This window comes from Longimicrobium sp., from assembly GCF_036388275.1.
Lineage (GTDB): Bacteria > Gemmatimonadota > Gemmatimonadetes > Longimicrobiales > Longimicrobiaceae > Longimicrobium.
In genome coordinates, this window is sequence record NZ_DASVSF010000086.1 from 56,872 (window position 1) to 113,679 (window position 56,808).

The window sequence follows — 56,808 nt, forward strand, 5'->3', positions numbered from 1 at the left end:
AACCGCGGCAACACCTTTCTCAGCTACTACACTTGGGGATCAGGGATCGCGCTGGGGCTGGACCTGTCGCTGCGCAGCCGCTTCCGGAACGTCACCCTGGACGACTACATGCGGGCGGTGTGGCGCGAGTTCGGCCGGCCGCAGACGGAGGCGCTGGCCCCCGCGCGGCCGTACACGATGGCCGATCTGCGCCGCGTGCTGGGCGAGGTGACGGGCGACCGGGCGTTCGCGGACGACTTCTTCGCGCGCTACGTCGAGGGGCGCGAGGCGGTGGACTACGCCGCGCTCCTGGGCCGGGCCGGGTTCCTGCTGCGCAAGACGCAGCCGGGCCGCCCCTGGCTGGGCGCGCAGCTCGAGGACGTGCAGGGCGGAGGCGTGCGCATCGCCGGCTACCCGGCGGCCAACGGATCGCTCTACGCCGCGGGCTTCACCGCCGGCGACGTGATCCGCACGGTGGACGGGCAGGCGGTCGCCGACGCCGCGGCGCTTCGGTCCGTGCTGGAGCGCAAGCGGGCGGGAGACGTGATCCAGGCAGGGTACGAAACGCGCGGCGGAACGCGCCAGGCGACCATCACCCTGACCGAGAACCCCGCGCTGGAAGCGGTTCCGTACGAAGTCGCGGGGATGCGGGTGACGCCGGAGATGCGTGCCTTCCGCCAGTCGTGGCTGGGCTCGGGAGCCAGGCAGTGAACCAGAAGAATTCGATGAGGACCACCTTTTTTGCGCTGGCGCTGCTGATGATGAACGCGGCATCCTGCGGCAACGACGCCACCGACGACGGTGCCGAGCAGCCGCCGCCGGCGCCCGCTGCCGTGCTGGCGGTGGAGCAGGTGCGCAGCTATCCGCACGACTCCACGGCGTTCACGCAGGGGCTGGTGTGGCGCGACGGCACGCTCTACGAGAGCACCGGGCGCTACGGCCAGTCGTCGCTTCGCGAAGTGGCGCTGGAAACCGGCGCGGTGGTGAAGAAGACGCCGCTCGCGCCGCAGTACTTCGCCGAGGGGATCGCGGCGGTCGGCGACAGCATCTACCAGCTCACCTGGCGCGAGGGGGTGATGTTCATCTACGACCGCCGCACCCTTCAGCCGGCGGGGCAGGTGCAGTACAGCGGCGAGGGATGGGGGCTGACGACCGACGGAACGTCGCTGGTGATCAGCGACGGGTCCAGCTACCTGACGTTCCTGGACGCGAAGACGCTCAACCCCCAGCGCACGGTGGCGGTAACGGACGGCGGTACGCCCGTGCACGACCTGAACGAGCTGGAATGGGTGAAGGGCGAGGTGTGGGCCAACGTGTGGCACACCACGCGGATCGCGCGCATCGATCCGCAGACGGGGCGCGTGAAGGGATGGCTGGAGCTCGGGCCCATCGTTCCCGCGCGCACGGACCCGGAAGCCGTGCTCAACGGCATCGCCTACGATCCGCAGTCCAACCGGCTGCTGGTGACGGGAAAGCTGTGGCCCGCGCTCTTCGAGATCCGCATCCCGTCCCTGGGCGTCGGCGGGGCCTGAAACAACGGTGGGCGGGCGCGCGTACGGTGACACGCCGGATGCCGGCTGCTTTCACCCGAATCACCGACCCTCATGCTGGTCCTTCGCATTCTCCTGACGCGCGTGCTCCTGGGGCCGGTGATCCGGCTCCTGGGCCGTGGCTTCCCCCTTCTGCTTCGCGCACTTCGCCTTCTTCGGCGCTGACGGGCGGACGGCCGGGCCGCTGTCCCCGAAACGGGCGCTCCGCCATGCGGCGGAGCGCCCGCCGTCCGTGGGGCTTGCCCTAACCCCCTGCAAGGCGGCATGATGGCGGGCGCTGCCAACGCCTCCGCGGCTCTCCGTTCCTGCGCGGCTCCGCGTGAGATCGACTCACCCGGGGCGACACGGAAACTCACATCCTGAGATGAATCAAGGCACCACCGCCGACGAGGACCCGTCCCCGCTGCTACCCCTTCCCTCGCTCGCGATCGCGCCGCTGTATCCCGGCAGCTTCTTTCCGCCACCGGATGACGCCGGGCGCGCCCTGCTGGCCGGGAACGTGGACGGCGGCGCGTCCCTCGCCCGAGCCGTGCTGGAGGGCTCGCCTTCCACTCCCGAGCGATTCGGCGCGCTGCTGGCGCTGGCGATCGCGGACGGGCTGCGCGGCCGGTACCAGGAGGCGCTGAACGGGATCGGCGCGGCGGAAGCCGCCCTCGGCGAGCCGGACGATGCGCAGCGGGTGCTGGTCCTGGCCAACCGGTCCGCCGCGCTGGTCGCCCTCTGGCGGCTGACGGAGGGCGAGCGGGCGGCGGCGGAGGCACTCAAGGCGGGGCGGAGGATGAAGGACGACCACCAGGCGGCGGTGGGCGGCTTCGCGCGGGCCGTGGCGCACCTGGCCCGCGGCCGCCGCGCCGACGCGCGCACGCGGCTGGCGGAGGCCGTCCGCGGCTTCGCCAGGGCGGGCGACGTGCTGCGCCAGGTGCAGTGCCACCACCTGCTGGGCGAGATCGCGTACGACGGCGAAGACCCCATCCGCGCCGGCAGCCACTACCGCGACGGGCTGGCGCTCGCCCGCCCGGCCGGCGTGGTGGACGTGGTGGAGCTGCTGACGCTTCGCTTCGAGCATCGCTGATGCCGGGGCAGCCGATGGAGCCGGACCCCGAGGGGCGCGAAGACGTCGCCCTGCAGGAGCGCACCACGACGCAGCCGCCGCGAATGTACCGCGTGCTGGTTCACAACGACGACTACACCACGATGGAGTTCGTCATCGAGGTGCTGGTGCGCTGGTTCGACAAGGCCGAGCCCGAGGCCATGCGCGTGATGCTGCAGGTGCACCACCTGGGCGCGGGGGCGGCGGGCACCTACACGCGCGACGAAGCCGAGACGCGCATCGCCGAAGTCACGGCCGAGGCCCGCGGGCGCGGCTTTCCGCTGCTGCTTACGATGGAACCGGAGTAGGATGTCACAGCCGGCGCTGCGCCCCGAACTGGAGATGAGCCTGCACCTGGCCGTGATGGACGCGGCCCGGCGCGGACATGCGTACGCGGGGCTGGAGCACCTGCTGATGGCGCTGCTTCACGACGACGACACCGCCGAAGCCGTCCGCCGCGCCGGCGCCGACGTCGAGCGGCTGCGCGCGCGGCTGGAACGCTTCCTGTCCGAGCAGATCCAGACCGGCGCCGAGCCGCGTGACACCAGCTCACCCACGCTGGCGTTCCGGCGCGTCGTCCAGGAAGCCGTGCTGCAGGTGTACCGCTCCGGACGCGACGAGGTGGCCGGGGCGCACGTCCTGGTGGCCATGTTCGACGAGGACGACAGCTTCGCCGTGCATTTCCTGGCGGAGCAGGGCGTCGACAAGCTGTCGCTGATGCGCACCGCGTCGGCCGGCACGGCGCCGGATGGAAACCACACCGTCCCCGCCGGAGTAGACGGTGACGAGGCGGAACCGGCGCGCGAGGCGCTGGCGAGATTCGCCACCTCGCTGAACCGCCAGGCTGCGGACGGGCGGCTGGACCCCGTCATCGGGCGCGACAAGGAGATCACCCGCGCCATCCACGTCCTGGCCCGCCGCCGCAAGAACAACCCGCTCTTCGTCGGCGACCCCGGGGTGGGGAAGACCGCGCTGGCCGAGGGGCTGGCGCTGCGCATCCACCGGGGCGAGGTGCCCGCGCCCCTGCGCGACGCCGAGATCTTTGCGCTGGACGTGGGCGCCCTGCTGGCCGGCACCCGCTACCGGGGCGACTTCGAGGAGCGGCTGAAGGCCGTGCTGCGCGAGCTGGAATCCCGCCCGGGCGCGGTGCTGTTCATCGACGAGATCCACACGCTCGTCGGCGCAGGCAGCACCAGCGGGGGCGCCATGGACGCCTCCAACCTGCTGAAGCCCGCGCTGGCCGCCGGGCTGCGCTGCATGGGCTCCACCACCTGGGACGAGCTGCGCTCGCACTTCGAAAAGGACCGCGCACTCGCCCGCCGCTTCCAGAAGGTGGAAGTCGCGGAGCCGTCGGTGGACGACACCGTTCTCATCCTCGAGGGGCTGCGGCCGCGCTACGAGGAGTTCCACGGCGTGCGCTACACCCCCGAGGCCGTCCGCGCCGCCGCGGAGCTCTCCGCCCGCCACCTTCACGACCGCCGGCTTCCCGACAAGGCCATCGACCTGATGGACGAGGCCGGGGCCGACGTGCGCCTGGCCGGCCTGGAGCCCGGTCCGTCCCCGGACCAGGAGGGTGATGCGCGGCCGGAAGTGGGCGTCGAGGTGGTGGAGCGCATCCTGTCGGCGATGGCCAACGTGCCGCCGCGCACCGTCGCCGGGAACGACCGGGAGCGTCTGCGCACGCTGCAGGCGGAGCTCCAGGCGCGCGTCTTCGGCCAGGACGAGGCGATCGGGCAGCTGGCCTCGGCCATCAAGCTGGCCCGCGCGGGCTTGCGGGACCCGCGCAAGCCGGTGGGCTCGTTCCTGTTCACCGGGCCCACCGGCGTGGGCAAGACCGAGGTGGCGCGCTCCCTGGCCGAGGTGATGGGGGTGGAGCTCATCCGCTTCGACATGAGCGAGTACATGGAGCGCCACACCGTGTCGCGGCTGATCGGGGCGCCGCCCGGGTACGTGGGCTTCGACCAGGCCGGGCTGCTGACCGAGGCCGTCACGCGCGCGCCGCACTCGGTGGTGCTGCTGGACGAGATCGAAAAGGCGCACCCCGACGTCTTCAACCTTCTGCTGCAGGTGATGGACTACGGCAAGCTGACCGACAACAACGGGCGGCAGGCAGACTTCCGCAACGTGGTGCTGATCATGACCAGCAACGTGGGCGCGGAGGAAATCTCCCGCCGCCGGCCGGGGTTCGGCGCCGGCCCCGCCGGCCCGGGCGACGACGACCGCGCCTTCGAGCGCACGTTCCCGCCGGAGTTCCGCAACCGCCTGGATGCGCGGATCGCGTTCGCGCCGCTCTCGCCGGTGGTGATGGAGCGGATCGTCGACCGCCTCGTGCGGGAGCTGGCGGAGCGCCTGACGGATCGGCGCGTTACGCTGCAGGTGTCACCCGCGGCGAGGGCCTGGCTGGCGGAGCACGGACACGATCCGCTCAACGGAGCCCGCCCGCTGGGCCGGCTGCTGCAGGACCGCGTAGCCAGCCCGCTTTCCGAGGAACTCCTGTTTGGCGCCCTGGAAAACGGCGGCGTCGCGAAGGTGGACGCAGCCGGGGGAGAGCTGTCCATCCAGTATTCCTGATCCCACTTGGCGCAGTGTCTCAGCCCTGAGTGAGTGCGGACCCCATCTTGCGACAAGGTGTACATGGTTTGTGCAACGCTGGCCGACACGGAAGCGGACACGACCTCCGCGGGAGTTGAAACGGTAGCAGTTTGGAAGAACCGCTGTTTTCTGCGCAGGCCTAAATGCGTGTGGAGAAAGAAAATAGTGGCGTTTCGGCACCCGGTTGCATATAGTATACAGTATTGTCACTGTGCTAAGAGAAATTTTCAGGGTACACCTGCAAGGAGAATGTCTGGATGAAGACTTCCAGAAATAAGGCGGCCGCACTTCGCGTCCCCCGCCGGTGGCGCACGCCGCCGCCGCTGACCCGCGGCGCGGAGTCGCTGGAGGGGATGGAAATCCTCCGCGAAGTCGGTGGCGAGGTGGGCGTGCTGCTGTGGCAGGCGTACCGCAACGTGATGTTCTGGTCCACCACCGACGAGGGCGAGCGCGGGCACCTGTTCTCGCCGCGCGCCGGCGAGCGGCGGCGGGAGGAGTTGGACGAGGCGCGGGTTCCGGCGGAGCTCACGGGCGCGCTCGACGCCGTCGCGGCCATGCTGGCGTCGCCCGACGGTACCGGCGGCAGCGAAGTCGCCGACGCGTGCACCGCCATCGCGCGCTGGGCCGAGGAAGAGGGCCACATGAACACGGCCCTGGCGTACACGCAGGCGGCCTCGGTGGCGGCGCCGCGCAACGCGCGCCTGGCCCTGGCGGTGGGGCAGCTCGCCCGCCGCCGCGCCGAGCTGGCGCGCGCCGAGACCTGGTTCCGCCACACCATCATGGTGGCGCGCCAGATCGGCGACTGGGAAGCGTACTCGCGCGCGTACATCGCGTTGGGCAACATGTTCGTCGCGCGCGGCAACTTCCCGGGCGCGCACCGCATGCACATCAAAGCGCTGCGGGCGGCGCGCCGCAAGGGCATGCCCCAGATCCAGGGCATGGCGCTTCACGACCTGTTCGTCATCGCGGACGAGACGGGGCGCGACGAACAGGCGGAGGAGTACGCTCGCCAGGCGTTTCGGGCGTACGGGCCGACACACCCGTCCCTTCCTTCTCTCGCCCACGACGTCGCGTACTTCTGGATGCAGCGGGGGCACTTCCAGCGGGCGATGGAGGTCTTCCACGCCTTGGAAGCGCACCTGAGCACGCCCCGTGAGCGCTTGGTGCTCATCTCCAACCTCGCACGGGCGGCCGCTGGGGTCGCCAATCGAGACCTGTTCCGAAGGGCCTGGACGCAGGTGTATCGCCTCTCGAAAGAGTCGGAACTGCAGACGGTGGTTCCCAACGCCCTTCTGGAACTCGCTTTTGGCGCGGCGAGCCTCAGCGAGTGGGACCGTGCCGAACAGGCTGGCCAGGAGTCGTTCGAGATGGCGCAAAAATTTGGGCAGGGCAAGACCCGCTTCCGCGCAGAAGCGTTACTCGATTCGATTCGGACGGGCCGGGCCGCCCAGGAGCGTGTCACGGTCGGGCGAGCTTCGCCGAAGGGGGATGCGCTCGCGACGGACTTCGTACGCAGCTTGGGCGGGACGCCGGCGGGCGCGGGCGTCTGACGGGGGACAAACGGGAACTCCCCGCAGGCGTTTGCCTGCGGGGAGTTCCTTCTGTTGCTGCACAGGTGCTCAGCCGCCCGAACCCAGGTGCCCGTTGCAGCGGGTGATGCCCGTAACCGGATCGGTCTCCCACTTGCCCTCGCACGTGAGCTCGTCGCGGGAGGCGCCGGTGGGCTTGGCTTCGGAAGCGGTCGGGGTGTTGCCGCAGGCAGCCAGGGCGCCGATCGCGAGGACTGCCAGGAAGAGCCGGGCGAGTTTCATCTGTGCTCCGTTTTCGTGCTGGGAGGTTTTGTTCGAAATGGGCTGACGGGAGGTTGTGCCCGAGGTATGCGCTTAAATTGCACTCGCGGGACCTCTTGTGCCCATTCTCCTGCGCCACCTCACCGAGTATTAACAGACAAGTCATGGTCCCGCCGGGGCGTTCGCTGCTGGTATTGCACTCAAACGGTGCATTTCGGGAGCACCTGCGGCGATTGAGCGTGCGCGGGTACCCGTGCGCGTTCGTGGCCACGTGGGACCGGCTGCGCGAAGCGGTGGTCGAGTCTCCCCCCACGGCCATCCTGGTCGTCGACCCGTATTCCCCCTCCACGCCCGGCTCGTGCCGGCTCTCCAGCGACCTTCGCTCGCTCCTGCTGGAGTTTCCCTCGGCCACCGTGCTGGCGGCCATGGAAGTGCCCCCGGGCCGGTCGGGCGACCTGCGCACGCTGGGCGAGTGGGGCGTCACCGACGTCATCTGCCTGGACGAGGACGACACGCCCGAGGCGGTGTACCGCCGGCTCCGTTCGGTGGAGGGGCGCACCTTGCAGGCGCTCCTGCAGCGCACGCTTCCGCCGATGATGTCGGGGCGCGCGCGGATGCTGATGATGACGGCGGCGGAGGTGGTGTCGGTGGGGGGAAAGGGGCGCGACCTGGCCCGACGGCTTCACCTGTCGGAGCGCACGGTGCTGCGCTGGGCGGAGCGGGCGGGGCTTCCGGCGCCCCGGCGGATGCTGGCGTGGATGCGAATCCTGCTGGCGGCGGTGCTGCTGGACGATCCCGGCCGCACGGTGCTCAGCGTGGCGCACGCCTGCGGCTACGCGTCGGACAGCAGCTTGCGCCGCGCCATGCAGGATTTCCTGGGCACCGGGCCCTCGGCGCTGCGGAGGGAGGGGGCGTTCGGGCGTGCGTCGCGGGTGTTCCTGGGCGAGCTGTCCATCACCCGGGCGGCGCGGCGCGACCGCTACTCGCTCCGGTTCTGATCAGGGGCAGAGAGGTCGAAGTCCAGGAGCAGCGGGCGCCATCCGGCTCCCTGCACCACCAGCGCGCCCACGTAGCCGGGGCCCGGGTGAAGCTCCCGCATCGTCCAGCGGCCCGCCTCGCCGGGATCGCCGCGGGTGGCCAGCAGCCGGGCCGGATGCCCGGGAAGGAACGAGACGTCGAAGCGGTCCAGCGGCATTGAAAGCCCCTCGCCGACGGCCTTGATGTACGCCTCCTTGCGCGTCCAGCACTGGAAGAACGCAAGGTCGCGCTCCCCCTCGGGCACCGTGGCGAACGACTCGTTCTCGGGCGTGGAAAAGAAGCGCCGGGCGATGTCGATGCCGTCGGGCATCGGCTTCAGCCGCTCCAGGTCTACCCCGATCTCCCGCCGCAGCGTCAGCGCGTACAGCGCAAGGTCTCCCGCGTTCGACACGTTGAACGACACCCCGGACGCGGCAGCCGGCCCGTCCAGCGCGGGTTTCTGGTACGGGCTGAGGCGGTAGGCGAGCCCGGCCGGCGGCACGCCGGTGTATCGCGACAGGATCTCCCGCTGGATCCCTCGGCCGGCCACGAACGCCTGGCGCAGCTCGGGAAAGCGAAAGCGGTCCGCCCGGGTCCGCTCCTCGGCCGAAAGGTGCGCCTCCAGCCTGCGCAGCACCGCGTCGGGCGGTCGCAGCGAGGCGCGCCACACGTGCACCTCGTCGGCCGCGAGCGCCGGGCCCGTGGGGGGCGCCGGCGCCCAGGCATGCTCAACCAAGGCGAGCCACGACGGGCCGCAGTTCGCGCGAAAGGGCCGCGAGCACCTGGTCGCGATCGCTGTTCAGGAAGAAGTGGTCGCCGGGGAACATCTGCACGTGGAACGCCCCCGTCGTCTGCTCCCGCCAGGCTTCTACATGGTCACGCGGCACCTCGTCGTCCCGCTCGCCGCCGAACGCCGTGATCGGCACGTCCAGGGGCGGCTCGGGATCGTACCGGTAGGTTTCGCCCAGGGAAAAGTCGGCGCGGAGCACCGGCTCCAGCAGCTCCATGATCTCGGCGTTCGCCAGGATCTCCTCGGGGGTGCCGTTGTAGCGGCGCAGGGCGGCGATGAACTCGTCGTACGGCAGCGCGTGGATGGGCGGCTCGTCGTCCGTCACCTGCGGTGCGGGACGCCCGGACGCCACCAGCAGCTCGGGCATGGGCCCGCCCGCGCGGCGAAGCCGCCGCGCCACCTCGAACGCCATCAGCCCGCCGTTGCTGTGGCCGAACAGGACGAAGGGCCGGTCCAGCAGCGGCGTGAGCTCGCGGTGAATCGCATCCGCCAACTCGTGAAGGTTGCCGATCGGCGTTTCCCCGATGCGCGCCTCGCGGCCCGGCGGCTGTACCCCCACGACCTCCACCTCCGCGGGGAGGCCACGCGGCCAGGTGTTGAAGATGCTCGCGCCGCCGCCCGCGTAGGGGAAGCAGAACAGCCGCACGCGGGCGGCCGGGTTGGGACTGGGGACGAGGGTCCATCGCTTCATCGATCCGGCTCTGCTCATGGCGTCGTTCCGTGCCGCCCGGACCGGGGCTCCGCGCGGCGGGTGGTTGTGTGAAGAAAGGGTCAGGCGGGGGGAGCCGCCCGCTCCATCTCCCAGCGGCCCAGCGTGACCTGCTGGATCTGGGTGCTCCCCTCGATGATTTCCATCACGCGCGAGTCGCGAAGGTAGCGTTCCACGGGGTATTCCCCGGTGCAGCCGTTGGCGCCGTGCACCTGCACCGCGTTCAGCGCCGCCCGGGTGGCGGCCCGCGAGGCGAAGTACTTGGCGTGGAACGCCTCGCGCCCGGCGTCGGGGTCGCCCTGGTCGCGCAGCCAGCCGGCGCGCAGGCAGAGCAGGCGCGCGGCCCGGTACTCGGTCGCCATGTCGGCGAGCATGGCCTGCACCAGCTGGTGCTCGCCGATGGGCACCCCGAACTGCACGCGCCGCGCTGCGTAGCTGGCCGCCGCCTCCAGGCACGCCCGGACGATGCCCACGCATCCGCAGGCCACGCTGTAGCGCCCCAGCTCCAGCGCCGAGATCGCCACGCCCAGTCCGAACCCGGGCCCGGCGACGCGGTCTTCGCGGGGCACGCGGACGCCGTCGAGGACGATCTCGGCCACCATCGAGGCCCGCGTGCCGGTGACGGCCAGCGGCTGCACGGAAACGCCGGGTGAGCGGAGGTCCAGCAGCAAGGCGACCGGCTTTCCGTCCGCCTGGGCGAAGGTCAGCAGCACGTCGGCGAGCTGGCCGTACGTGGTCCACTTCTTCCGCCCCCGCAGCACGTACCCGTCGCCGTCCACCTCGGCCGTCGTCTGGACGGCGGAGGCGTCGCTGCCCACCCCTGGCTCGCTCAGTCCGAAGGCGCCGATCACCTCGCCGCGCGCCATCCGCGGGAGCCAGCGCTCCTTCTGGGCGCGGCTTCCCCAGCGGCCCAGGGCGTGGCACGCCATCGAGTGCACGGTCACCAGCGAGCGGACCGACGAGCAGCCGCGCCCCAGCTCCTCGTTCAGCAGGCCGAAGGTGACGGCGTCCATCCCCGTGCCGCCGAACTCCGGCGGCACGGCGGCGGCCAGGAACCCGGCCTGCGCCATGCGCTCCACCACCGACGCAGGGGTGCGCGCCTCGCGGTCCCACGCGCCGGCGAACGGGGCCACCTCGCGGCTCACCCACTCGGCGAAGGCCGTGCGGTCCGCCTCCTGGGCCGCGCCCAGGCCCATCCGCAGCCCGTCCCCGGCCGTGGGGCCGTCCGGCACCTGCGCCTCGTGCGTCAGGCGGCCCCGGCCGTCCGCTTGCGCTGGACGAAGCCGGCCAGGGCGTCGATGGAGCGGAAGTTGTCGATCTCCATGTCCTCCCCCTCCACCGTCACCCCGAAGGCCTGCTCCACGAACTGCACCAGCTGCATCGCGAACATCGAGTTCACGTACCCGGTGGCGAAGATGTCCTCGTCGTCGCGCAGCTCCCGCCCGCGCATGAAGCGCCCGACGAAATCGCGAAGGGCCTGCTTGTCGTCTGTCATGTGTCCGGTCGTGTGTGTCCGTGAGTCAGGCGACGGCGGCGCCGGGCGCGGAAGCCGAGTAGTCGAAGAAGCCGCGGCCGCTCTTTCGGCCGTGCAGCCCCGCATCCACCATTTTCACCAGCAGCGGGCAGGGCCGGAACTTGGGGTCGCCGTAGCTGTCCTGCAGCACCTGCAGCGAGTACAGGATGGTGTCGAGGCCGATCAGGTCGCCCGTGGCCAGCGGGCCCATCTTGTGGCCGAAGCAGGTGACGAAGATGCGGTCGATGTCTTCGGCGCTGGCCACTCCGTCCATCACCTCCCAGATCGCCTCGTTGATGGTGATCATCAGCACGCGGTTGCTCACGAACCCGGGAAGGTCGTTCACCACGATGCCTTCCTTGCCCATCTGCCCCAGGAAGCGCAGCGCGGTGTCGATCGTTTCCTGGCTGGTGTGGAAGCCACGGATGGTTTCGACCACGGGCTTCAGCGGCACCGGGTTCATGAAGTGCATGCCCAGCACGCGGTCCGGCCGGCCAGTCCATCCCCCGATGCGGGTGATGGAGATGCACGAGGTATTGGCGGCGAAGCAGGCGTGCGGCGGGCACACGCGGTCCAGCACGGGATAGATCCCCTGCTTGACGTCCACCTTTTCCGTCGCGTTCTCGACGACGAAGTCGGCCTCGGCGAACGGGGCGTAGTCGGTGGTGAAGGTGATGCGCGACAGGACCTCGGAGGCCGGCGGGCCGCCCTTCTGCCCGGTGAAGAAGCCGTGGAAGCGCACGTTGCGGCCGATCTCGGCGCGCGCCCTGTCCAGCACCTCGGCCGACAGGTCCAGCAGCAGCACGCGGTGGCCGGTCTGGGCCAGGTTCTGGGCCACGCCGGTGCCCATCACCCCCGCGCCTACGACGCCGATGGTGCTCAACTGGGGCGAGGCGCCGGCCCGGGCGTCGTAGGTGGTTCCCGTCACGGTTGATCTCCCGGATCGATGGATGCTCCCGGTGCCCCCCGCCGCGGGTCCGTCCGCGGGCGGGGGGGCGTGGTGGTGGCGGGCCTCAGCCCAGGCCCTGCTGCTGCATCTTTTCGCGGAGGCTCTTGGGCCGCATGTCGGTCCACACCTCCTCGATCCAGGCCAGGCAGTCGGCCTTCAGCCCCTGCTTCCCCGCCTTGTGCCAGCCCAGGGGCAGCTCGCGGTCCGCCGGCCAGATGGAGTACTGCTCCTCGTCGTTCATCACGACCTCGTAGGTCGTGGTATCCTCGCGCTCGTCGCTCATGGTGTGGCCTGTGGAATAGGTACGTGGCGGGCCGGCGTCCCGCTCCGGCGGCGCGGAATGTAACACGCTTGCCGCTGGTTTTGAAACACCCCGGTCGTGCCGCGGCGCAATGGATCCATGCGTTGACACCATCCACCGCGTGTCTCGGCGCGAAGCGGCTTCCCCCCGGCCACTACGCGGGGGACGATCGAGACGCCATCGCGCGTACATCATCCCTGTATCTGCGTCCGGCCGCCGGCAGCGCTCGCGCGTCCCTCCGAGGCCAACGCGTCGGAGCGTGGCGCTGGCGTCGGTGGAGGAGGTCGTGGATGCACGTGGGCGCGGGGCGGCCAGGACGGGACGGGAATGTGGAGGGGCACGGAATGGTGGCGCCCGCGGGACACGTCCGCGCGGCCGGGGGCGGACGGCGCAGGATCAGGCGTGGCTGCGAAGCACCTCTCCCAGGCGGGCGATGCCCTCGCGGATGCGGTCCGGGGCGGAGAACGTGTAGTTCAGCCGGAGCCCGCTGCGCCCCGCGGTGCTTCCTGGCAGTGCGAACGCCGAGCCGGGCACGTAGGCCACGCCCTGTTCGAGGGCCGGCCGCAACAGCGCGCCGGCATCCATCTCCCCCGGCAGCTGCACCCAGATGAGCCCCCCGTGGCGGGGAGCGCTCCACCGGGTGCCCGCGGGAAAATGGCGCGCGACTTCGGCGATCATCAGGTCGCGGCGGGCACGGTACTCCGCTCGCACCCGTTCCAGGTGATGCGGAAAGTGCCCGGAGTCCAGGTACGCCGACACCACCCGCTGGCTGAAGGTGCTGGTGTCGAGGTCGCACCCGTCCTTGGCGCAACCCAGCACGGGCACCAGCGGCTCGGGCGCTACGATCCACCCCACCCGAAACCCCGGCGCCAGCACCTTGCTGAACGAGCCGACGTACAGCACCCACTCGTCGTCCAGTGCGCGCAGTGGCGGCTCGGGGCTGCCGTAGTGAAGAAGGCCGTACGCGTCGTCCTCCACCAGCGGAACGCGGTGCAGCCGCGCCATCTGCACCAGGCGCCGGCGCTTGTCGGGGCTTAGGCTGCATCCCAGGGGGTTGTGGCCGTCGGTGACGCAGTAGATGAAGGCCGGCCGCTCTCCCTCGTCCAGGAAGGCTTCGACGGCGTCCACGTCCATCCCGGTCTCCAGGTCGGTGCCGACGGAAAGGATGCGGGGGGCGTACGGCTCGATCACCTGCTGGAAGCCCATGTACACCAGCTCTTCGCAGATCACGGTGCCGCCCGGCTCCAGGAGCACCCGCGCGAGCAGGCTGAGCGCCTGCTGGGCCGCGGTGGTGATGAACACCTGTTCCGCGCCAACGCGCACGCCGCGGCTCGCCATCACCCGAACCACGTGCTCCTTCAGCTCGGGGTGCACGGACCGGTACTGCAGCGCGCTGGGGTCGGTGCCAAGCACGTGCTCCGCCGCGCGGGTGTATTCGGGGATGGGAAACAGCTCCGGAGCGGGAAGGCCCAGCGCGAACGAGATCACGCCCGGCCGCGCCATCAGCCCCATCATCGCCTGGATGGTCGACGGGCGAACGGCCCCGGTCCATGCAGCCAGCGGCAGCCCCGCGATTTCGTGCGGCGCGGCCGGGCGGGGGACTGCCAGAGTATGCATGTCGGGTGCGACGGGGGAGTGGCGGCGAGGGCGTACCCGAAAGGCTAAACCGATCCGCCGGTATTTGCAACAGTGTGTCGGACAATGTGTGGAGTGGTGCCGGAGCCGTCCCCGGAGGAGCGCCGGATCGCTGGCAGCCACCCGGCTCTATCTAATACATACATGAGCCGCCACCGCCCGGACCGTGGCCGGTGTGAGCGGCTGCGGAGAGAAGTCAAGCGCCCAAGCGGAAAGTCGTGCGAAAGAGCTGGACGTGGCGGCGGAAATTGATTACGTTGATTGCTGTTGGCGTCATACGCCAGACGGCCAGTCTGGTGATGAACCCGGAACGACAGGCACAAGCATGCAACCGATCGCCCGTCCGCTGATCGTCCTGCACTCCGACGCGGTGTTCAAGGAGCGCGTGCGGAAGGTGGGAACCCACCGCTTCAAGACCCAGTTCGTGGAGGACTGGGACGAGCTGCGCACGGCGCTCAACGAGTCGCCGCCCGCGGCGCTGGTGGTGGTGGACCCCTACACCCGCACCTACGGCACCGAGACCGAGCTGGCGCCCGAGCTGCGCTCCATCCTGTGGGAGTTTCCCACAGCCACGGTCATCGCCGGGCTCGAGGTGCGCCGCGGCCGCGTTCGCGACTTGCGCACGCTGGGCGAGTGGGGGGTCAAGGAGGTGATCGCGCTCGACGAGGAAGACACGGTCGAGGCCATCTCGCGCCGCCTGCGCAGCGCGCAGGGGCGCCCGCTGCAGAGCCTGCTGGAGCGCTCGCTGCCCAGCAACCTTTCCGGCCGCGCCCGCGCCCTGCTGATGGCGGCCGCCGAGGTGGTGGCCGAGGGCGGCCACGGCCGCGACCTGGCCCTGCAGCTCAAGCTTTCCGAGCGCACGCTTCTGCGCTGGGCCGAGCAGGCCGACCTTCCGCCGCCACGCCGCGTGCTGGCGTGGATGCGGGTGCTGCTCGCCTGCGAGCTGCTGGACGATCCCGGGCAGACGGTACTGAGCGTGGCCTACACCTGCGGCTACGCCTCCGACAGCTCGCTGCGCCGCGCGGTGCAGGAGTTCACGGGCGTCATGCTCACCCAGCTGCGCAAGCAGGGCGCGTTCGCCACGGCGTCGGAAAAGTTCCTGGCCGAACTGGAGGCCGCCCGCGAGGAGGGCCGCATCCGCCGCAAGGAAACCAAGTCGGCGGACGACGGCGACTTCCCGATGTCGCGCATCCATCCTCCGCACGAGGAAATGACGCTGGCCGCCACGCTGGCGCCCAGCCCCGAGCGCCCGCGCCGCCGCGGCCGCCGCAAGTCGACCGCGCAGTAGAGCCGGCGCTCTTTCGATTCAGCCACGCAGGCCCGCACCCAACGGTGCGGGCCTGCTTGCGTATGTACGGGGAAGTTCTGACTGGGTGCGCGGCAACCTGTCATCCTGAGGCCCAGGCGCACCCAGTTGACCCGCAGCACAGGCGTCGCGGGCCGAAGGATCTAACCGCGGCTACCTCTCAGCCAAGGCGCGGCAGCGGTTACTGTAACCGAGGCCTCGGCTGCCGTGGGCACTCACCCGGCCGCGCTGACACGCGTGCCACCCTCTCCCACAAACAGCGTGGGTGAGGGGGTACACTTCTGGGTCGAGGCATAGGTGGGCAGGTCCGGTGCTCGGGCCGGCGCCCCCCATCCCCAACCCTTCCCCCGCAAACTGCCGCGGGGGAAGGGAGCAGTCGAGCGCGCGGGGCCAGCCGGAGCGCTATCGAATTCTCCTCTCCCCCATGGGGTTTATGGGGGAGAGGCCGGGAGAGGGGGGCGGCCGCGGCATGCGCCCGTGTCAGCCGAAGCGCAGTTCAGGTCTCCCCCTCCCCTGCGAAGCGGGGGACGGGGGCCGGGGGGAGGGGGCTCCCAGAGGCCTCACCGGCACCCTGTCGAACCCCGATCGAAGTTCTCCCCTCTCCCCTCACCGCCTGCGCCGGGGCGGCGGCCGGCGGGGGCGCTGGGGTTTGGGCTTCGGCTTGGGACGGGCCTGCTCGATGGCCGTCGCGGTGCCCGCCCGCGGGCGGATGGTGGCGTCCGTGATGGACAGCGCGGCCACGTCGGCCACGCGCGCGCGGACCCGCAGGATCTCGCCCTGGCCGCCGCTGCGGTAGGTGCGGTTGGTCAGCAGGATCACGAACAGCTCCCGCTCGGGATCGATCCACATGGACGTGCCCGTGAACCCCGTGTGCCCCAACGACCGCGCGGACAGGTAGTCTCCCGCCGAACTGCGCGCGGCCGGCGTGTCCCACCCCAGCGCGCGCGTCTCCGCCCCGGGCTGCCGCGCCGTCCACCGCCCGACCGTCCCCGCGCCGAACACCCGCCGCGTGCCGTACGCGCCCCCGTTCAGCAGCGTCTGCGAGTACACCGACAGGTCCCACGCGGTGGAAAACAGTCCCGCGTGCCCCGTCACCCCGCCCAGCCGGTACGCGTTGCCGTCGTGCACCACCCCGTCCACCACGAACGGATGCTCCGACTTCGGAGAAGTCGGCACGGTGCGCGGCTGCAGGTGCGTGGGCGGCAGGTACATGGTGGACTGCATCCCCAGCGGCCCGAAGACGCGGCGCGCCACGAAGCGGTCCAGCGGCTCCTCGGCCCGGCGCTGGATGGCCTCGGCCAGCAGGATCATCCCGAAGTCGCTGTAGCGCACCGTCTGCCCCGGGTCGCTGACCAGCCTGGCCCGGATCACCTGCCGCACCGCCTGCTCCGGCGACGAGGCGCTGCCGTACAGCCAGGAGCCCGCCGGCAGCCCGGCCGTGTGCGTCAGCAGGTGGCGCACGGTGACGTCGCCCTTGCCGCCACCCCGGTAGCCGGACACGTACCGCCGCAGGGGCGCACCCAGCTCCATCCGCCCCTCGTCCACCATCACCATCGCCGCCGCCGTGGTGCCCACCACCTTGGAGAGCGAGGCAATGTCGAACATCGTGGAGCGCGGGTCCACCGCCGCGCCGCCCGTCTGCCCGTATCCCTCCATCTTCACGATCACCCCGCGCCGCCCGATGGCCACCGCCGCGGCGCTGAACACGCTGTCGCGGATGGCGTTGCGCAGGATGGAATCGATGGAGGCCAGCCGCGCCGCATTCATCCCCGCCGAGTCTGCCTGGAGCACGCGCAGGGTGCGCGCGGCCGGCCACGCCGCCCCAGCCGGGATCGCGGGCTTAGCCCCCCTATCCAGCACCAGTGCCGCCACCGCCCGCTGCGCCGCCGACCCCGTGCCGCGCGCCAGGACGACGGACGCCACCCCGGGCGGGGCCGCGTCTGCGGAGGGGAAGAAGTCGATCCAGACGATCCGCCGCGGAAGGGTGTCGCGGGCCAGCGGCGCCAGCACCGCCGCGGGAAGCGTGTCGCGCGCGGCGGAATCGGGCCAGGCCAGGGGCGGAACCACCCGTTCCGTCACCTCGGGCCGCCCTCCTGGGAATGCGGCGGCCACTACGCAGTCCGCGTCGCGCCCGGCGAACTCCACGGACGGCGCCACCAGCGGGCCCCGGCGCGGCAGCCGGCGCACCTGCAGGTGGGTCAGCCCGGGGGTGCCGGCGAGAAGTCCGGCGGAAAGGGGCCGCGCGTCCACCCCGGGCAGCGTCAGCAGCACCGTCGCCCGGCAGCCCCGCAGCAGCTCGGCCGGCGCGCGGCCCAGCACCGTGGCCGCGGCGCGGTGCGCGGCCACGGCGCGGGCGTCCGCCTCCGCCGCGCGCTCCCGTTCCGCCTTCGCCCGCTCCGCTGTCGTCTCGGGCTTCGCGCCCTCCGCGGGACGGCCGGGCGCCAGCCCCAGCTTCTCCTTGGCGGCGAACACCCGCTGGACGGCCTCGTCCACGCGGGCCAGCGGAATGCGGCCGGACTCCACCGCGCGCACCAGCGCGTCCACCGTGCCCGGCAGGTCGTCGACGCCCACCAGCAGGTCTGCCCCGGCGGCCACCGCCCGCACCGCCGCCTCGTGCGGCCCGTAGCGGCGTACCAGCGGCGTCACCGGCGCGAGGTCCTCGATCACCAGCCCGCCGAATCCCATGTCGCGCCGCAGGATGCCCTGCACGAACACCGGGTTCTCGGGGAGCGGCACCGTGTCGCGGGTCAGCGAGGGGAGCACGATGGAGGCGGGCTTCACCGCCGTCACGCCGCGCGACAGCAGGTCGCGCAACGGCCCCAGCTGCATTCCATCTACTGCCGCCCTGTCCCACCCCAGGATGGGCACGCCCGTCTCCGCCGGGCCCCGCGACAGCGCGCGGACACCCACCATCATCCCCGCCCCGGCGAGCGCCTCGGCGTAGCCGGCGAACGCCTGCTCGGCGGCGGCACCGGAAGGGGCGGGGATGGCGGTGGGATACGGAAAGCCCGGCGCCGTCAGCAGTGCGAAGTTGATCCCCAGCGCCCTGGCCTCCGCCGCGGCGGAGGTGGCGACGGCCTGGACGGAGTCCGCGCCCGCGGGGCTGAGCGCCAGCGGGGGAGGAAACTCGGTGGCGCCGGCCAGCGCCCCGCCCGTCCCGCGATCCAGGTCGCCGATCACCAGCAGGGGGAGGCGCGAGGCACGCTGCACCGCCGCGATGCGCCGGGCGGCCACCGGCGCGCTCCCCGGCAGCAGGCGCACGCCCCCCACGTGCGCGGCCGCGAAGCGCCGCGCCAGCGCCGTGTCGGCGGCGACCCGGGCGTCGGGACCCACGTACAGCGCGGGCGCCACCATCTGCCCCACCTTCTGGCGCAGGGGCATGCGCGCCGCCTGCTCGGGCGACCAGGGCGACGGGGCCTCGCGGCAGCCGGCGGACAGCGCGACCAGGGCCGCCGCGCCCAGCCGGGCGACCCAGGCCCGGAAACGCGGGTGATCGATGGACGATTGCGGCAGGGGACTCGCCGGGTTAAATCAAATGTTTGCGTGAACCGCGGCACGGCGCGGGCGCGTGGGTACGCGCAGGAGCAAGGCACGATCCGGACCGGGCGACCGGCCTGGGGCACGCCTGGTGCGGTGTGCGGCGTCTTTGCCTCAGTTGCGCCTGGGCGAGGCGCGAGATCCCTCGTGGTGCGTCGGAAATTCGGCGTTGACGCATGGTCCGGTCCTTGCCCGCTGGCGTAGGGCGGCGTGCATCGCCGCTCCCCGGGCCGTCCACCCGAGTCCTTCCGGCGCAGCCCGATCCCGAACGAACGACAAAAGTCCGGCGCGGCCCCCTTCTGGCCGGCGCCCGCTTCTATTCATGCGCGCCAGGCCTGTCGAGCCCGCGCCCGTACGGCAGTAGCACGCACATGAACACCAGTGCCACCGTCTTCGTCGCCGACGACAACCCGTCCATCCTGCAGGGCCTCGACCGCGCGCTGCGCGTAACGGGGTACACGGTCCGCACCGCCACCAGCGGCCGCGGCGTCCTGGACCTGCTGGAGCAGGCGACGGAAGCGCCCGACCTGCTGCTGCTGGACGTGATGATGCCCGAGATGACCGGGCTGGAGGTGCTTCGGGCCCTGCGCCTGGACCCCCGCTGGCTGGACATCCCCGTCGTGCTGATCACCGCCACCAACGACGGCGCCCTTCCCGTGTCGGCGCTGCGCGACGGCGCGGTGGACTTCCTCACGAAGCCGTTTCGCCTGGACGAGCTGCTGGCGCGCGTGGAGCGGCACGTGGTGCGCAACCAGGAGCTGCGCCGGGCCCGCGAGCAGGCGCGCATGCGGCTGCAGGCCATCGACCTGATCCGCGAGCTGAACCGCGTGGTGACGGCCGACGAGATGTTCCACCTGGTGACCTCGCGCACCTCCGAGATCCTGGGCGTGGGCCGCTGCTCGGTGCTGGTGGTGCAGGCGGGAGAAGACGTGGCGCGCGTGGCCGCCTCGTCCGAGGCCGAGCTCACCGACGGGCTGGAGCTGAAGCTGAGCCTGTATCCCGAGGTGCGCGAGGCGCTGGCCACGCGCCGTCCGGTGGTGGTGCGCGACGTGGCGACCTCGCCGCTGTTCGACGGCGTGCGGGGCGAGTGGGAGCGGCGCGGGCTCCCCACGCCGCTGCGGTCGGTGATCGTGGTGCCGTTTCCCATTACCGAGCAGATGACGGGGCTGTTCGTGGAGCGGTCCACCGTCGACGAGCCGCTGCTGGGCGACGAGGCCGCCGAGCTGGCCGAGCGCGTGGTGGAGGCCATCGTGCAGGCGTGCGGGCGGGTGCAGCTGTTCCAGAAGCTGGTGGACCAGCGCAAGCAGCTTCACGACCTGGCGCACACCGACGAGCTCACCGGCTGCGACAGCCGCCGCTCCATCATCGGGTACCTGGGCAAGCAGATGGACAGCTCGCGCCGCACGGGAAACCCGCTGAGCGTGGTGCTGCTGGACCTGGACCACTTCAAGGAGATCAACGACGGCTGCGGGCACCTGGCGGGCGACACCGTGCTCCGGGCGCTGGGCCAGTGGCTGGGCTCCGAGGGGCTGCGCGCCAACGACCGCGCCGGCCGGCTGGGCGGCGACGAGTTCGTGGTGGTGCTTCCCGCCACCCCGTCGGCGGGCGCGTCGGCCTTTGCCGAGCGGGCGCGCGCCCACCTGTCGTCCATCCCCTTCCTGTTCGGCGAAACGCGGGTGCAGGCCAGCGTAAGCGCCGGCGTGGTTTCCTGGCCCGAGTCCGACGCCTGCAGCGCCGAGGAGCTGATCTCGCTGGCCGACACGGCGCTGTACCAGGCCAAGCAGGGCGGGCGCAACCGCATCTGCGTGGCGGCCGCGCCGGCGGCGGCCTGAAGCCGGAACGGAACCAACCGCACGAATGCGCCGCGGGTGCCGGGTCTTCCCCGGCACCCGCGGCGCTGTTCCTGCTGTCGTGGTTCCCGTTTTCGAGAACGATTCGCTCCTTCTGTACTGCCAGACCATGACGTTCCGTCCCCTGGTCGCCGTCACCACCACCATGTGGCCCGGCGGCTCGCACGGGCTGCCGCGGGTGCAGCTGAACGCCCAGTACCTGACCGCGCTCGACGCGGCCGGGGCCACGCCCGTCCTGCTCACCCCCGCGCACTCGGACCAGGCGCTGCGCGGCATCCTTTCCATCTGCCACGGGCTGCTGCTGAGTGGGGGCGAAGACGTGGAGCCCTCGCGCTACGGCCACTCGCCGCATCCCGCGCTGGGCGACGTCAATCCCGCCCGGGACGCGATGGAGATTGCCGCCGTGCACGAGGCGCTGGGCCGGCGCATGCCGGTGCTGGCCATCTGCCGGGGCATCCAGGTGCTGAACGTGGCGCTGGGCGGCACGCTGTACCAGGACATTCCCTCGGAGCTGGGCGGCGACCTGCTGCACGAGCAGGCGGCGCCGTGGAACGTGCGGTGGCATGCGGGGCGGGTGCAGCCGGGGTCCAGCCTGGAGCGCGTGTTCGGCACGGCTGAGCTTCACATCAACTCGTTCCACCACCAGGCCATCCGCGACCTGGCGCCCGGCCTGCGCGCCACCGTCTGGGCCGAGGACGGGGTGATCGAGGGGGTGGAGGGCGTCGATCACCCGTGGCTGTGCGGCGTGCAGTGGCACCCCGAGCGCGGCGAGGCGCACGGCTCCGCCAGCGATTCTCGCGATCCCGACCGGCGGCTGTTCTGGGCCTTCGCCCAGGCGGCACGCGAGTTCGCGGATTCGTGCGGTGCGATCGAGACCGCGGGCGCGACGTGAGCCCCAGGTGTCATCCCGAAGGAGCGGCCCCGGTGAACCCGGCCCGTACACCGTAGACCGCAGCGACTGAGGGATCCGCCACACACCCCCGCGTGTTGCCCCGGCGCGGCGGAAACACCGGACCGGTGAGGCGGCGGAATCGCGTTCGTCAGCGTCGAGCAACAGCCGAGGCCTCGGCCGGGCGGCGGCGGGTGAACCCGCCGCTCGGAACGCGGTAAGCCCGTAACCTCGAAGGAGAAGGATTGGTGTTGCCGGAAGGGTGGAGCGGGTACCCGCAGTGTGTGGCGGATCCCTCAGTCGCTGCCGGCCACTGTGTGAGGGCTGGGGCTGAGTTGGCCGCTCATCGGGATGACAACGTGCGATTCGGCAGGTGCGGCGTGCGGCTTCCCGGGCTTCCAGGCACCTCCGTTGATCGCACCTCAGCCGCTCAATCCAGCACGACGAAATCGTCTACCTCGTCCAGCGGCACCTCCACCCGGTCGCCGGTGCCCAGGTGGTGCCCGATCAGGATCTCGCCGCCGTAGTCGTGGCGCAGGCGCGAGGGAACCATGGTGATCTCCGTTCCCCTCCGCCGCATCTGGATTCGAGCCCCCTCGTCCATGGCGCGCTCGAGCCGGTCGAGCGCGGAGGGCGTCCAGTTCACCCGCCGTCGCCCCTCGCCGTGTCGGGGGGCGGCGCACCGATGGCCGGGGTGGCCGCGCCCGCGCCCGTGGCGCCGGCCGCACCCCCGGCGGGAGCCGCCGCGCCGCCCCCCATGCCCGGTACGGCCGGGAAGGCCGGCGTGGCCAGCGACGTGTCGGGGCGAAGCTCCGTCGTGGAGCGCACCCCGCGCAGCCCCTCGGGACGCACGGAAACGTAGAAGTCCTTGATGAACAGCGAGTCGATCTTGGCGAACCCGCTGTCGGGCACGTCGCCGAACTTGGTGCCGGGGCGCGGCCGGGGGATGCGCACCCCCAGCGTGTCCATCCACATGTCGAACTCGGCGCGAGAGATCCGCTGGAGGTAGCCGTTCACCTCCAGCCGCGAGCCGGGCCCCAGCGAGCGCAGGGCGCTGGCCGGCGGCTCGGGCTCGAACCGCACCAGGATGCGGCGCCCGTTGGCCGTGCGCACCCACACCGCCAGGTTGCGCTGCCGGCTTTCGGACGTGGCCGTCAGGTGCACCAGCCGGCCCAGCTCGCGCGTGTCGAGCGGCAGGAGCGATTCGAACAGCTGGGCCTCCATGGGCAGCACCGGCGCGCGGTCCGCGCCAAAGCCGGCCAGGGCCCCCACCTTTCTCTTGGAGCTCATGGTGCTGTCGCCGAACACCGCGGCCGCCACCAGCAGCAGCATCGACGACAGCGCCAGCACCGTCACCCACAGCCATGCGCGGGACTCGCGCCCGCGAACCATCCTGATGTCCATCCGTTCCGCCTGGATGAGGAGAGCGTTAGGGTGGCCCACGAGCGCAAGGAGCGTTCCGGCGGCGGCTTGCACGCGGCGCGGCGCGGCGGTTATTGTTTGCCGTCCACGCACGCGCAGTCGCGCACGCACACGCATCCGGAGGAAGACCGTGCCCCGTCCCGCGCCCCAGCCCCGGCCCCGGCGCTCCAACATGCTGCCGTTCTACGCGATCCTGGGTGTCGTCGCGCTGGGCGGCGCCTTCCTGCTGTTCCGGCAGATGGGCGGCGGCGGAGGCAACCCCGCCACCACGCTGAGCCCCGTGGTCATGGCGCCCGACCAGCTGAACCGGGTTCCCGGCATCAGCAAGGGCCGCGCGGACGCGCCGGTGGTGATTTTCGAGTTCGCCGACTTCCAGTGCCCCGGCTGCGGCAAGTTCGCCCAGTTCTCCGAGCCGCTGCTGCAGGAGTGGATCGACAACGGCACCGTGCGCTTCGTCTGGTACGACTTTCCGCTTACGCAGATCCACCAGAACGCGGTGATCGCTTCGCGCGCGGGCCGCTGCGCCAACGAGCAGGACAAGTTCTGGCCGTACCACGACCGCGTGTTCGGCGGGCAGAGCCAGTGGTCCAGCTCCGGCAGCGCCGACGACATCTTCATCGAGTACGCCGAGGCCGAGGGGCTGGACGTGGGCGCCTTCACCCAGTGCCTGCGCTCCGACAAGTACCAGAAGGAAGTGTCGGAGTCGTACCAGCTGGGCACTTCGCTGGGCGTCGGCGGCACGCCCACGCTGTTCATCAACGGCAAGAAGATCAACGACACCCCCGGCACCCGCGCCGAGTGGGAGCAGCTGATCCGCCAGGAGAGCGGCGGCGCCGCGGCCCCGGCTGCCGGTGCGGCCGCCGCGCCGGCCACGGGTGGCGCGGCCGCTCCCGCCGCCGACAGCGCCGCGTGACGGACGCGCTGGCGGGCGGCCTGCCCGGCGAGCTGGAAGAGCGTCCGCCGGTGGCGCGCATGGCCATCGCCGTGCTGGCGCTGATCGGGCTGCTTGTGGCCGCGTACCTGTCGATGTACAAGATGGGAATGCTGGGCGTCATCCAGTGCCAGATCGGCTCGTGCGAAAAGGTGCAGACGTCGCAGTACGCGTACTTCCTGGGCCTGCCCGTGGCCTACTACGGCGTGGCCGCGTACGTCGCCATCCTGGTGGTGGCCATGCTGGGCATTCAGCCGCGGTTCGAGCGCGAGCGGTGGGTGGCGCTGGCGCTGTTCGGCATGTCGGCGGTGGGAGTGCTGTTCTCGGCCTACCTCACGTACCTGGAAGCGGCGGTCATCCACGCGTGGTGCCAGTGGTGCGTGGTGTCGGCCGTGCTGATCACGTTGATCTTCCTGCTTTCCCTTCCGGGGCTGCGGCAGGCCCGGTAGGGCGCGGGTTCACTGAATTTTCGGGAGCAACGAGGATGTCGCAGACTCCGGGGCAGACCGTGCGCGTGCGGCTGCTGTTCGCAGACCAGGGAACGTTCCACCCCGAAACGGTGCACGTGCCGCTGGACATGCTGTCGCGCTACGAGCGGCTGGTAGACCTGCTTCGCGAGGAGGAGTCGGTCACGCGCCAGCTCTTCGTCGACATGGGACGCCTGGTCTCGGCCGCGGTGATCGGGGACGGCGAGCAGGACTGAGATCTTCCCTCCCCGCGGCAAAACAGGATCGGCCCTCCACCGCGCCGCGGGGGAGGGCCGATGCCGTGAGTGCGTCCGCGGATCAGGGGGCCGGCGGGGCGGGCGCGGGCGCGTTCAGCAGCGAATCGATCGTGGCCGAGAGCTGCTCGTACGGCACGGCGCCGGTCATCATCTGCTGGCCGCCGCGGCTGCCGAGGATGAACGTGGGCGTGCCCTGGATGCCGGCCTGGGATGCCTGCATGGCGTCGCCGACGATCAGCGAGGCCACGCGGTCGTTGCGGGTGCAGTCGCGGAACGCGTCCATGTCCAGCCGAAGCTCCTGCGCGAATCCCTCGAACCGCTCGGTGGCGTTCGCCTGCCCCGACCACTCGCGCTGCGTGGCGAACAGGCGATCGTGCATGGGCCAGAACTTGTCCTGCGCCGAGGCGCACATCGACGCTTCGGCCGCGGCGAACGCCTGCTGGTGGTTGGCCAGCGGGAGGTGGATGTACAGCATTCGCACCCGCCCGGTGCGCACGTACGCGCTGTCGATGCGGGGATACGTGGTGGTGGCGAACTCGCGGCAGTACGGGCACTGGAAGTCCGATACCTCGACGATGGTCATCGTGGCGGTCGCGGAACCCTTGTAGCGTCCGCTGTCGGCCCGAGCGATCAGGGCGGCAGGGGTCTGGGCCGCATCGGCGCCCTGCGTGCCGGAGCCCCCCGGCTGTGCGCAGGCCGCGGTGGAAAGCGTGGCTGCCACCAGCAGGATGGCCGCGCAGGCGAGCGGACGAAGGCGGTTCATGGGCGTGGATTCTTGCGGGTAGGCAAAGGGCGCGGATCTCTCCGCGCCCGCGTCGCGGCCGGGAAGGGCCGCGGCGGAAGATAGCCGGTCGCGCCGGGAAAGGCCATCTCGGCTGTCTCGCGGACCGCAACGAAGTGCACCACGGAAACGATGATCTACATCCAGATGCCGCCCGAGGACGCGGACGACGAGGCGCTCGACGCGGAGTTCCCCCTGGGCGACGGCACCGCCGACACCGTCGCGCTCGTGCAGTGCCCCTACTGCGGCGAGGAGATGGAGATGGCGCTGGACCCGGGAAGCGGCCCGCGGCAGGAGTACGTGGAAGACTGCCAGGTGTGCTGCCGCCCCTGGCAGGTAGGCGTGCGCTACGGCCCTGACGGCGCCGCGCAGGTGACCGTGGATGCCTCCGACGACGGCTGGGACGACTGAACCACTGTTTCACGCAGAGGACGCAGAGAAGACAGAGAGGACGCAGAGAACTTCGCTCGCTCTCTGCGTCCTCTCGGTTCCCTCTGCGACCTCTGCGTGAAACTGTCCTTCCAGGGGCTACGCGACGTTCGCGTTCTCCTCGCGGTACCGCGCCAGCACCTCCAGGAACACCTTGGACGAGCGGGCAAAGGCGCCGCGGCGGCGAAGCTCGGTGGGGCTGCTGCCCACGAACTTCTGCGTCACGCGTCGCAGTCCGCTGTCCGACGAGTAGCCGCAGGCGTGGGCCACCGAGAGCACGGTGCGGCCCGGGTCGTCCAGCAGCTCGGCGGCCAGGAGAATGCGCATCCACGCCAGCAGCTTGCGCGGGGGCGGCAGCTCGGCGCGCTCGCACCAGCGCAGCAGCGTGCGGCGCGAGAGGCGAAGCTGGCGCGCCAGGTCGCGCCCGTGTCCACCCACCGCCACCACCTCGGCCGCCGCGTCGACGATGGCGCGCGCGCGCCCCGGCGTGTCGGCGGGCAGCACGTTCTCCAGCAGCGCCTTCAGCGGCCGGCCCTGCGCGGCGCGAAAGCGCTGCACCATGGCCTGCGGCGTGTCGTCGTGCGAGATGGAGATCACCTGCACCACGCCCCACTTGCCCAGCGTGCGCAGGTCGTCCATGCGCGTGGGCTTGATCTCCATCGCGGCGAACACCGCCGTCGAGGGAAACTCCACCAGCAGCGACTTGAGGCTGGGCGACGGGCCGGTCGTGCCGTACACCTCTTCGTACGGGTTCACCACCACCAGCGCGGAGGGTGGAGAGTCGCGCACCGCTTCTTCCAGCGACGGCCAGTCGGGCACCGCCTGGAACGTGTATTCGCGGCCCGCCACCTTGCGGACGCGCTCGCGGAAGGCCTCGTTGCTATGCAGAACCAGCAGGGGACGGGCGCCGATCTTCATCAGGGTGTGTGGGCTGGAGGTGCTTGGGGTGGAGGAGGGTCCGGGCGCCGGCCGGGGCGGGCAGGCGCTGCGTCACCGGGCTGCCGCGCATGACGTCCGCCGCCGTTCGACTCGCGATGGCCCGGGAAGCGCTCCCGCGCGGCCGTGCGACGCACGGCGCGTGTGGAGCTGCGGAGCATGGCAAGGAAGCGGACGCTCTGGCGGAATGAGCTTTGAACGGCGAGTCACCATTGTAATGCCTATGTTCTTTCCACGCCATAGTCTTGCAGCCGTCCGCACCGTAGCGTCGTCCGTGCCTGGGAGTGGTGGGCGTGGTCGAAACGGCGTGAAAGACTCGCCGGGGGCCCTTTGCCGAACCCGCGCCGGAGCGGCCACGAGACGGGAAGAATCGGGATGCGAGCGTCCCAAACGGTGCGGTACCAAGGGACTGGAGCGCCTGCGCCCGCCCTTTTCGGGGCTTCGCGCCATGACGCACGGCTGTGAAGAGATTGCGTCGCGAGGAGAGCGGGAATCGGTGTGTGGAGAATACAGAAAGCGGCGTCCGGCGGTGCGCGCCAACCGGGCGGCACCGGAGGGTCATCCCGTCGCGATGCGGCGCAGATCGTCGATGATGCGGTCCACGTAGCGCGGCACCTGCGGCCCGCCTCGGTCCAGCGCGATGGCGCCGAGCGCCGAAGCGGCGTCCTGAACCGTTCCCTGCTCGCGCGCGAATCGCTCGTCCTCCCAGTCCAGCTCCGCCAATCGTTCCCCGATGCTCGCCAGCGCCTCGTGGATGGCGGGAAGCAGCGCTCCGCGCTCCATCGGCCCGGCGGCCTTGAGCGCGAGCAGCCGCTCGATGGCGCCTTCGCAGGCCTGCACGAACTCGGGAGGGTGGGGGCGAGGTTCGGTCATGGCTCTCGCGGGGCAAGGGGATGGGGGAAACAGTAGGGAAGTGCGGGTCCGGGACTTCGCGCCGGGTGGGGCTCGGATGGACGGGATCTGGCGCGCTTCGACGGCTCCGGCGCAGTCCCCTGGCCGCCCTCTCTCCCCGGCCCTCTCCCCCGCAAGCGGGGGAAGGAGAATTCGACTGCACTTCGGCTGGCCCCGTGCGCGTGACTACGCATGCAGTCCGCGAAGGCGGACTTTGGGCCGTTGTTGCCGCGGTTTCAACCGCCCCAGTAGCGCCGAGGCCGGCGCACGTCTTTTCGCCCCACACCAATCCCGCCGTCCTCTCCTCTCCCGCGCCGTTTGCGGGGGAGGGGCCGGGGGAGGGGGAACCTACCGCCTCCGCAGCATCCGGGGCAGCAGCGACGCGGCGATCACGATCACCACCAGTCCCCGGAACACGTACTGTACGTACGGCGGCTGGCCCTCGGGCGTAAACGTCGGCAGCAGGAACAGGTCCGCCATCAGCAGCGCGATGAACGTCAGCGCCACCAGCACGCCGAACACCAGCGGCTGGGGACGCGGGTCTACCGCCACGTGGTTCTCGTCGTGGATGTCCACATGCGCGGTCTCGCGCAGCAGCAGCGACCCGATGATGAAGGTGATGGTCGCTACCGCGACGGGATAGATCAGCCCGGCGTAGCGGGCCGCGACGGGAAAGGCGCCCGGGTTGGCCATCGCCGCCGCCGACACCGCCGTGGCGATCACCGGCAGGAATCCCCCGAAGTAGCCATTGCCCACGTGGTAGGGCAGCGAAACCGACGTGTACCGCACCCGCGCCGGAAAGCTCTCCACCAGGAACGCCGCGATGGGCCCGTACACGATGGTCACCAGGATCACCAGCATGAACACGCACACCGTGAGCATCACCGGGTTGTACGTGCCCCCCGCCGGCGTGAACCGCCACATCAGCGCAAAGATGGGGATGATGAAGATGGCCGCCAGCAGGTTGCCCGTCATCATCACCTTCTTGCGCCCCACCCGGTCAGACAGCGCGCCAAAGACGATGAAGAACGGCGTCGCCGCCGCCAGCGCCACGGCGATGATGGTGCGGGTGTCCACGAAATCCACCTTGCCCACGCTTTCCAGCCAGGTGAGCGCATAGAACTGGCCCGTGTACCACACCACCGCCTGCCCCGCCGCCGCGCCCCACAGCACCGTCAGCATGGTCTGCCACCGCGAAACCGAGCCCAGGCTTTCGGCCACCGGCGCGTCCGACGTCTTGCCCTGCGCCTTCATGCGGGTGAAGAGCGGGCTCTCGGCCAGGCGCATGCGGATGAACAGCGACACCAGCACCAGCACCGCGGAAAGCAGGAACGGAATCCGCCATCCCCAGCGCTCCCAGTCCTCGGTGGACATGGCGTTGCGCACCAGCAGGATCACCACCAGCGACACGAACAGGCCCAGCGTGGCCGTGGTCTGGATGAACGCCGTGTAGTAGCCGCGCTTGTTGTTGGGCACATGTTCCGCCACGTACGTGGCCGCGCCGCCGTACTCGCCGCCCAGCGCCAGCCCCTGCAGAAGCCGTAGCACCAGCAGCGTCATGGGCGCGAAGATGCCGATGCTGGCGTACCCGGGAAGCAGGCCGATGACGAACGTAGCCCCGCCCATGATCACCAGCGTCACCAGGAAGGCGTACTTGCGGCCCACCCGGTCGCCCACGCGGCCGAACACCAGCGCGCCGAACGGCCGCGCCGCGAAGCCGGCGGCAAATGTCGCCAGCGTCTGCACCAGCGCCAGCGTGGTGTTTCCCTGCGGAAAGAAGTGCCCGGCGATGATGGTGGCCAGGCTGCCGAAGATGTAGAAGTCGTACCACTCGATCATCGTCCCCACGGCCGACGCGGCGATCACCGTGCGGATCGTCTTCTTGTCGGCGGGGCCCACCGGGCCGTGTTCGTCGAAATAGGCGGTGTCGGTCATCGGCGGATGCGGGTCCCCGGGAGAGGTGGCACGACGGTTTGCGGCTTGGTCCCGTCGCGGGATAGCTTGGCGAGCGAACGTCCGATCCGGCTGCTTCGCCGGAAGCTGTGCCTGCTCCGCGCTCCCCGCAAGGCTCGTGCGGGACTTGCAGGGCGGGCGGACGCACCTTCACCCGACATCGATCGCGCACAGGAGATCTCCGGATGGCCTCCGAGCAGACCCTCGACTCGCTCCTTACCGAAGACCGCAGCTTTCCGCCGCCGCCCGAGTTCGCCCGGCAGGCGCACGTGTCCGATCCCGCCATCTACGAGCAGGCCGAGGCCGATCCCGAGGCGTACTGGGCGCGCTGGGCCGGCGAGCTCCACTGGTTCCGCCCGTGGGACCAGGTGCTGGAGTGGGAGCCGCCGTTCGCCAAATGGTTCGTGGGCGGAACGCTGAACGCGGCGTACAACTGCCTGGACCGCCACCTGGACGGTCCACGCCGCACCAAGACCGCGCTGCTGTGGGAGGGTGAGCCGGGCGACCGCAAGTCGTTCACGTACGAGGAGCTTCACGCCGAGGTCTGCCGCGCCGCCAACGCGCTGCGCAAGCTGGGCGTCGGCAAGGGCGACCGCGTGGCCATCTACCTGCCCATGATCCCCGAGGCGGCCGTCGCCATGCTGGCCTGCGCGCGCATCGGCGCGGCCCACTCGGTGGTGTTCGGCGGATTCTCGTCGGAGTCGCTGCGCGACCGCATCAACGACGCCAAGGCCCGCCTGCTGATCACGGCCGATGGCGGATACCGTCGCGGCGGCATCGTCCCGCTGAAGCGCGCGGCCGACGAGGCGCTGACGGAACAGGGGGGATGCCCGTCCATCGAGCACGTCCTGGTCGTCCGCCGCCACGTGGAGGGCGAGGCGGTCGGTGGAGCGCAGATGGAGGACGGGCGCGACCTGTGGTGGCACGACGTCGTCGCCGGCGAGGGCGCGGAGGCCCCGGCCGAGGAGATGGATGCCGAGGACCTGCTGTACATCCTCTACACCTCGGGCACGACGGGGAAGCCCAAGGGGATCATGCACACCACCGGCGGATACCTGACGCAGGCGTACGCCACCACCAAGTGGGTGTTCGACCTCAAGGAGGACGACGTCTACTGGTGCACGGCCGATGTCGGGTGGGTGACGGGGCACTCGTACCTGGTGTACGGTCCGCTGGCGAACGGCGCCACGGTGCTGATGTACGAGGGCGCGCCCGACGCGCCGGACCGCGGCCGGTTCTGGAAGATCATCCAGGACTACAAGGTCACCATCTTCTACACCGCGCCGACGGCCATCCGCGCGTTCATGAAGTGGGGCACCGAGTGGCCGTCCAGGTTCGACCTGTCGTCGCTGCGCCTGCTGGGCACGGTGGGCGAGCCCATCAACCCCGAGGCGTGGATCTGGTACCACCTGAACATCGGGCACGAGCGGTGCCCCATCGTCGACACGTGGTGGCAGACGGAAACGGGCGCCATCATGATTACGCCGCTGCCGGGGGTGACGGAAACGGTGCCCGGCTCGGCCACGCGCACCTTTCCCGGCATCCACGCCGACATCCTGACGCTGCAGGGCGACTGCATCGACGCGGGAGGCGGCTTCCTGGCCATCCGGCGCCCGTGGCCCTCCATGCTGCGCGGCATCTGGGGAGACCCGGAGCGCTTCCGCGACACGTACTGGAGCAAGTGGCAGGGGATGACGGTCGCCGGCGACCAGCCGGGCGAGGGGGTGTACTTTCCGGGGGATGGCGCCAAGCGTGACGAGCGCGGCTACTTCTGGGTGATCGGCCGCATCGACGACGTGCTGAACGTGGCGGGCCACCGCATCGGCACCATGGAGGTGGAGAGCGCGCTGGTGGACCACCCCGCCGTCGCCGAGGCCGCGGTCGTGGGCAAGGCGCACGAGCTGAAAGGGCAGGCGGTGGCGGCGTTCGTGACGCTCAAGGACGGCTTGGCGCCCACGGACGAGCTCAAGCGCGAGCTGTCGGAGCACGTGGTCCGAAAGATCGGCGCCATCGCGCGCCCCGACGCCATCCTCTTCGCGGGAGACCTCCCCAAGACACGCTCCGGCAAGATCATGCGCCGTCTGCTCAAGGACATAGCCGAAGGCCGCGCCCTCGGCGACACGACGACGCTGGCAGATCCCTCGGTGGTAGCGCGCCTCAAGGACGACTACGAGAGCAAGGGCGAGGGTTGATCCCAGGTTCAAGCGCAGTTCATCGGGCCGGCTTCCAGGAAGGGAGTCGGCCCGGCTTCATTTTCCGTGGCTTGCGGTCGGAAATCCTCTCTCGCGTCCATCTACATCCTACTGGCGGCGCGCTTTGATGCGCTGCCGCTCCCCGCCCGTAGTTCTAACCCTCTTCATCCAAGGGCGGCCCATGTGTACGCGCAATCCACTCCATTGCATCATCCCTCCGGACCATTCTGCTCCAGATCGCCGAAAACCGGACTGAAGAGCACCGGAATGGGCGCCTAGAAAGCGAGTTCTTTTCCGCCGTGCCCGCCCCAGCCCCAGCCCCATAGGTGCAACCGCAACCGCTCACCGTAGATCCCGCACGGTTGGCGTGCATTCTCGCCCAGCCCCGCTATCGAGGTGAGCGCGGGGGAAAAGAGGCCGGTGTGTCCATCTACCTTCATGAAGCGGGCGGCTCGAATCACCTCGCCAGGGAGTCACGCCATGCCCGTGGCAGAACCCCCATCGGCCCATCCTTTCCCATGAGGTCCCACTATGAAGAAACTGCGTCATATCGTCTCAGCCGCTGTCGGGACCCTAATCGCCACGACCTCTGCCGCACAGATGGCTCCGGTGACTACTGCCGGCGACCGAGATATCGACGTTCTTCACCCACGGTACTTCGTGCGGATCTATGAATTGAAAGTCAACGGGGACACCAACGTCGTGCTCACGCAGAGTGAGTCTCTCTCTCGGCGCGTCCATCTGCGGCCGTACGTAGAAGTGGATCGGCGTAGCACGCTCCACATCGATTTCGACCGGACGTGGATGGCGGCCCAGCCGGATCTTGAGGCGGACATGCTCATCACAGCGGAGGTCGTAGGGCGGGAGGGCTCGCAGCCGGTAGAAGTGCCTGGCTACCACGTTCTCGGGCGGGCAGCGGATTCTCGCCCCGTGCGCGTGCAATCGGCAGCCGATGTCCACACAGCGCTCATGGAATTTTCGGATACTTCGGCAATCATAGGCCGGACACTCCGGGAGTTGCGAGAGAGACGATGGGCCGCGGCTGCCGGAGACAACCGCTTCGGGCGCATTCAGCAGTTCTTGGATCAGAACCGGGCTGAACTGGCGGCGGCCAACGCAGCGCTGACCCAGTTGCGGAGCGATACGGCGGAAGCTTGGCGCGAGGAAGACTCTGGCCGCCGGGTAGAGCTTGCCGAGCGGATCGCGCGTCTGGAAAGAGCCCATGCAGATTCGAGCGTGCAAATCTCGCGGCTTCAGGGGATGCGTGAGTACATCGTCGGAGCCAGCCACCTCCTGGCTGAGCACCACACGGAACTTCTTCCCGCAGTCGCGCGCCTGACGACGCAACAATCTCGCGACGTGCTGAGGATCATTGCCCGGAGGAACCGGCGCGATCCCGAGGTGATCACGGCGGTTGCACGCAATATTCAAGAAGATGTAACGGCAATCCGGGCTAGACCCAGCCTCACGGACGGGGCAAAGCAATCGGAGTTGACTGATCGGCTAAATATCCTGCGTGGGATAGAAAATGGACTGGAGGAGTTGATCAGGTTCGCAAGCCGCGCATCCAGTTCGGATCAGGTGGACGCGGTGCAATTGGACCTTCTGCGACCGCTTAAGGAAGTCGACCTCCCGCTGTCGAACGCACCGATCGCCTCCGGGACAGAACTGCTCCTCCACATCTACAATTTCCGGGACAGCGCCGCGATGAGCCGCCCCTTGGACTTGCGCATGCGAGTGCGGCAGTTCGGGTGGATCCGAAACGTCACTGATTCCTACATGTTCTTCTACCGGGCGGGGCTCGGCAGTGAGTATAGAGCCCGGGTGAAGGCCGATTCACTGGAGGCGGCGGCGCTTGCGCAAAGCACGGGAGTGCCGGGGGTATTCACTGCGGTGACGCCAAGCAACTTCGAGCCGGCACTGGGGGTGTCACTGAGCTGGTCGTACTACCGACGGCGCAGTTCGGAATGGTATTCCTCACCGCTTCGCTGGCTCGAGCCGGGCATTGGCCTCAACGTCTCGTTCCCCAGGTTCGGGACGCGCCGCGTGACGATCAGCCGTGCAACTCCGACGGATTCCACGAGCCCGCTTACCCGTGCGGTGGAGGAAAACCGGCAGCAGATCGGCTTGAGTTCCGGTGTTGTACTCTCGCTTTTCGACGGTGCGCTACAGTACACATACGGATACTCGTTGTCGAGCGAAATCAAGCGGCGCTATCACGGGGTCGGCTTCAGCTTCTTCGAGGTGGCGAAGCGGCTCGCCGAGGCGGCACGCAATTAGGCTGGGGAGCTTGTCCCCGCGGCCCTGGCCGGCCCGTGACGTCACCATCCGGAATCGTAAGTTGGCGCCCCGGGTGCTGGCCCGGGGCGCCCTTGCCCTTCATCCGCTACTAACCCAAGGTGTCTACGGCCGCTTGAACGTGTATTCCCGCAGCGGACTGGTCGGCCCCACCGTCGTCGTCACCACGATCGTGTTGTCCGGGCCGCGGCGGCCCTGGTAGGTGAAGTCGTCCGTGACCGAGGAGCGGAAGATGAAGCCGTCCTCCGTGCGCTCGACCGTGCCCTCGTCGAAGTAGGTCTCGCTGTCGATCCACACGCCGTCGCGCACGATGGTCAGGAAGATCGCGATCTCGTAGTGCGTCGTGTTGCCCTGGCCGAACGGGTCGGCCTTCAGGTATCCGCCCAGCACCTGCACGTTCACCTTGCCGTCGGCGCGCGTCCGCTCGAACACCGGACCGGGCAGCGCCTGGCCCTCCACTCGCAGCAGGTCGAACACCACCGGCTCCGGATCGGGCTCGGGCGGCGCGGGCACCACCACCCGGCCCTCGCCCGTCACGCCCATCGCCGTGGCGCGGATCAGGGCCTCTCCCACCGCGCGCGCCGTCACCTTGCCCGCGGCATCCACCGTCGCCACGGCCGGGTTGCTGCTGCTCCACTGCACCGGCAGGCCCGGCATCGACTGCCCGGCGGCCGACAGCGCCTGCGCCGTGAAGTTCCACGTCTCCGCCGGCTTGAGCTGCACCATCGTGGGCGTCACCTCCACCCGCGCCACCACCGGCAGCGGCTGCATCACCCGCACGCGGGCCTCGCCCACCTTACCCGCCACGGTCGCGCGGATCACCGCGTCGCCCGGGGCCACCGCCGTCACGCGACCGTCGGCCGCGACCGTCGCCACCTGCTCGTTGCTGCTGGACCAGGCCACCGGGAGCCCGCCCACCGGCGCGCTCTCCGCCGTGTAGGCGATGGCGACCACCGTCTGCGCCTCGCCCGCGAACAGCGCCAGGTCACCGGGCATCACCACCACGCGGTCCACCCGCGGCGCAGGGGCATTCACCTGCAGCCGCGCCTCGCCCGTCTTGCCTTCCACTGTCGCGCGGATGAACGCCACACCCGCGTTCCGCGCCGTCACCCGACCCGCCGCGGAAACGCTGGCGACGGCCTCGTCGCTGCTGCTCCACGACACCGCGCGTCCGGCCAGCACCCGTCCCGCCGCCGAGAGCGGCTCGGCCGCGATCTCCATCTCCGCACCTACCTCCACCGTCAGCGCACCGGGGTTCACGGCCACCGAGGCCACCGGCTCCGGCGTGGGCCGTCCGCCCGTCTCCGTCGTACCCTCGCCGCACGCCGCGAGCATCATCATCGTCAGCAGGGCCGCCGCGCCCCGCGCCATCGCGTTCGTCTTCATCGTTCGATCTATGCAGATGTGTCTGATCTGACTTCGTGAAGCCGGCACCCGCATCGATTCGGCTGCCGGACGGCGCCCTTCAAGGCAATCGGGGTTCCGGTCGCGGCGCGGCAAGGCAACGGATTGGGGCGAACCGAGATGGGCACGAGACGCCATCGAACCGCCCGATGTCGAATGTCACCTGTGCAGGACACTCGGCCGGCAGTGCGCGTGGACGATGGAGGCGGCGGGACTCGCGCGGCATGCCCGCGCCTGACCGACTGCGGAACAGGAGCCGCGTGGGTGCTGCGTGAGTTCGCGGGCGATGAGACGGTTCGGGTGAACCGGCAGTTCAGGCCCGCGGGGGCGAGTGTGTGGCGGATACCTCGGTCGCTGCGGTGTTCGGTGCTCGGCAGGAATGGCTTGGCCGCTCCGTCGGGATAACAACGGGCGCTTCGGCGATGCAGTGCGGGTGCAGGTGAAGTCTCGAACGGCGACGCGTCAGCGCGCCCGGGCCGAAGCTTTCCGCTGTCCAAGCGGCGGGTTCACCCGCTCACGTAGCTCCTGGCCCACGCTGGCCGGTTGACAAGCGGCCAGCGTGCTCGTCATTTGGCCGGAACACGGCGGACCGGGCCGGCGCGCAAAGGCGGCCGGCGTTTTCGTTTCGAGCGACGGATGGCGAGCGGATGGGCGGTACCGAGGGGGACGGAGCGGAGGGGCGGCTGCGGCTGGGCCACATCACCTACAGCAACTGCTTTCCCGTTCATGCGCGGCTGATGGACCGCGGGGCGCCGGCGTGGCTGCAGGTGGTCGAAGGGGTGCCCTCGTACCTGAACGGGCTGCTCGACCGGGGCCGGATCGACGTGGCGCCCTGCTCCAGCATCGAGTTCGCCCGGCATGCGGCGGGCTACCGCGTGCTGCCGGACCTGGTAATCGGCTCGAGGGGGCCGGTGCGCAGCATCCTCTTTCTCACCCGCGTGCCTCCGGCGGAGCTGTCGGGGCGCACGGTGGCGATGCCCACCGCGTCCGCCACGTCGGTGGTGCTGCTGAAGGTGCTGCTGAAGCTTCGCTGGGGCGCCACGCCACGGTTCACCTGGTTCGACCAGGCGCGCGACGACCCGTTCGCCGCCGGGGCCGACGCGGCGCTGTTCATCGGCGACGTGGCGCTGCGACCGGGGCTTCATCCCGAGGTCCCCACGCGGTTCGACCTGGGCGCGGAGTGGATGGAGCACACCGGGCTCCCGTTCGCCTTCGCCGTCTGGCAGGCGGGCGGCGGCACGGACGAGCAGCTCGGCCGCCTGCACGCCGAGCTGCTGGAGTCGCGCGCCTACGGCCTGGAGCACCGCGCCGCCCTCGCGGACCGATACGCCGCGCACTTCGGCTTCACGCCGGAGTTCCTGGACCGCTATTGGGCCGACCTCTCGTACGAGCTGGATGGGCCCATGCTGCAGGGACTGGCGAAGTTCTACGAGCTGGCCGCGGAGATCGGCGAGATCGAGGCACCCCCGGAGATCCGCTTCGCCGGCGGGTGAGCGGGAGGAGGACGCGGATCGAGACGAGAACGGCCCCCCGGACATGCGGGAGGGGCCGTTCTCGGTCCGGAACCAGCGTGGATCAGCTGGTCGGAATGGAGGTGCCGTACTTCGCGTTGATCGCCGCGGCGAACGCGTTCGCCAGGATCACGTGCGCCGCCGTGGAGGGGTGCACGCCGTCGAAGGACATCAGCGCTCCGAAGAAGTTTGGTGCCTGTGTGGCGCCCGGCACCGGGCACGAGTTGAGCACCGCCGCCTGGAACTGGGCGGCGGTCGTTGCCGAACCCAGCGCCTGGCACTTGCGCAGGTACTGGTAGCGGCCGGCGACCACCGGGGTAGCGCCCTCGCCCTTGTTGTTCTGCAGGAAAGGCAGCAGAACCTGGTTCGGGTCCACGTACAGCCAGTTGTTCGCCGTCGCGGCCTGCTGGATGGCCGCGTTGAATGCGTTCACGCGGGCCCCGACGATGGCCTGCTCGCTGGTGTCGAGCACGTAGGCGCCGCGGCGGGGGTCACCTACCGGGAAGGAGGCTGGATCGCAGTTGATCTCGGGGAAGAGGGTGTCGCCGACGATCTGAAACGACACCATGTTCGCCGCCAGCGGATTGGGCTGGCCGAGCGCGTTCACTGGCGAGCAGTTGGCGTTCACCGACTTGCCGTTGAACCGCCCCGTAGCCGCGTCGCGCGCCAGGAAGAAGTACGCGCCCGGCTGGATGATGGGGGCGGCCTGTACCGCGTTCACCACGCCCACCAGCATGGCGCCCTGCGGGGCGGCGATCTTGATGGAATCCACCAGCGCGTTCAGCTGCGCCTGGAAGGTGGCCAGCGGGGTAAGCGACGAGTCGGCGCCGGGGGATCGCGGCCCCAGGATGCCGCTGACCGAAGCCTCGAGCGCGTCGTTGTTCCCGATCCACACCGACACGAACGTCGGCTGGGACTCGATCATGGCCCGCACCTGCGTGCGCGGGCCCACGATCAGGGTGTGGAGCTGGCCGAGCTGCCCCGACGGGAACACCATCAGGTCGCGCAGGCGCTCGCCCGGAACCGCCAGGTTGCTGACGAACGGCGGGTTGTCGATGCGTGTGCAGCTATCCGCGGTGCCGAGCCGTCCCGTGGCGCCCAGCGGCGCCAGGAACGGGCGCGGGCACCCGGGGCGCGCGATCAGCGGCGCGTAGAACTGGCCCCCCGCGCGCTCAGCCAGCAGCACCGGGTAGGCCCGGGTCTGCAGGCTGTCGTTGATGCCGCCGGACTGGTAGCCCGCGGTAATGGAGTTGCCCAGCGACACGTAGCGTTGGAACAGCGCGCCACCGGCGAGCGGCACGCGCGGCGACAGCAGCTCGTCGCCGCCGTCCACGCAGGCGCCGAGCAGCACCGTGCCGGCCAGCGCCGCGGCGCGCAGCACGGTACCCAGCGATCTCTTCTTCATGCGATGATCTCCTTCAGCCAGTTCCGTTCGGGGTGTGCGCATCAGGGCTGCTCGGCGGCCCCGCCGAAGCGGTACGCCAGCGTGAAGTTGAAGACCATGCCGCGCGACTCGTAGATGCCGGCCCGGGGCCCGCCCGGGAGCACGGCGCCCGCGCGCGGCGGCTGGTTGATGTACTGGAACGAGAAGTCCGTCGAGAGCGCGCGCGTCACGCGGTAGCCCAGCCCCAGCGAGTAGTAGTTGCGCTCACCCTCGGGAAGCAGCGGCGTGGCGCGGGGCGTCGCCGCCTCGTTGTAGCGGAACCCCGCGCGCACCACCAGCGCGTCCGTCGCCTGGAAGTCGGCGGCCAGGCGGAAGGTGTTGGCGTCGTTGTAGCCCAGCACCAGCGTGTCGGGCGCGGCGGTCTCGAACTCCACCGGCAGCACGTCGAAGCTGGACCAGTGGGTGCGCTGGAAGTCGCCCATCAGGTTGATGCGGGGGTGCACCCGCGCGCCCACGCCCACCACCACCTGGCTGGGAAAGGTGAGCGTGGTGCCGACGCCCTGGTCCTTGGGCAGGCCGGCCGCGATCACCGCGTCCACGGGATCGTTGCCCGTCTTCACGGGGGCGAAGGTGGCATCGCCGTCCAGGTCAACCTCGGCCGAACCCAGGTAGCGGGCGCCCAGGTACGCGCCTTCACCCAGCTGCAGCATGCCGCCCAGGTGGTACGTCCAGCCGGTGCCTTCGCCAAACAGGTTCACGTCGGCCACCTCGGTGCTGCCCAGCCCCACGGTCTCGGGGCCGAACTGCCGGCGGCTGACGTCGATCTTCCCCATCACGTAGTCCAGGCCCGCGCCCAGCGAAAGCCGGCCGGGGATCACCTGGTACGCCACGGTGGGCTGAATGTAGAAGCCGCGCAGCTGGTTGTCGTACCCGGTGAAGCGGCCCTCGAAGTTGGTGGTGCTGCAGCGGGGGGTCGTGGCGGGGCACACGTCCCATTCCAGCCCCAGGCCGTACGGCGCCAGCGCGCTGACGCCCACGGCCAGCCGCTCGCTGGCGCGGAAGTTCACGTACGCCTGCGGAACCGGAACCGTGGCGTCCTCGCGCTCGATGGTGTTGTCCGACGTCGGCGCCATTCCGGGATCGTACTTGAAGGTGTTGCCCGCGCGCACCAGCGCCACGCCCACCCCGATGGCCGAGGGGCTCGTCGCCATTCCGGCGGGGTTGAACCACACCGTAGAGCCGTCGTCGCACGGCAGCGCCACGCCGGCGCCGGCGCGCGCCGCCATGCAGGCGCTCTGCTGATCGACCATGGAGCCCTGCGCGTGCAGCGGGGCTCCGGCCGCCACGCTCACGGCCGCCGCGGCACTGGCGATGGCCAGACTTCGTCTCATACGATCTCCCTGGAAGTGGTGTGAGGGCCCAACGGTTCGCGCCCGGATCGGGGGCGATGCAATGCTGCGCGACGGGAATGGCAGGCTTTCCGGTGCGCACGATACTGCCCGGCGGCCACCCTCGTCAAGCCGAAAATCACAGTAGTTCCGCCGTCTTCCGGTGAGCGTCGCTCAGTCAGTTTCCCCTGGCGGTCAGCGCCACGACCAGCGTGCCGACGGCGTTGGCGACGGCCACGGCGTTCGCCACCACGAAGATGCGGTTCTTGAGGCGCAGGCTGTACACCAGGAAGAGGGTGCTGGCCAGCGTCTGCAGCCCGAAGAAGAGCGGGTCGATGCCTTCGGGACCCTGCGTGAGCGCACGGATGAAGGTGTAGGTGAGCGAGCCGGCCAGCACCACGCACGCGGCCCAGCCCACCATCTTCACCCACCCCGTGTCCGACGCGCGCCGATGTGGAGGCATTCGTTTTCTGTGAGTACAGGACGCCCGGAAAAGCCGCGGGTCACATGCACGCGGCGCGCCGGGGGCGCGGCAGGGGCCAGAGAAGTGCCGTGAAGCGAGCCCGCTACATCCGGGCGAGCGTGCGAATGTCGTGCTCGGCCTGCTCGGGGCTGGCGGCGTCGGAGATGATCACCTGCAGGTCGCCGCGCCGGTCGATGCCGTACACCGCGCCGGGGTGCGCCAGCAGGCCCGCCGGCTTCGGCGCGTGCTCGCCGTGCTCGCCGTGGGCGGCGCGGGGCTGCGCCGAGTCGGCGATCATCACGTATGCGCCGTACCCCCGGCGAGCCTGGGCCAGCGACGCACTGTCGCCCGTCAGCGCCACGATGCCGTCGCCGAAGCGGGAGGCGTAGGCCTTGAGGACCGCGGGGGTGTCGCGCTCCGGGTCCAGCGTCACCAGCACGATCCGCGTGTCGCGGGCTCGGCGGCCGGCGCGCTCCACGGCCCGGGTGAGCTTCTGTAGCGTCAGCGGGCAGACGTCGGGGCAGTTCGTATAGCCGAAGAACAGCAGCACCGGCGTGCCGCGGAAGGTGGACAGCGTGGTGGGCCGGCCGTCCTGGTCCGTCAGCGCGAAATCCGCCGCGGGGCCGGTTCCCGTGTAGGTGGTGCCGTGAAAGGCGGGCCCCGGGCGGGGCGCCGTCGCCACGCCGGCACCCACGATCACGGCCAGAGAGGCCGCGACCATCGCCACGAGGGGCCAACGGGAGGGGCGGCCTGGATTGCTGGACATCGGCTCTTCGTCTTCGGTTGCCTGCGCGGATCGGCACACAATCTAACATCGGGCGCCATCATCCCGAAGAAGCAGCTTCGCACTCGCGCGGGCATGGACCCCGCAGTACGTTGCGCGCCGGCAAACCGGCGGATCACCACGGGGGAGGAGCGGATGCAGGACTTGGAGCGGCTGGTCTCGGAGGCGTACCAGGATCGCGAGCGGCTGAAGGACGCCGATACGGCGCAGGCGGTGGAGCGCGTGATCGCCCTGCTGGACCGCGGCGAGGTGCGGGTGGCGGAAAAGCGCGACGGCGAGTGGCACGTCAACGCGTGGGTCAAGGAAGCCATCCTGCTGTACTTTGCCCTGCGGCCGCTGGAGCCCATGGAGGCGGGCGACCTGCACTTCTACGACAAGATCCGCACGAAGTCGGACCTGCAGGCGCAGGGCATTCGCGTGGTGCCGCCCGGCGTGGCGCGCTACGGCAGCTTCCTGGAGCCGGGGTGCGTGGTGATGCCCGGCTACGTGAACATCGGCGCGTACGTGGGCGCGGGGACGATGGTGGACACGTGGGCCACCGTGGGCTCGTGCGCGCAGATCGGCAGGGGCGTGCACCTGTCCGGCGGCGTGGGAATCGGCGGGGTGCTGGAGCCGCCCAGCGCCTCGCCCGTGATCGTGGAGGACGGCGCGTTCATCGGGTCGCGCTGCATCGTGGTCGAGGGCGTGGTCGTCGAGGAAGAGGCGGTGCTGGGGGCCAGCGTGGTGCTGACGGCATCCACCCCCATCGTGGACGTGACGGGCCCGGAGCCGGTGATCACCAAGGGGCGCATCCCGGCGCGTTCGGTGGTCATCCCCGGCACGCTCCCCAAGGAGTTCCCGGCGGGCACCTTCCACGTCCCCTGCGCCCTGCTGATCGGCACGCGCAAGGCATCGACGGACAAGAAGACCTCGCTGAACGACGTGCTGCGGACGTTCAACGTGCAGGTGTGAACATCGGGCAAGTGCCAGGAGGCGAGCATGACCATTGACCTGCCTCCCGAGTTGGAGGACGCGGTGAAAGCTGCCGCACGAGAGCACGGTACGACGGCAGAAGCCTTCGTGCTCGCCACCCTCCGCAAGCACCTGCTGCCCGTCGTCAGGAGAGTCGATCCCGATTGTGGCGCACAGAACTTGGCCGAGTATTTGGAGGGCTACATCGGAATTCTCGATAGCCGGGACTTCGTCGTCGGGGGTGCACAGTTGTCCGAGAATACGGGCGAGCAATTCACCGATATTTTGGTCGAGAAACGACGGCAGGGGCGGCTCTGAGTTCTCCCCTCTCCCGCTTGCGGGAGAGGGGCCGGGGGAGAGGGCAGCCGGGGACTGCGCCGGAACTATCGAATTGCCCGGAACTCCGCCAGGGGTCCACTCACCAAGCCGGGGGGAGGGGCCTCCCCGATCCGCATCTGAATCACGAAACCCGCGGGGTGTAGCCGTTTGAGCGAGGAAATCAGGGACGAGCTGGCGCGGCTGACGCTGGAGCTGTGCGCCATCCCCAGCGAAACGTGCCACGAGGCCGAGATCGCCTCGTGGATCCACCACCGGTGCGTGCAGGCCGCCGGCGCGCGGGCGGTGACGCGCATCGGCAACTCCGTGATCTGCGAGCCGTACGGCCGCAATGAGCGCCCAGGCGAGCCCGTGATCGCGCTGGTGGGCCACGTCGACACGGTGAAGTGCGCCGAGGGGCAGCCGCTGGAAATCCGCGACGGCAAGGTGTACGGCTGCGGCTCCAGCGACATGAAGTCCGGCGTTGCGGTGATGCTGGCCCTGCTGGACCGCTGGCGCGAGCTGGGGCGCGCGCGGCCCGTGTGGATTTTCTACGAGGGGGAGGAAGGGCCGGCCGAGGGCAACGGCCTGGGCCCGGTGCTGGAAAGCGGCGTGCTGCCGCCCATCGACTTCGCCTTCATCCTGGAGCCGACCGACCAGGGGGTGCAGCCCGGCTGCATGGGCCTCATCCACGCCACCGTCACCGTTCGCGGCACCCGCGCCCACAGCGCCCGCCCCTGGCAGGGCGACAACGCGCTGTACCGCGCCATTCCCGTGCTGGAGCGGCTGCGGGCGTTCGAGCGGCGCGCGGTGACGTTCGGCGATCTCTGCTTCTACGAGGTAATCGTGGCCACCGCCGCCCTCACCCGCAACTCGCGCAACGTGGTGCCTGACGCGGTGGAGCTGAACGTCAACTTCCGCTTCGCCCCCGGCAACACGGCCGAAAATGCCGAGGCCGAGCTGCGCGCCCTGGTCGGCGACCTGGGGGACGTGGAGGTGACCGACAGCGCTCCCGCGGGGGACGTGCACGCCGACCATCCCCTGCTGGCGGACTGGTGCCGGGCGGAAAAGCTGAAGGTGATGCCCAAGCAGGCGTGGACCGACGTGGCGCGCTTCACCGCCAGCGGCATTCCCGCCGTCAACTTCGGCCCGGGCGAGACGGCGCAGGCCCACCAGGCCGGCGAGTGGGCGTCCATCGACTCGCTGGAGCACTGCTACGGGGCCCTCCGCCGCTGGTTCGGCCCATGAACCCCATCCTGTCCGGCATCGCCCCCTCGCTGATCCGCGAACTGAACGCCCGCAAGAAGCCGGGCGACATCGACCTGGGGATGGGCGAGCCCACGCTGAAGCCGGACATCCGCTACTTCGAGGCGGCGACCGAGCGCGTGCGCCAGGCCGGCTGCCCGTACTCGCCGAATGCCGGCTACACCGACCTGCGCGCCGCCGTGGCCGCGTACCACGGCTTTCCGGACCGCGGCGGGGCGGAGAACGTGGTGATCACCGTCGGATCGGAAGAGGCGCTGTACCTGGCCATCAAGGCCGTGCTGGACCCGGCGCGCGACGAGGCGCTGATCGTGGAGCCGTGCTACCTGGCGTATCCCAAGCTGTGCGCGCTGGAAGGCATCCGGCACCGCACCGTGGCGCTGAACGGGGACGACGGCTTTCGCCCCAGCGCCGCGCGCGTGCTGGCGGCGATGGGGCCCGCGACGCGGATGATCATCCTTAACTCGCCCAACAACCCCACGGGGCGCATCTGGCCCCCGAGCGAGCTGCGCGCCCTCGCCGACGGGCTGGCGGCGCGCCCGGGCCCGCCCGTCTGGGTCCTTTCGGACGAGGTGTACCGCGAGCTGTACTTCACCCCGGAACCGCCCGCGTCCATCGGACAGATGTGGCCGTACGCCCTCGTCGCCGGCTCGCTTTCCAAGAGCAACGCGCTCACCGGCCTGCGCCTGGGATGGCTGGTGGGCGACCCGAAGGCCATCGCCGCCGCGACCAAGGTGCACCAGCTGGTGAACACGGCCGCGAGCACCTTTTCGCAGATGGTGGCGCGCGAGGTGTTCGCCAGCGCCGCCAACCTGGGCGCCCACCGCGCGCACTACGCCGAACGGCTGGAGCTGGTGGCGGGGCTGATGAAGCGAAACGGCATCGGCTGGGTGCGGCCGGAGGGCGCCTTCTACTGCATGGTGCGCCTGCCGATGGCGCTGGAGCACGATTCGCTCGCCGCGGCCGAGGCGCTGCTGGAGGCGCACCACGTGGTCGCCACGCCGGGGCGCGCCTTCGGCGACAGCGGCGAAGGCTGGCTGCGGCTCTCGTGGGTGGCGGAGCCGGACGACCTTCGCGCCGCCATCGAGCGCATCGCCGCTTTCTTCGCCGCGGCGGACCGCGCCTGACCGGCAGTCGGCGCGTTTCTTTCGTCCCCGGCGCAGAAACGTACGTACCCATCCCCGGAAGCCTTTTCGCATGGCTCTTCGCGCCCGACGTCCCCCGGACCCCCTCCGCGACCACCTGGTCGAGGTGCGCCGCCACCTGCTGCGGCTTCACAAGGCGCTGATCGACAGCGAGCGCCCCCTGTACGAGCAGCGCTCGGGGCCGATCTCCAACATGCAGCTGCTGCAGGCGCTGCTGGAGGACCCGTTCTTCGCCTGGCTTCGTCCCTTTTCGGGGCTGATCTCGTCCATCGACGCCGCCCTGTCCGACGACGAGCCGGTGACGCGAGACCAGGCCCGCGGCTTCGTCAGCCAGGCGGGGGCGCTGGTGTCCGGCTCCGCGGAGGCGGACGAAAACGCCGCCCGCTTCGTGCAGGTGCGCCAGCGCGATCCGGCCGTGCTCTTCGCGCAGACCGAGCTTCACCGCCGCATCGCAGAAGCCCTCCGCTGGCTGGACGCGCCGGCGTGATGGCTCTTTTCGTTCCGTTCCGGGTACTGGCTGGCCGGTCCCCACTGAACCACCTCCCGTCATCGATGGTGTCATGAAGCTCATTCGCCCCGTTCTCCTTGCCGGGTTCGCGCTGGCGTCCGTTCCGGCGGCCGTGCACGCCCAGGCCGCGCCGGCCGACAGCGCCGCGCGCAACTGGCACCTGCTGGACCCCGCCGCCGACCGCGTTCCGGGGATCAGCGCCGAGCGCGCCCACCGCGAGCTGCTGGCCCGCCGCCAGGTGCGCGACACGATCATCGTGGCCATCATCGACAGCGGGGTAGAGGTGGACCACCCCGACCTGGACGGCGTGCTGTGGACCAACCGCCGCGAGGTGCCGGGCAACGGCCGCGACGACGACCGCAACGGCTACGTCGACGACGTCCACGGGTGGAACTTCATCGGCGGGCGCGACGGGCGGAACGTCAAGGAAGACACGTACGAGGTCACGCGCCTGTACGCGCAGCTCCGCCCGCGCTTCCAGGACGCCGACTCGGCCTCCATCCCCGCGGCCGACCGCGCGGACTACGCCCTGTGGCGCCGCGTGAAGGCCGACTTCGAGGGGCGCCGCGCCGAAGAGGAGCAGACGCTCGGGGCCATCAAGCAGGCCGAAGAAACGCTGCGCCAGGCGGAAACCATCCTCAAGCGGGAGATGGGCACCACCGCCCTCACTACAAGCGCGGTGACGCTGTTCAGCCCCAAGGACCAGATGGGGCAGCAGGCGCGGCAGATCTACCTGCACTTCGCCGGGCTGGGCTACTCGCTGGAGCGCGTGGTCGAGGCGCGGGAAAGCACCGAGGCGGGCGTGCGGTTCTCGCTGAACCCCGAGTTCGACCCGCGCAACGTCGTGGGCGACGACCCGCGGAACCCGACGGAGCGCGGCTACGGCAACAACCAGTACGAGGGACCGGACGCCGGGCACGGCACGCACGTCGCCGGCATCGTGGCGGCCGAGCGCGGCAACGGGCAGGGGATCGACGGCATCGCCCCGGCGGTGCGCATCATGTCGCTTCGCGCGGTGCCGCAGGGCGACGAGCGCGACAAGGACGTGGCCAACGCCATCCGCTACGCCGTCGACAACGGCGCCCGCGTGGTGAACATGAGCTTCGGCAAGTCGTTCTCGCCGCAGAAGGAGCTGGTGGACGCCGCCGTCCGCTACGCCGAGGAGAAGGGCGTGCTGCTGGTGCACGCCGCCGGCAACGACGGCGCCGACCTGAGCGAAGAGCCCAACTTTCCCACGCCGCTGCTTCAGGGCGGGCGGCGCGCCGCCAACTGGATCGAGGTGGGCGCCGCGTCGTGGCAGGGCGGCGACCACCTTGCAGCGTCGTTCAGCAACTACGACGAGCAGCTGGTGGACGTGTTCGCCCCGGGCGTGGCCATCCTGTCCACCGTGCCGGACGGCGAAATCCAGCGCAACGACGGCACCAGCATGGCGGCGCCGGTGGTGGCGGGCGTGGCGGCGACGATCCTGTCGTACTACCCGGAGCTGACCGCCGCGCAGGTGCGCCAGATCATCATGGAGTCGGCCACGCGCTTTGCGGGGCTGAGCGTGGTGCGTCCCGGCAGCGAGGACGAGCGCGTGCCCTTCGCCCAGCTTTCCGGCACCGGCGGGGTGGTGAACCTGCACGCCGCGCTGCAGATGGCCGAGCGCATGGCGCGCCGCTAACGGCCGGGCGCGGGGTTGCGGAAAGGCCCGTTCCGGGTTGACACAACCCCGCGCCGCGGCTAGGTTTGCGGCCAGCCGAGGGGGTGGCTGCAGTGCTGGGATAGCGCCGATGAGCGGCGCGAAGAGGATCTGGGCGGGGCCCGCCCGGTCCTCTTTCTTGTTGGCGTCCGGCGGCGGCGTTGCGCATCCGGCGGATTCGCCGCACATTGCTGCCCTGTTCCAATGAGCCGAACCGCACTTGTCACCGGCGCCACGGGCTTCGTCGGCGGCCACCTGGTCCGCCGGCTCGCCCGGTCGGGGTGGACGGTGCGCGCCCTGGTGCGCGGCGGCAGCGACACCCGCGTGCTCGACGAGGTGGGCGCCCAGCGGGTGCAGGGCAGCCTGGGCGACGAGGGGGCGCTGCGCGAGGGCGCCAGCGGCGCCGACACCGTCTTTCACCTTGCCGCCGTTACCGCGGCCCGGGGCGAAGCCGCGTACGTCCGCGCCAACGTGGACGGCACCCGAAACGTGGTGCGCGGGATCAACGCGGCGTCGCCGCCCCCGCGGCGGCTGGTGTACCTGAGCTCGTACGCCGCCTGCGGCCCCGCGCTCCACGGCCGCCCGCGCCGCGCGGACGAAACGCCGGGGCCGGTTTCCACGTACGGACGCACCAAGCTGCAGGGCGAGGCGGTGGTCGGCGGCGAGCTGGCGGGCGGCACGAGCGCCGCCATCCTGCGCGCCCCGCCCGTGTACGGCCCCGGCGACAAAGCCCTCCTCCCCTACTTCCGGCTGGTGAAGCGACGGCTGGCGCCCGCCCCGGCGGGCCCCGAGCTGCGCACCCACATGGTCTTCGTGGAGGACCTGGCCGCCGCGCTCGCGAACGCGGCCGACGCGCCCCCCGGCACGTACGCCGTCGCCGAGCCCGTGGAGCATCCGTGGGGCGACATCGTACGCGCCATCGCGGCACAGATGGGCACCCGGCCCGTGCGGCTGAAGCTTCCCCCCGCGGGGGTGAGGGCGGCGGGCACGGTCGTCGGCTGGTTCGGCGGCATTGGCGTATTCAATCGCGAGAAGGCCGAAGAGATGCTTGCGCCGGCCTGGCTTTGCGATCTCACGGGGCTGGACGCGCTGATCCCGCCCGGAACGGCCACTCCGCTCGCGGAGGGCATCCGGCGCACGGCTCAGTGGTACCTGGAACAGGGATGGGTTTGATGGCGACGATCGAGGAGACGGTGCGGGGTACCGTGGACCTCTTCGACAAGTGCCGCCGGTTCACGGCGGCGCGGGAGATGATGGACCGCGGGCTGTACCCGTACTTCCAGCCGATCGAGGAATCCCACGACACCGAGGTGGTGATCCGGGGCGAAACCAAGATCATGGTGGGCTCCAACAACTACCTGGGCCTCACCCATCACCCGTACGTGCTGGAAAAGGCCCGCGACGCGCTGGCCCGCTACGGCTCCGGCAACACCGGCAGCCGGTTCCTGAACGGCACGCTGGACATCCACGAGGAGCTGGAAACCCGCCTGGCCGCCCTGATGGGCGCCGAGGCGGCGCTGGTGTTCAGCACCGGCTACCAGACCAACCTGGGCATCATCAACGGCCTGGTCACCCGCGGCTCGCTGGTGGTGCAGGACCGGCTGAACCACGCCTCGCTGCTGGACGGCGCGCAGATGGCCGCCGGCGAGCTGGCGCGCTACCAGCACGGCGACATGGGCGCCCTGCGCCGCGTGCTGGGGCGGCACCGCGACGCCAACGGCGTGCTGATCGCCACCGACGGCGTGTTCAGCATGGAGGGCAACATCGTCGACCTGCCCACCCTGGTGGAGATCAAGGACGAGTACGGCGCCCGCCTGCTGGTGGACGACGCCCACTCGGTCGGGGTGCTGGGCGAAAACGGCGGCGGCACGGCCGAGCACTTCGGCCTGCAGGACCGGGTGGACCTCACCATGATCACCTTCTCCAAGTCGTTCGCCTCCATCGGCGGCGCGGCGGCGGGGCCCGAAGACGTGATCCACTACCTGAAGCACCACGCCCGCCCGCTGATCTTCAGCGCCAGCATGCCCGGCTCGGCGGTGGCGACGGTGCTGGCCTGCCTGGACGTGATGCAGCGCGAGCCCGAGCGCCGCACGCAGTTGTGGAAGAACGCCCACTATCTGCGCGGCGGCCTGCAGTCGCTGGGCTTCGACACCGTGGGCTCCGAGACGCCCATCATCCCGGTGGCGTCGGGGAACATGGAAAGCACCTTCATCTTCTGGCGCGCGCTCTTCGACGCCGGGGTGTTCACCAACCCGGTGCTGCCCCCCGCCGTCCCCGAGAAATCGTGCCGCCTGCGTACCTCGGTGATGGCCACGCACACGGTCGATCAGCTGGACCAGGTGCTCGACGCCTTCAGCCGCGTGGGCAGGCAGCTGGGGCTCGTGGGAGGCCAGGCGTGAGCACGGCCGCTCCGGTGGCGGTGACGGCTGGCGGGGTGCGCGTCCGCGAGATCGCCCCCGGCCAGTCGCTGCGGCCGTTCGTAGACTTTGCATGGACGGTGAACGGGCGGGATCCCCAGTGGGTCCCGCCCCTTCGCTTGGCGCTGGAGCCGGTGCTGGACCGCAAGAAGCACCCGTTTCACCAGCACGCCGACGTGGCCTACTTCGCCGCCGAGCGCAACGGGGTCATGGCGGGGCGCATCGCCGCCGTCGTGAACCACCAGTACAACGACTTTCACGGCGAGAAGACGGGCACCTTCGGCTTCTTCGAGTGCCGCGACGACCCCGAGGCCGCCACGGCGCTGCTGGACGCCGCCGCGGAGTGGCTGCGGGCGCGGGGGATGGACCGGGTGATGGGGCCCTTCAACTTCTCCACCAACGACGAGTCTTCGTCGCCCGGCATCCTGGTGGACGGCTTCGACACGCCGCCCACGGTGATGATGTCGCACAACCCGCCCTACTACGGCCGGCTGCTGGAGGGGGCGGGGTGGACCAAGGCCAAGGACCTGGTGGCGTACTGGATTCCCAGCAACCAGGTGCCGGAGCGCGTGCAGGCGGGAATGAAGCGGCTGGCCAGGCGCATGGGCGCCACCATCCGCTCGCTGCGCATGAAGGACCTGAAGGCCGAGGTGGCGCGGGTGCAGGAGGTGTACAACGCCGCCTGGTCGCGCAACTGGGGCTTCGTTCCCATGACCGAGGCCGAGTTCGCGCACATGGCCAGCGAACTGAAGCCGGTGGTGAACCCCGAGCTGTGCCTGCTGGCCGAAACGCCGGAGGGCGAGCCGATCGGCTTTCTCCTCGCCCTGCCGGACCTGAACCAGGCGCTCAAGCACCTGCCCGACGGCCGGCTCTTCCCGTACGGAATCCCCAGCGGCCTGGTCAAGTTCCTCTGGCACAAGCGCAAGATCAACACGCTGCGCATCCTTACCTTGGGGATGAAGCCGGGGCTGCAGGCCTCGGGGCTGGGGACGGCGGTGTACATGCGCGGGCTGGAGGTGGCGGAAAAGAACGGGTTCGTTGCCGGCGAGGCGTCGTGGATCCTGGAAGACAACCACGAGATGTGCACGGCGATGGACAAGCTGGGCGCCCGCCAGTACAAGCGATACCGGATCTTCGAGCGCCCGCTCTGATCGTTCGATCCCGCTCGACCGACGCCCCGCCGGCCACCCCTGGCGGGGCGTTCTGCGTCCATGATCAGGATCACCCTTGTCGCGGGGAGGAATGGGCCGTACCCTGTACGACTGGCGATCCGCTTTCCGCCCCCGCCGTACAGATTCCCGGGTCCTCCCCGGACCCCCGCCGATCCCTGGCGGCCCATCGATCCCCTCCCTTTCATCCATCCATGACCGACGACGGCAGCGCGGGCCCTATCGTCCGCGCGGCCATCCACCCCGCCATTGGCGTAGGCCGGGTGGGCAGCAGCGACGAATGGTACATCGGCCCGCAGGTGGTGCATCCCAGGCCCGTGCCGCCCGGCGACACCTAGGGCGCCCTCAAGCGGCACGCCGCGGAGTTCGAACGCGTGGATCGAGGCGGTGATGGCCGCCACCACGCCCGAGGCGCGCCTGGCCGCCTACCTGGATCGCGCTTCGTGGACGCGGGCGCTCCCGGACGGCACCGCCGGGGCGATGACGACCATGGTGGAGATCTTCGGCGACATGGGCGTGCTGGAGGTGAAGCCCGGCATCGAGAACGACCCGGCGCTGCCGCGGGTGATGCTGGTGGAGTCGGTTGGGCCCAACGTCCCGGCCGTCGCCCCCGCCGAGGTGCTCCAGGCGGTCGCAGGCGTCGCGCATCCAAGGCGAAGCTCCGCGCGCGCGGCATCGTGGAGGGCGACTGGCGCACGGAATACACCCCGGGCGTGGCCCCGCTCCCGGTGCGGCCCCCGCCCCCGGCCTGATCGGCTCCGCTCCACTTACGAAAGGGCGGCTGCGCGAGGTGCGCAGCCGCCCTTGGTGGACAAGTCACACGGATCAGCGGGGCGCCTGCTCCCCGGCGCGCTTCGACTCGCCCTCAGGCGACTTGGGGCGCTCCGCCGGCGACCGTCCCGCCGCGCGGACGCTGATCACCTTGTTCAGCATGTCGAACCAGAACGGCGCGCCCAGCGAGATCGCCAGGCCGGTCATCAGGAGGCCGAAGAACTTGGCCAGCCAGCGTCCCGCGTAGGTTGTGCCTGAAACGGCTTCGGCGGGAGGCGCAACGCTGTCATTGCTCGGTGCGCTCTTCGCGGTTCGCGTGTCCGCCGCGCCGCTCACGAGCTTGGCACTCGCCGCGTTGCCGGCCGTGGAATCGGCGCCCGTCTTCTTCGACTTGAATCCGAGATACGCCCAGTCTTCTCTCGTCCATCCGAGCTTCAGCTCCATGCTGTCCAGCATCGCGCGAGTGGCGAGATACTTGAGCTTCGCGGCGGAGTCGGGCGTGGGGGCCTTCGCGGTGTCCGGCGTTGCGGCTGTCGTCTTCGGCGCTGCAGCCCCCGGGAGCGGGGGAGCAGAATCCGCCGGTGCGGCGGGTGCATTGGCCTGGGCACCTCTCGGGGCACTCCCGGCGCTGGCGGAGTCAGTGCCGGTCGGCTGGCCGCCGGGGGCCGGGACCGGAACCTTGGTCATCGTATCCCCGGGCGTGGCGTTCACGATCGTGTCGAGTGCAGGGAGCAGCCTCGCGGCGCGGTCTGCCATGGCGGTGCGTAGCGCGTCGTTCTCGGCGAGCCGCTTCCACATCTGGATGGTGTCCGCGTTCAGGAGGATGGCGATGATCAGGCCGATCACCAGCAATGCGCCCTGCGTGTAACGTTTGTATGCCCCGGACACGCGATCCATCGAGTTGTTGAACCACACCTCCGTGCTGTCGTGCAGCTTCTGCAGTGGGGTTTGCGCACTGGCGACCGCGCCCACTATCTGGGCGCGAACGTTCGGGTCCAGGGCGGGGGTCTTCAGAAACTCCTGCAAGCCACCCAGGTGCTCGGTGACGTCCAGCGGCGATTCGCGCTTCAGCAACTCCAGCAGGGCGACGAGTTGCGCCGCCTGCTCTGGGTCCGCCGGGCTGGTCGGCTTTGGTGCTTCGGACGACGCGCCTTCCGTCGTCCTTACGCCATCGTGGGTGGAGGTCTTCGGCTTCGTGCCCTCATCAGCTCCGGGCTTGGGCGCATCGGGGTGCTGGTATCCCAGAATGTCCAGAAGCGCCAGTGCGAAGCTCCGGGCGGGGATGTACGATGGGAGGCGCGGGTCCCCCCCGCCGGTGATCTTTCCCCACACGCCGGTGCGTGTAGCCAGTGGGCGGATCAGCCGATGGCTGTAGAACTGTTCGACTAGCTTGGTGGGCTTGGCGAGGGGCTTGTCTCCCACGGCGTTCGACGCCAGGGCGACGGCCTCGTTTCCGTCGATGTCGTCCAGCAGCCGCGCGATGCCCTTCGCGAGCTCCTTTCCGCGCTTGTTCAGGAGAGCAGAGATGTACTCGTGGATGGCGGTCGCCATCAGGGACAGCAGCAGGTAGATGAAGGTCAGTCCAATTACGATGTCCAGGATTTCCAGGCCGAACATGGGTGCCTCGGTGGGGGCGGGGGAGTGCCTCGGCGCGGGGCGGGGGGAGCGATTGCGCGCGGGGTCCGAGAAGATGGATGGACAGGAAACGTGATTTTCTCGTACTGTCCCTGTGCGGCGGGACCGCGGGCGGATTATGATGTCGCGCGCTCGATCAACCTCTCCCCGCCCCTCCCATGCCCTTGAATCCCACCGAATACCTGTCCGTTCTCGTGTCCATCGTCGTGGGGCTGGGCATTTCGCACTTGCTCTCGGGGACGGGAAAGCTCGTCGTCGCGCGGCGCAGGGTGAGCATGTACGCCCCCACGCTGATGGCCGTATTGCTGGTGTTCCTGGCGCACGTGCAGTTCTGGTGGGGAAACCTGGGGTACGGCGAGGAGGTGGAGGGAAACTTCTTTGCGTTCCTCGCTTTCCTGGTGGGCCCGGTGCTTCTGTTTCTGCTGTCGGTGCTGGTGCTCCCCGACTTCGACCAGGAAGGCGAGCTGTCGCTACAGGCGCATTACGAGGAGAACCGCCCGTGGTTCTTCGGCATCGTCCTGGCGCTGCCGGTGACGAGCGCACTTCGCAACGTGCTGGTGCAGGGCGACCCCGTGTTCACCGCCGAGCGCCCGTTCGAACTCGCCTTCGCCGCGCTGGCGCTCAGCGGATTGCTCGTCCGCAACCCGCGCTACCACGCCGTGCTGAGCGCCCTGATGCTGGCGCTGTTTGCATCCATGATGCTGCTGACGGGCCTGCGGCCGGGATGACGCGGGGGCGTTGAATGAACGAAGGGGGCGCGCCCGCAGGCGCGCCCCCTTCCTTTTTCCGACCCGTGCGGCCCGTATCAGCAGGGCGCCGCCGGGTTCAGCACACACTCGTTCTGCGGGAGCGGCAGGAACGAGAGCGCCGGCGTTTCGCGCGACACCGCCGTGCCGAAGCGCCGGACGTCTTCCCACCGCAGCCCCTGCAGGAAGAGCTCGTAGCGGCGCTGGTATGCAATCTCGGCCAGCACCTCGGCCTCGGTGTCCAGCGCCTCGGCCGACAGCGCGGGCATGCACGCCACCGGCTCGGACAAGTTGCCGTTGGTGGCGCTGGGGGTGCACTGGGTACGCACCCCGTTCACCAGCGGCGCGGCCAGGGCCGTCCGGCCCGTGCGCGCGTACGCCTCGGCCTGGATCAGCCGCATCTCGTCGGGGAGGTAGATGGGGAACGGCGCGTTGCGGTCCGCGTACTGGCGCAGGTTGCGCAGCGGCACGGCGGGCGACCCGTTCACCGTGGCCTGGTCCAGCCGCAGCCAGAAGCCCGGGCGGTCGTCGGAGGTGTCGGCCTCGGCCACGAACTCCTGCGTGCCGCGCACGTAGTTCAGCCCGAACTGCGAGTAGGCCCATACGGGGTTGCGCAGCGGGTCGGGGTACGAGAACACGTTCAGCCGGTTCAGCGGCACGCGCGCGGCCGCGTCGATGGCCTGCTGGTGCTGGCCGTCGATCAGGTAGTACCGGGCCAGCATGGCGTTGATCACGTCGCCCAGGTTGTAGCCGATGGCCACGCGACCGTTGAAGTCGCCCAGCTCGCTGGCCGCCACCGACCCCAGCCCGGCTCTCGCCTGCTCCAGCAGCGAGAGCACCGTGTCGAGCACCACCGCCCGCGGGTGCAGCGGGTTCTCTTCCATGGTGGCCGTCACGGGGATCTGCTCGTACTGCAGGATGGCCGCGCCGAGCGCCATGGCCTTGTACGTACGCGCCAGCGCCAGCACGCCCGCCTCGGTGCCGCGGGGCAGCCCCACGTTGCCCGCGTTGGCCAGCAGCTCCTCGGCCGACCTCACCACGCGGAAGGCGTTGGTGTACGGCTGGCTCACCACGCCGAAGCTGGCGTCGATGCCCACGCCGGTCACCAGCGAGCGGTCGGCGACCAGCGATACGGTGGTGGTGGAGATCTCGTCGGTCACCAGCCCCGGGGCGCGCACCATGTTCAGCACCATCCCGGTGCCCGCGGTGGTCCCCGCGAACTGCCCCTGCATGCCCACCGCCAGCGCGATGATGCCGTCGGGGGTGGTGAGCACCAGCTCCTCGGGGGGCGAGTTGGGGTTCGTCAGGTCCAGGTCGCACGCCCCCGCGGCGGCCAGCGCGGCCAGCAGCAGCACGCGCCCGGCGCGGCGTGAAACGGAATTCCGCATCGTCATTCGATTCCTCAGAAGTTGACCGTCAGCCCGACCGACAGGCTGCGCGGAATGGGCGTGGTTACGAAGTCCACCCCGCGCGCGACGGTGCTGCCGCCGAACAGGTTGACTTCCGGATCGATCCCCGAGTAGTTGGTCCAGGTGTGCAGGTTGCGCCCGGCGACGCGCAGGCTCACGCTCTCCGCGCCCAGCCGCCCGCGCACCCAGGGCTGGTCGAAGGTGTAGCCCAGCGCCACCTCGCGCAGCTTGACGAACGACCCGTCCTCGACGAACGCCTCGTACATCACGTGGCGCTCGGCGTTGAGCGTGTAGTAGCCCGCCGGCACGTCGTTGGCGATCTCGCGCTCGGTGTTCTCGCTCAGGCCGAAGTAGTCCTGGATGCGGCCCGTGAAGTTGGCGACCTCGTTGCCGAACCGCCCATCCAGCAGGAAGCTCAGCTGCAGGTTCTGCCCGAACGACAGCGTGTTGCCCAGCGAGGCCGTGAAGTCGGGGTTGGGATCGCCCAGCACCCTCTTGAGCACCACGCCGTTGGCGCCGCGCGCGCGGCCGGGGTAGCAGGGCTCCGCCGGACCGGTGGTGCACAGCGTGTCGTTGAAGATGAACGCGCCCTGCGGGGTCTTGGGGTACAGGATGACGTTGTTGTTGCCGTCGCGCGGCGCGTACGCGCCGTAGAACACGCCCACCGGCAGCCCCTCGGCCACGATGTTCAGGTACTCGGAAAAAATGGTGTCGCCCGGCGCGCGCATCCGCTCCACGTTGTTGCGGTTGCGGGCGTAGGTCAGGCGCGTGTTCCAGCTGAAGCCGCCGCGCCGCACCACGTCGGCACCCGCGGTGATCTCGATGCCACGGTTGGAGATCTCGGCAACGTTCTGGTACTGCAGGTCGAAGCCTGAGCTGCTCTGCAGCGAGCGTGGAAGCACCACGTCCTTCGTGAACTGGTCGTAGATGGTGAATTCCAGCAGGGCGCGGTCGTTCAGCAGCCCCACGTCGAAGCCGGCCTCGTACTCGCGCTGCCGCTCGGGCTTCAGATCGGGGTTGCCCAGGATGATGCTGCCCGCCTGGCCCGGCCGCCCACCGAAGATCATGTCGGTGAAGTTGTTGAAGGTGCCGTACGGCGCGGGCGGCTGGCCGCCCGTCTGGCCGTACGCGGCGCGCACCCGGAGCGAGTTCACCACGCCGCCGAGGCCGCCGTCGTTCCAGAACGGCATGTCGTCCACCACCCACGAAGCGCCCAGGCGCGGGAACAGCTGCCAGCGCTCGTCGGGCCCGAAGGCCGACGAGGCCTCGACGTTCAGCGCGCCGGTGATGAACAGGCGGTCGGCGATGGAAAGGCGCTCCTGCACGAACGCGCCGACGGTGCGCAGCTCGGTGATGGCCTGCGAGGCGAACTGCGTGGCCCCGCCCACGATCTCCTGGCCCGGGGGCAGGTTTTCGGCCCCGGCGCGGATGGTGTTGGTGCGGTCGGCCGTGTAGCGGAAGCCGGCCGTGCTGGTAAGCTCCAGCGCCCGGCTCAGCGGCGACTCCAGGTTGGCCGTGACGTCGCTGTTGAAGCGGCTTACCGAGCGCACCGGGTTGGTGATGGAGCCGGTGGACGCCGGGCCCACCGAGTACGGCGGCTGCAGCAGGATGTTCGCCTCGCGCGAGTTGTCCACGCCCAGAAGCGCCGTCACCGAAAGGTTGGTGAACGGGGTGATCGTGGTCTGCACGCTGCCGATCAGGCGGTCCACGTCGGCCTCGGTGCGCACCTCGCGCAGCACCTGCAGCGGGTTCACCGTGACGATGGGCGTATAGGGGTACCGGCCCAGGCTGTCGCTGTAGGCGTAGTTGA

General features: G+C 70.4%; 52 protein-coding genes (2 of these 52 cut by a window edge). 28 read left to right on the top strand and 24 right to left on the bottom strand.

All coding sequences use genetic code 11. From position 1 onward, the window contains the following. The 6 genes from VF632_RS17840 to VF632_RS17865 all read left to right on the top strand — a co-directional run. Positions 1–690, top strand: partial view of a M61 family metallopeptidase gene (locus tag VF632_RS17840; RefSeq protein ID WP_331024289.1) — the end only. 1,191 nt of this gene lie to the left of the window's left edge; the window shows 690 of its 1,881 coding nt (coding positions 1,192–1,881); the start codon falls outside the window, past its left edge; its stop codon occupies positions 688–690. Positions 691–704: 14 nt separating this feature from the next. Next, positions 705–1,511: a glutaminyl-peptide cyclotransferase gene (locus VF632_RS17845; protein ID WP_414682903.1), complete on the top strand. Its 807-nt coding sequence runs from the start codon at positions 705–707 to the stop codon at positions 1,509–1,511. Between the two features lie 382 nt (positions 1,512–1,893). Next, positions 1,894–2,601 (top strand): hypothetical protein, encoded by a 708-nt coding sequence (locus tag VF632_RS17850; RefSeq protein ID WP_331024291.1) that lies wholly within the window; start codon positions 1,894–1,896, stop codon positions 2,599–2,601. After that, complete coding sequence (locus tag VF632_RS17855; protein ID WP_331024292.1) at positions 2,601–2,927, top strand: ATP-dependent Clp protease adaptor ClpS; 327 nt, start codon at positions 2,601–2,603, stop codon at positions 2,925–2,927. Before VF632_RS17850 ends, VF632_RS17855 begins: the two co-directional genes overlap by 1 nt. Position 2,928: 1 nt before the next feature. After that, entirely contained in the window at positions 2,929–5,190 is a 2,262-nt protein-coding gene (locus tag VF632_RS17860; protein ID WP_331024293.1) for an AAA family ATPase, read from the top strand. Between the two features lie 278 nt (positions 5,191–5,468). Further along, positions 5,469–6,761, top strand: a complete 1,293-nt coding sequence (locus VF632_RS17865; RefSeq protein WP_331024294.1) for a tetratricopeptide repeat protein — start codon at positions 5,469–5,471, stop codon at positions 6,759–6,761. 69 nt (positions 6,762–6,830) lie between these two features. On the opposite strand, the gene VF632_RS17870 is transcribed toward VF632_RS17865, so the two are convergent. Further along, positions 6,831–7,022 (bottom strand): hypothetical protein, encoded by a 192-nt coding sequence (locus tag VF632_RS17870; RefSeq protein WP_331024295.1) that lies wholly within the window; start codon positions 7,020–7,022, stop codon positions 6,831–6,833. 218 nt (positions 7,023–7,240) lie between these two features. Here VF632_RS17870 and VF632_RS17875 point away from each other — a divergent pair, with 218 nt between their 5' ends. Next, positions 7,241–7,999: a helix-turn-helix domain-containing protein gene (locus VF632_RS17875; protein ID WP_331024296.1), complete on the top strand. Its 759-nt coding sequence runs from the start codon at positions 7,241–7,243 to the stop codon at positions 7,997–7,999. On the opposite strand, the gene VF632_RS17880 is transcribed toward VF632_RS17875, so the two are convergent. The 7 genes from VF632_RS17880 to VF632_RS17910 all read right to left on the bottom strand — a co-directional run bounded on the left by VF632_RS17880 (position 7,981) and on the right by VF632_RS17910 (position 13,897). Beyond that, positions 7,981–8,754: a 4'-phosphopantetheinyl transferase family protein gene (locus tag VF632_RS17880; protein ID WP_331024297.1), complete on the bottom strand. Its 774-nt coding sequence runs from the start codon at positions 8,752–8,754 to the stop codon at positions 7,981–7,983. The two genes, VF632_RS17875 and VF632_RS17880, sit on opposite strands and share 19 nt — an antisense overlap. Continuing rightward, complete coding sequence (locus VF632_RS17885) at positions 8,747–9,517, bottom strand: thioesterase II family protein (protein WP_331024298.1); 771 nt, start codon at positions 9,515–9,517, stop codon at positions 8,747–8,749. The genes VF632_RS17880 and VF632_RS17885 overlap by 8 nt, the downstream gene beginning before the upstream one ends. Positions 9,518–9,579: 62 nt before the next feature. Continuing rightward, the gene (locus tag VF632_RS17890) at positions 9,580–10,749 is read right to left on the bottom strand and encodes an acyl-CoA dehydrogenase family protein (protein ID WP_331024299.1); all 1,170 of its coding nucleotides are present in this window, start codon (positions 10,747–10,749) and stop codon (positions 9,580–9,582) included. A 14-nt stretch (positions 10,750–10,763) separates the two neighbouring features. Next, positions 10,764–11,012: an acyl carrier protein gene (locus VF632_RS17895; RefSeq protein WP_331024300.1), complete on the bottom strand. Its 249-nt coding sequence runs from the start codon at positions 11,010–11,012 to the stop codon at positions 10,764–10,766. Positions 11,013–11,037: 25 nt separating this feature from the next. Continuing rightward, the gene (locus VF632_RS17900; RefSeq protein ID WP_331024301.1) at positions 11,038–11,958 is read right to left on the bottom strand and encodes a 3-hydroxyacyl-CoA dehydrogenase family protein; all 921 of its coding nucleotides are present in this window, start codon (positions 11,956–11,958) and stop codon (positions 11,038–11,040) included. A gap of 85 nt (positions 11,959–12,043) precedes the next feature. Then, entirely contained in the window at positions 12,044–12,262 is a 219-nt protein-coding gene (locus VF632_RS17905; protein WP_331024302.1) for an MbtH family protein, read from the bottom strand. 414 nt (positions 12,263–12,676) lie between these two features. Then, positions 12,677–13,897, bottom strand: a complete 1,221-nt coding sequence (locus VF632_RS17910) for a PLP-dependent aminotransferase family protein (protein WP_331024303.1) — start codon at positions 13,895–13,897, stop codon at positions 12,677–12,679. A gap of 343 nt (positions 13,898–14,240) precedes the next feature. Here VF632_RS17910 and VF632_RS17915 point away from each other — a divergent pair, with 343 nt between their 5' ends. After that, the gene (locus tag VF632_RS17915; protein WP_331024304.1) at positions 14,241–15,203 is read left to right on the top strand and encodes a helix-turn-helix domain-containing protein; all 963 of its coding nucleotides are present in this window, start codon (positions 14,241–14,243) and stop codon (positions 15,201–15,203) included. 624 nt (positions 15,204–15,827) lie between these two features. Here VF632_RS17915 and VF632_RS17920 read toward each other — a convergent pair. Next, positions 15,828–18,602, bottom strand: a complete 2,775-nt coding sequence (locus VF632_RS17920; RefSeq protein ID WP_331024305.1) for a serine hydrolase — start codon at positions 18,600–18,602, stop codon at positions 15,828–15,830. A 527-nt stretch (positions 18,603–19,129) separates the two neighbouring features. Here VF632_RS17920 and VF632_RS17925 point away from each other — a divergent pair. Together VF632_RS17925 and VF632_RS17930 are read left to right on the top strand one after the other, a co-directional pair. Beyond that, entirely contained in the window at positions 19,130–20,590 is a 1,461-nt protein-coding gene (locus tag VF632_RS17925) for a diguanylate cyclase (RefSeq protein WP_331024306.1), read from the top strand. 127 nt (positions 20,591–20,717) lie between these two features. After that, positions 20,718–21,500, top strand: coding sequence for a gamma-glutamyl-gamma-aminobutyrate hydrolase family protein (locus tag VF632_RS17930; protein WP_331024307.1), 783 nt, complete (start codon positions 20,718–20,720; stop codon positions 21,498–21,500). Positions 21,501–21,927: 427 nt separating this feature from the next. On the opposite strand, the gene VF632_RS17935 is transcribed toward VF632_RS17930, so the two are convergent. Beyond that, entirely contained in the window at positions 21,928–22,143 is a 216-nt protein-coding gene (locus VF632_RS17935) for a hypothetical protein (RefSeq protein ID WP_331024308.1), read from the bottom strand. Continuing rightward, positions 22,140–22,901: a hypothetical protein gene (locus tag VF632_RS17940; RefSeq protein ID WP_331024309.1), complete on the bottom strand. Its 762-nt coding sequence runs from the start codon at positions 22,899–22,901 to the stop codon at positions 22,140–22,142. Before VF632_RS17940 ends, VF632_RS17935 begins: the two co-directional genes overlap by 4 nt. Positions 22,902–23,049: 148 nt before the next feature. Here VF632_RS17940 and VF632_RS17945 point away from each other — a divergent pair, with 148 nt between their 5' ends. The 3 genes from VF632_RS17945 to VF632_RS17955 are packed head-to-tail and all read left to right on the top strand — an operon-like array spanning position 23,050 to position 24,553. Next, positions 23,050–23,832, top strand: coding sequence for a DsbA family protein (locus VF632_RS17945; RefSeq protein WP_331024310.1), 783 nt, complete (start codon positions 23,050–23,052; stop codon positions 23,830–23,832). After that, entirely contained in the window at positions 23,829–24,299 is a 471-nt protein-coding gene (locus tag VF632_RS17950; protein WP_331024311.1) for a vitamin K epoxide reductase family protein, read from the top strand. The genes VF632_RS17945 and VF632_RS17950 overlap by 4 nt, the downstream gene beginning before the upstream one ends. 35 nt (positions 24,300–24,334) lie before the next feature. Continuing rightward, on the top strand, positions 24,335–24,553 hold the full coding sequence (locus VF632_RS17955) for a hypothetical protein (RefSeq protein ID WP_331024312.1): 219 nt from the start codon (positions 24,335–24,337) through the stop codon (positions 24,551–24,553). Between the two features lie 82 nt (positions 24,554–24,635). On the opposite strand, the gene VF632_RS17960 is transcribed toward VF632_RS17955, so the two are convergent. Then, a complete protein-coding gene (locus VF632_RS17960) occupies positions 24,636–25,337 on the bottom strand; it encodes a DsbA family protein (protein ID WP_331024313.1) in 702 nt (233 codons plus the stop codon). 150 nt (positions 25,338–25,487) lie between these two features. On the opposite strand from VF632_RS17960, the gene VF632_RS17965 reads away from it, so the two are divergent. Beyond that, on the top strand, positions 25,488–25,766 hold the full coding sequence (locus tag VF632_RS17965; RefSeq protein ID WP_331024314.1) for a CPXCG motif-containing cysteine-rich protein: 279 nt from the start codon (positions 25,488–25,490) through the stop codon (positions 25,764–25,766). A 117-nt stretch (positions 25,767–25,883) separates the two neighbouring features. Here the strand turns inward: VF632_RS17965 and VF632_RS17970 are convergent, their stop codons facing one another. From VF632_RS17970 to VF632_RS17980, 3 genes are all read right to left on the bottom strand, one after another. After that, complete coding sequence (locus VF632_RS17970; RefSeq protein WP_331024315.1) at positions 25,884–26,702, bottom strand: helix-turn-helix domain-containing protein; 819 nt, start codon at positions 26,700–26,702, stop codon at positions 25,884–25,886. 576 nt (positions 26,703–27,278) lie between these two features. Continuing rightward, entirely contained in the window at positions 27,279–27,593 is a 315-nt protein-coding gene (locus VF632_RS17975) for a hypothetical protein (protein WP_331024316.1), read from the bottom strand. A gap of 366 nt (positions 27,594–27,959) precedes the next feature. Next, positions 27,960–29,546: an MFS transporter gene (locus VF632_RS17980; protein WP_331024317.1), complete on the bottom strand. Its 1,587-nt coding sequence runs from the start codon at positions 29,544–29,546 to the stop codon at positions 27,960–27,962. A 203-nt stretch (positions 29,547–29,749) separates the two neighbouring features. Between VF632_RS17980 and acs the strand changes: the two genes are divergently transcribed. Both acs and VF632_RS17990 read left to right on the top strand, forming a co-directional pair. Further along, positions 29,750–31,756: an acetate--CoA ligase gene (gene acs / locus VF632_RS17985; RefSeq protein ID WP_331024318.1), complete on the top strand. Its 2,007-nt coding sequence runs from the start codon at positions 29,750–29,752 to the stop codon at positions 31,754–31,756. A gap of 531 nt (positions 31,757–32,287) precedes the next feature. Beyond that, positions 32,288–34,036, top strand: a complete 1,749-nt coding sequence (locus VF632_RS17990; RefSeq protein ID WP_331024319.1) for a hypothetical protein — start codon at positions 32,288–32,290, stop codon at positions 34,034–34,036. A gap of 123 nt (positions 34,037–34,159) precedes the next feature. Here the strand turns inward: VF632_RS17990 and VF632_RS17995 are convergent, their stop codons facing one another. Then, entirely contained in the window at positions 34,160–35,440 is a 1,281-nt protein-coding gene (locus VF632_RS17995; protein WP_331024320.1) for an Ig-like domain-containing protein, read from the bottom strand. A gap of 665 nt (positions 35,441–36,105) precedes the next feature. Here VF632_RS17995 and VF632_RS18000 point away from each other — a divergent pair. Further along, positions 36,106–36,951 (top strand): menaquinone biosynthesis protein, encoded by an 846-nt coding sequence (locus VF632_RS18000; RefSeq protein ID WP_331024321.1) that lies wholly within the window; start codon positions 36,106–36,108, stop codon positions 36,949–36,951. An 82-nt stretch (positions 36,952–37,033) separates the two neighbouring features. Here VF632_RS18000 and VF632_RS18005 read toward each other — a convergent pair whose 3' ends face one another. From VF632_RS18005 to VF632_RS18020, 4 genes are all read right to left on the bottom strand, one after another. Further along, a complete protein-coding gene (locus VF632_RS18005) occupies positions 37,034–38,374 on the bottom strand; it encodes an SGNH/GDSL hydrolase family protein (RefSeq protein ID WP_331024322.1) in 1,341 nt (446 codons plus the stop codon). Positions 38,375–38,415: 41 nt separating this feature from the next. Continuing rightward, positions 38,416–39,744 (bottom strand): OmpP1/FadL family transporter, encoded by a 1,329-nt coding sequence (locus VF632_RS18010; RefSeq protein ID WP_331024323.1) that lies wholly within the window; start codon positions 39,742–39,744, stop codon positions 38,416–38,418. Positions 39,745–39,919: 175 nt separating this feature from the next. Then, positions 39,920–40,204, bottom strand: a complete 285-nt coding sequence (locus tag VF632_RS18015; protein ID WP_331024324.1) for a hypothetical protein — start codon at positions 40,202–40,204, stop codon at positions 39,920–39,922. A 103-nt stretch (positions 40,205–40,307) separates the two neighbouring features. Continuing rightward, the gene (locus VF632_RS18020; RefSeq protein WP_331024325.1) at positions 40,308–40,970 is read right to left on the bottom strand and encodes an SCO family protein; all 663 of its coding nucleotides are present in this window, start codon (positions 40,968–40,970) and stop codon (positions 40,308–40,310) included. Between the two features lie 153 nt (positions 40,971–41,123). Between VF632_RS18020 and VF632_RS18025 the strand changes: the two genes are divergently transcribed. The 10 genes from VF632_RS18025 to VF632_RS18070 all read left to right on the top strand — a co-directional run bounded on the left by VF632_RS18025 (position 41,124) and on the right by VF632_RS18070 (position 50,775). Continuing rightward, entirely contained in the window at positions 41,124–41,939 is an 816-nt protein-coding gene (locus tag VF632_RS18025; RefSeq protein WP_331024326.1) for a 2,3,4,5-tetrahydropyridine-2,6-dicarboxylate N-succinyltransferase, read from the top strand. Between the two features lie 27 nt (positions 41,940–41,966). Beyond that, a complete protein-coding gene (locus VF632_RS18030; RefSeq protein ID WP_331024327.1) occupies positions 41,967–42,257 on the top strand; it encodes a hypothetical protein in 291 nt (96 codons plus the stop codon). Between the two features lie 168 nt (positions 42,258–42,425). Next, positions 42,426–43,502: a succinyl-diaminopimelate desuccinylase gene (gene dapE, locus VF632_RS18035; RefSeq protein WP_331024328.1), complete on the top strand. Its 1,077-nt coding sequence runs from the start codon at positions 42,426–42,428 to the stop codon at positions 43,500–43,502. Continuing rightward, a complete protein-coding gene (locus VF632_RS18040; protein WP_331024329.1) occupies positions 43,499–44,644 on the top strand; it encodes a pyridoxal phosphate-dependent aminotransferase in 1,146 nt (381 codons plus the stop codon). Before dapE ends, VF632_RS18040 begins: the two co-directional genes overlap by 4 nt. Positions 44,645–44,714: 70 nt before the next feature. Then, positions 44,715–45,149: a hypothetical protein gene (locus tag VF632_RS18045; protein WP_331024330.1), complete on the top strand. Its 435-nt coding sequence runs from the start codon at positions 44,715–44,717 to the stop codon at positions 45,147–45,149. Between the two features lie 73 nt (positions 45,150–45,222). Further along, positions 45,223–46,833, top strand: a complete 1,611-nt coding sequence (locus VF632_RS18050; RefSeq protein ID WP_331024331.1) for a S8 family peptidase — start codon at positions 45,223–45,225, stop codon at positions 46,831–46,833. Between the two features lie 222 nt (positions 46,834–47,055). After that, complete coding sequence (locus VF632_RS18055; protein WP_331024332.1) at positions 47,056–48,024, top strand: NAD-dependent epimerase/dehydratase family protein; 969 nt, start codon at positions 47,056–47,058, stop codon at positions 48,022–48,024. Positions 48,025–48,056: 32 nt separating this feature from the next. Further along, positions 48,057–49,250, top strand: coding sequence for an aminotransferase class I/II-fold pyridoxal phosphate-dependent enzyme (locus VF632_RS18060; protein ID WP_414682904.1), 1,194 nt, complete (start codon positions 48,057–48,059; stop codon positions 49,248–49,250). Then, entirely contained in the window at positions 49,247–50,419 is a 1,173-nt protein-coding gene (locus VF632_RS18065; RefSeq protein WP_331024334.1) for a hypothetical protein, read from the top strand. The genes VF632_RS18060 and VF632_RS18065 overlap by 4 nt, the downstream gene beginning before the upstream one ends. A 212-nt stretch (positions 50,420–50,631) precedes the next feature. Then, positions 50,632–50,775, top strand: a complete 144-nt coding sequence (locus tag VF632_RS18070; protein WP_331024335.1) for a LodA/GoxA family CTQ-dependent oxidase — start codon at positions 50,632–50,634, stop codon at positions 50,773–50,775. Positions 50,776–50,862: 87 nt separating this feature from the next. Here the strand turns inward: VF632_RS18070 and VF632_RS18075 are convergent, their stop codons facing one another. Then, positions 50,863–51,030, bottom strand: a complete 168-nt coding sequence (locus VF632_RS18075; RefSeq protein ID WP_331024336.1) for a hypothetical protein — start codon at positions 51,028–51,030, stop codon at positions 50,863–50,865. A 232-nt stretch (positions 51,031–51,262) separates the two neighbouring features. Then, positions 51,263–52,825 (bottom strand): hypothetical protein, encoded by a 1,563-nt coding sequence (locus tag VF632_RS18080; RefSeq protein WP_331024337.1) that lies wholly within the window; start codon positions 52,823–52,825, stop codon positions 51,263–51,265. 176 nt (positions 52,826–53,001) lie between these two features. Between VF632_RS18080 and VF632_RS18085 the strand changes: the two genes are divergently transcribed. Beyond that, positions 53,002–53,571 carry a hypothetical protein gene (locus VF632_RS18085; RefSeq protein WP_331024338.1) on the top strand — a complete coding sequence of 190 codons (570 nt, stop codon included), beginning with the start codon at positions 53,002–53,004 and terminating at the stop codon, positions 53,569–53,571. A 77-nt stretch (positions 53,572–53,648) separates the two neighbouring features. Here the strand turns inward: VF632_RS18085 and VF632_RS18090 are convergent, their stop codons facing one another. Both VF632_RS18090 and VF632_RS18095 read right to left on the bottom strand, forming a co-directional pair. Further along, positions 53,649–54,983, bottom strand: a complete 1,335-nt coding sequence (locus VF632_RS18090; RefSeq protein WP_331024339.1) for a RagB/SusD family nutrient uptake outer membrane protein — start codon at positions 54,981–54,983, stop codon at positions 53,649–53,651. An 8-nt stretch (positions 54,984–54,991) separates the two neighbouring features. Then, on the bottom strand, positions 54,992–56,808 hold the 3' portion of the coding sequence (locus tag VF632_RS18095; RefSeq protein WP_331024340.1) for a SusC/RagA family TonB-linked outer membrane protein. It continues 1,282 nt past the right edge of the window; 1,817 of the gene's 3,099 nt are visible here — the last part of the coding sequence; the start codon falls outside the window, past its right edge; it ends in the stop codon at positions 54,992–54,994.

Bases quoted from the DNA above. Each gene is read 5' to 3' on its own strand.
- VF632_RS17845 (WP_414682903.1), top strand. From the start codon at position 705: ATGAGGACCACCTTTTTTGCGCTGGCGCTGCTGATGATGAACGCGGCA.
- VF632_RS17850 (WP_331024291.1), top strand. From the start codon at position 1,894: ATGAATCAAGGCACCACCGCCGACGAGGACCCGTCCCCGCTGCTACCC.
- VF632_RS17855 (WP_331024292.1), top strand. From the start codon at position 2,601: ATGCCGGGGCAGCCGATGGAGCCGGACCCCGAGGGGCGCGAAGACGTC.
- VF632_RS17860 (WP_331024293.1), top strand. From the start codon at position 2,929: ATGTCACAGCCGGCGCTGCGCCCCGAACTGGAGATGAGCCTGCACCTG.
- VF632_RS17865 (WP_331024294.1), top strand. From the start codon at position 5,469: ATGAAGACTTCCAGAAATAAGGCGGCCGCACTTCGCGTCCCCCGCCGG.
- VF632_RS17870 (WP_331024295.1), bottom strand. From the start codon at position 7,022: ATGAAACTCGCCCGGCTCTTCCTGGCAGTCCTCGCGATCGGCGCCCTG.
- VF632_RS17885 (WP_331024298.1), bottom strand. From the start codon at position 9,517: ATGAGCAGAGCCGGATCGATGAAGCGATGGACCCTCGTCCCCAGTCCC.
- VF632_RS17895 (WP_331024300.1), bottom strand. From the start codon at position 11,012: ATGACAGACGACAAGCAGGCCCTTCGCGATTTCGTCGGGCGCTTCATG.
- VF632_RS17905 (WP_331024302.1), bottom strand. From the start codon at position 12,262: ATGAGCGACGAGCGCGAGGATACCACGACCTACGAGGTCGTGATGAAC.
- VF632_RS17910 (WP_331024303.1), bottom strand. From the start codon at position 13,897: ATGCATACTCTGGCAGTCCCCCGCCCGGCCGCGCCGCACGAAATCGCG.
- VF632_RS17915 (WP_331024304.1), top strand. From the start codon at position 14,241: ATGCAACCGATCGCCCGTCCGCTGATCGTCCTGCACTCCGACGCGGTG.
- VF632_RS17920 (WP_331024305.1), bottom strand. From the start codon at position 18,602: ATGCCCCTGCGCCAGAAGGTGGGGCAGATGGTGGCGCCCGCGCTGTAC.
- VF632_RS17925 (WP_331024306.1), top strand. From the start codon at position 19,130: ATGAACACCAGTGCCACCGTCTTCGTCGCCGACGACAACCCGTCCATC.
- VF632_RS17930 (WP_331024307.1), top strand. From the start codon at position 20,718: ATGACGTTCCGTCCCCTGGTCGCCGTCACCACCACCATGTGGCCCGGC.
- VF632_RS17940 (WP_331024309.1), bottom strand. From the start codon at position 22,901: ATGGACATCAGGATGGTTCGCGGGCGCGAGTCCCGCGCATGGCTGTGG.
- VF632_RS17955 (WP_331024312.1), top strand. From the start codon at position 24,335: ATGTCGCAGACTCCGGGGCAGACCGTGCGCGTGCGGCTGCTGTTCGCA.
- VF632_RS17960 (WP_331024313.1), bottom strand. From the start codon at position 25,337: ATGAACCGCCTTCGTCCGCTCGCCTGCGCGGCCATCCTGCTGGTGGCA.
- VF632_RS17965 (WP_331024314.1), top strand. From the start codon at position 25,488: ATGATCTACATCCAGATGCCGCCCGAGGACGCGGACGACGAGGCGCTC.
- VF632_RS17970 (WP_331024315.1), bottom strand. From the start codon at position 26,702: ATGAAGATCGGCGCCCGTCCCCTGCTGGTTCTGCATAGCAACGAGGCC.
- VF632_RS17975 (WP_331024316.1), bottom strand. From the start codon at position 27,593: ATGACCGAACCTCGCCCCCACCCTCCCGAGTTCGTGCAGGCCTGCGAA.
- VF632_RS17980 (WP_331024317.1), bottom strand. From the start codon at position 29,546: ATGACCGACACCGCCTATTTCGACGAACACGGCCCGGTGGGCCCCGCC.
- acs (WP_331024318.1), top strand. From the start codon at position 29,750: ATGGCCTCCGAGCAGACCCTCGACTCGCTCCTTACCGAAGACCGCAGC.
- VF632_RS17990 (WP_331024319.1), top strand. From the start codon at position 32,288: ATGAAGAAACTGCGTCATATCGTCTCAGCCGCTGTCGGGACCCTAATC.
- VF632_RS17995 (WP_331024320.1), bottom strand. From the start codon at position 35,440: ATGAAGACGAACGCGATGGCGCGGGGCGCGGCGGCCCTGCTGACGATG.
- VF632_RS18000 (WP_331024321.1), top strand. From the start codon at position 36,106: ATGGGCGGTACCGAGGGGGACGGAGCGGAGGGGCGGCTGCGGCTGGGC.
- VF632_RS18005 (WP_331024322.1), bottom strand. From the start codon at position 38,374: ATGAAGAAGAGATCGCTGGGTACCGTGCTGCGCGCCGCGGCGCTGGCC.
- VF632_RS18010 (WP_331024323.1), bottom strand. From the start codon at position 39,744: ATGAGACGAAGTCTGGCCATCGCCAGTGCCGCGGCGGCCGTGAGCGTG.
- VF632_RS18015 (WP_331024324.1), bottom strand. From the start codon at position 40,204: ATGCCTCCACATCGGCGCGCGTCGGACACGGGGTGGGTGAAGATGGTG.
- VF632_RS18020 (WP_331024325.1), bottom strand. From the start codon at position 40,970: ATGTCCAGCAATCCAGGCCGCCCCTCCCGTTGGCCCCTCGTGGCGATG.
- VF632_RS18025 (WP_331024326.1), top strand. From the start codon at position 41,124: ATGCAGGACTTGGAGCGGCTGGTCTCGGAGGCGTACCAGGATCGCGAG.
- VF632_RS18030 (WP_331024327.1), top strand. From the start codon at position 41,967: ATGACCATTGACCTGCCTCCCGAGTTGGAGGACGCGGTGAAAGCTGCC.
- VF632_RS18040 (WP_331024329.1), top strand. From the start codon at position 43,499: ATGAACCCCATCCTGTCCGGCATCGCCCCCTCGCTGATCCGCGAACTG.
- VF632_RS18045 (WP_331024330.1), top strand. From the start codon at position 44,715: ATGGCTCTTCGCGCCCGACGTCCCCCGGACCCCCTCCGCGACCACCTG.
- VF632_RS18050 (WP_331024331.1), top strand. From the start codon at position 45,223: ATGAAGCTCATTCGCCCCGTTCTCCTTGCCGGGTTCGCGCTGGCGTCC.
- VF632_RS18055 (WP_331024332.1), top strand. From the start codon at position 47,056: ATGAGCCGAACCGCACTTGTCACCGGCGCCACGGGCTTCGTCGGCGGC.
- VF632_RS18070 (WP_331024335.1), top strand. From the start codon at position 50,632: ATGACCGACGACGGCAGCGCGGGCCCTATCGTCCGCGCGGCCATCCAC.
- VF632_RS18080 (WP_331024337.1), bottom strand. From the start codon at position 52,825: ATGTTCGGCCTGGAAATCCTGGACATCGTAATTGGACTGACCTTCATC.
- VF632_RS18085 (WP_331024338.1), top strand. From the start codon at position 53,002: ATGCCCTTGAATCCCACCGAATACCTGTCCGTTCTCGTGTCCATCGTC.
- VF632_RS18090 (WP_331024339.1), bottom strand. From the start codon at position 54,983: ATGACGATGCGGAATTCCGTTTCACGCCGCGCCGGGCGCGTGCTGCTG.